General features: G+C 67.3%; 19 protein-coding genes and 3 pseudogenes. 12 read left to right on the top strand and 10 right to left on the bottom strand.

The window, feature by feature from the left end; translation table 11 throughout:
* From AVHM3334_RS18890 to AVHM3334_RS18875, 4 genes are all read left to right on the top strand, one after another.
* Positions 1 to 3,837 (top strand): non-ribosomal peptide synthetase (locus AVHM3334_RS18890; RefSeq protein WP_284414888.1); only part of this gene is annotated, 3,837 nt, incomplete at its 5' end.
* Complete coding sequence (locus AVHM3334_RS18885; RefSeq protein WP_284414887.1) at positions 3,837 to 12,923, top strand: non-ribosomal peptide synthetase; 9,087 nt, start codon at positions 3,837 to 3,839, stop codon at positions 12,921 to 12,923. The genes AVHM3334_RS18890 and AVHM3334_RS18885, both read left to right, overlap by 1 nt.
* A 4-nt stretch (positions 12,924 to 12,927) precedes the next feature.
* Positions 12,928 to 16,164 (top strand): non-ribosomal peptide synthetase, encoded by a 3,237-nt coding sequence (locus AVHM3334_RS18880; RefSeq protein WP_284414890.1) that lies wholly within the window; start codon positions 12,928 to 12,930, stop codon positions 16,162 to 16,164.
* A complete protein-coding gene (locus AVHM3334_RS18875; RefSeq protein WP_284414885.1) occupies positions 16,161 to 20,306 on the top strand; it encodes a non-ribosomal peptide synthetase in 4,146 nt (1,381 codons plus the stop codon). The genes AVHM3334_RS18880 and AVHM3334_RS18875 overlap by 4 nt, the downstream gene beginning before the upstream one ends.
* 154 nt (positions 20,307 to 20,460) lie before the next feature.
* Here AVHM3334_RS18875 and AVHM3334_RS18870 read toward each other — a convergent pair whose 3' ends face one another.
* The 6 genes from AVHM3334_RS18870 to fhuF form a co-directional block, all read right to left on the bottom strand.
* On the bottom strand, positions 20,461 to 22,854 hold the full coding sequence (locus AVHM3334_RS18870) for a TonB-dependent siderophore receptor (protein ID WP_284414884.1): 2,394 nt from the start codon (positions 22,852 to 22,854) through the stop codon (positions 20,461 to 20,463).
* A gap of 175 nt (positions 22,855 to 23,029) precedes the next feature.
* Positions 23,030 to 24,064: a FecR family protein gene (locus AVHM3334_RS18865; RefSeq protein ID WP_284414882.1), complete on the bottom strand. Its 1,035-nt coding sequence runs from the start codon at positions 24,062 to 24,064 to the stop codon at positions 23,030 to 23,032.
* A gap of 7 nt (positions 24,065 to 24,071) precedes the next feature.
* Complete coding sequence (locus AVHM3334_RS18860; RefSeq protein ID WP_284414880.1) at positions 24,072 to 24,683, bottom strand: RNA polymerase sigma factor; 612 nt, start codon at positions 24,681 to 24,683, stop codon at positions 24,072 to 24,074.
* Positions 24,684 to 24,880: 197 nt separating this feature from the next.
* Positions 24,881 to 26,215, bottom strand: a complete 1,335-nt coding sequence (locus AVHM3334_RS18855; RefSeq protein ID WP_284414878.1) for a lysine N(6)-hydroxylase/L-ornithine N(5)-oxygenase family protein — start codon at positions 26,213 to 26,215, stop codon at positions 24,881 to 24,883.
* Positions 26,199 to 27,068, bottom strand: coding sequence for a formyl transferase (locus AVHM3334_RS18850; RefSeq protein WP_284414876.1), 870 nt, complete (start codon positions 27,066 to 27,068; stop codon positions 26,199 to 26,201). The genes AVHM3334_RS18855 and AVHM3334_RS18850 overlap by 17 nt, the downstream gene beginning before the upstream one ends.
* A gap of 196 nt (positions 27,069 to 27,264) precedes the next feature.
* Positions 27,265 to 28,047, bottom strand: coding sequence for a siderophore-iron reductase FhuF (gene fhuF, locus AVHM3334_RS18845; RefSeq protein ID WP_284414874.1), 783 nt, complete (start codon positions 28,045 to 28,047; stop codon positions 27,265 to 27,267).
* A 308-nt stretch (positions 28,048 to 28,355) separates the two neighbouring features.
* Between fhuF and AVHM3334_RS18840 the strand changes: the two genes are divergently transcribed.
* The 3 genes from AVHM3334_RS18840 to AVHM3334_RS18830 all read left to right on the top strand — a co-directional run bounded on the left by AVHM3334_RS18840 (position 28,356) and on the right by AVHM3334_RS18830 (position 33,917).
* The gene (locus AVHM3334_RS18840; protein WP_284414872.1) at positions 28,356 to 30,194 is read left to right on the top strand and encodes a cyclic peptide export ABC transporter; all 1,839 of its coding nucleotides are present in this window, start codon (positions 28,356 to 28,358) and stop codon (positions 30,192 to 30,194) included.
* A 283-nt stretch (positions 30,195 to 30,477) separates the two neighbouring features.
* Entirely contained in the window at positions 30,478 to 32,601 is a 2,124-nt protein-coding gene (locus AVHM3334_RS18835) for a hybrid sensor histidine kinase/response regulator (protein WP_284414870.1), read from the top strand.
* 242 nt (positions 32,602 to 32,843) lie between these two features.
* A complete protein-coding gene (locus AVHM3334_RS18830) occupies positions 32,844 to 33,917 on the top strand; it encodes a formylglycine-generating enzyme family protein (RefSeq protein ID WP_284414868.1) in 1,074 nt (357 codons plus the stop codon).
* Positions 33,918 to 33,977: 60 nt separating this feature from the next.
* Here the strand turns inward: AVHM3334_RS18830 and AVHM3334_RS18825 are convergent, their stop codons facing one another.
* The 3 genes from AVHM3334_RS18825 to AVHM3334_RS18815 all read right to left on the bottom strand — a co-directional run bounded on the left by AVHM3334_RS18825 (position 33,978) and on the right by AVHM3334_RS18815 (position 35,986).
* Complete coding sequence (locus tag AVHM3334_RS18825; RefSeq protein ID WP_284414866.1) at positions 33,978 to 34,370, bottom strand: hypothetical protein; 393 nt, start codon at positions 34,368 to 34,370, stop codon at positions 33,978 to 33,980.
* Positions 34,371 to 34,460: 90 nt separating this feature from the next.
* Positions 34,461 to 35,606 (bottom strand): hypothetical protein, encoded by a 1,146-nt coding sequence (locus AVHM3334_RS18820; protein WP_284414864.1) that lies wholly within the window; start codon positions 35,604 to 35,606, stop codon positions 34,461 to 34,463.
* A 62-nt stretch (positions 35,607 to 35,668) separates the two neighbouring features.
* A complete protein-coding gene (locus AVHM3334_RS18815) occupies positions 35,669 to 35,986 on the bottom strand; it encodes a hypothetical protein (RefSeq protein WP_284414862.1) in 318 nt (105 codons plus the stop codon).
* Positions 35,987 to 36,666: 680 nt separating this feature from the next.
* On the opposite strand from AVHM3334_RS18815, the gene AVHM3334_RS18810 reads away from it, so the two are divergent.
* The 5 genes and pseudogenes from AVHM3334_RS18810 to AVHM3334_RS18790 all read left to right on the top strand — a co-directional run.
* The gene (locus tag AVHM3334_RS18810; RefSeq protein WP_284414860.1) at positions 36,667 to 37,050 is read left to right on the top strand and encodes a type I restriction-modification system subunit M N-terminal domain-containing protein; all 384 of its coding nucleotides are present in this window, start codon (positions 36,667 to 36,669) and stop codon (positions 37,048 to 37,050) included.
* A gap of 24 nt (positions 37,051 to 37,074) precedes the next feature.
* Positions 37,075 to 38,391 (top strand): AAA family ATPase, encoded by a 1,317-nt coding sequence (locus tag AVHM3334_RS18805; RefSeq protein ID WP_284414858.1) that lies wholly within the window; start codon positions 37,075 to 37,077, stop codon positions 38,389 to 38,391.
* On the top strand, positions 38,384 to 38,914 hold the full coding sequence (locus AVHM3334_RS18800; protein ID WP_284414856.1) for a hypothetical protein: 531 nt from the start codon (positions 38,384 to 38,386) through the stop codon (positions 38,912 to 38,914). The genes AVHM3334_RS18805 and AVHM3334_RS18800 overlap by 8 nt, the downstream gene beginning before the upstream one ends.
* A 158-nt stretch (positions 38,915 to 39,072) precedes the next feature.
* Positions 39,073 to 39,838 (top strand): annotated as a pseudogene (locus AVHM3334_RS18795) (IS5 family transposase).
* A gap of 166 nt (positions 39,839 to 40,004) precedes the next feature.
* Positions 40,005 to 40,820, top strand: a pseudogene (locus AVHM3334_RS18790) (IS5 family transposase); the annotation flags it as partial.
* A gap of 62 nt (positions 40,821 to 40,882) precedes the next feature.
* Here the strand turns inward: AVHM3334_RS18790 and AVHM3334_RS18785 are convergent.
* Positions 40,883 to 41,245 (bottom strand): annotated as a pseudogene (locus AVHM3334_RS18785) (ATP-binding protein); the annotation flags it as partial.
* Between the last annotated feature and the right edge of the window lie 120 nt (positions 41,246 to 41,365).

Genomic DNA, 41,365 nt, shown 5'->3' with positions numbered 1-41,365 from the left:
GTGAAGATCCGCGGGCTGCGGATCGAGCTGGGGGAGATCGAGGCGCAACTGCTGGGGCAGCCGGAGGTGCGGGAGGCGGTGGTGGTGGAGCAGGGCGGGCGGCTGGTGGCGTACGTGGCGCTGCACGGGAACGAGCGCGGGCACGGGCGGTCAGAGGAAGCGGGCGCACGGCGGATCGATGCCACCTGGCTGCGAGAGCGGCTGGGGCAGGCCCTGCCGGACTACATGGTGCCGGCGGTGGCCGTGGTGCTGCAGGGGCTGCCGCTGAATGCCAACGGCAAGGTGGACAGGAAGGCGCTGCCTGCGGCGCAGTTCGGGGCGGGGGAAGGGTACGAGGCGCCACAGGGGGAGATCGAAGAGGCGCTGGCTGGGATCTGGGCCGAGGTGCTGGGCCTGGAGCGCGTCGGGCGCAATGACCACTTCTTCGAACTGGGCGGTGACTCCATCCTCAGCCTCAAGGTGTGTGCACGAGCCCGTGCATTGGGAATGCCCTTAGGACCTCGGCAGGTGTTCGAGCACCAACGCTTGTCAGTGCTTGCCCAGGCCGTCGCCGCCGCACAAGGCCAACCCATCATGCTGGACCCCAATCGTTCTCGCATTCCAGCGTTGGGCACTGCAGATCGCAGCGGCCCAGTCGCGCTGTCGCACGCCCAGTTGCGGCAATGGTTCCTTTGGCGACTGGACCCGCAGAGCACGGCATATCACATCAGCGGAGCGTTGCAATTGCAGGGGGTTTTGGACACTGAAGCACTGCGCGCCAGCTTTGCCGATCTGATCGAACGGCACGAGGCTTTGCGCACGGTTTTTCGCGCACGCCCCGACGGTACGGCCGAACAGGTGATCCAGCCCAGTGCGCCACTCTCGCTGCAAGTGACGGACCTGCGCAATATCGACTCGCTGGAGCAACCCCGCCGCGCTCGAGAAGAAGCCCGGCTTATCAGCCAAACGCCTTTCGACCTCACCACCGGCCCCTTGCTGCGCGTGGGATTGATCCGCTTGGCAGAGCATGAGCATTGGCTTGTCGTGGCCATGCACCACATCGTCTCCGATGGCTGGTCCATGCAGATACTGGTGGACGAATTCGTCGCGCGGTACCAAGCATGGCAGCAGGGCCAGTCGCTCGCTCAACCGCCGCTCCCCATTCAATACGCTGACTATGCCGCCTGGCACCGCCAGTGGCTGGAAGCGGGCGAAAAGGATCGGCAGCTCGCGTACTGGACGCAGCAATTGGGCCAGGAGCATCCGGTGCTGCAGTTGCCCGCCGATGGCGTGCGGCGTGCAAATGGCGAATACCGTGCTGCACTCTGCGAGATCGATCTGGCTCCGTCGCTGGTCAGCGCGCTGAAACGCCGAGCGCGATCACACGACGCCACGCTATTCATGGCCTTGCTGGCGGGTTTCCAGGCACTGCTGCACCGGTACTCCGGCTTGCGGGATATCCGGGTCGGTGTGCCGATTGCCAATCGTGACCGTGTCGAAACCCAGGGGCTGATCGGCTTCTTCGTGAACACCCAGGTGTTGCGCGGGCAATTCGATGGCCGCACCGCGATCGGGGGTGTGCTCGCCGCTGCCCAACGGGCGGCCAAAGAGGCGCAGGCGAACCAAGACCTGCCGTTCGAGCAACTGGTGGAGGCGCTGCAGCCCGATCGCAGCCTGGGCGTCAGTCCGCTGTTCCAGGTGCTGTTCAACCATCAGCGCAATGGCCTGGGCGCTTTGCGAAACATGCCCGGCTTGGTGTTGAAAGACCAGCCTTTGACGGATGGAACGGCGCAGTTCGAGCTGGCGCTCAGCACCACCGAACAGCCAGAGGGTCGATTGAGTGCGCAGTGGACGTACGCGGCGGAGCTGTTCGAAGCGCAGACGATAGAGAGGATGGCGGGCCACTACGTAGCGCTGTTGCAGGCGCTGGCCGATCACCCGGAGCAGCTGGTGGGCGAAGTGCCGTTGCTGGGCGCGGCCGAGCAGGCGCAGCTGGCGGCCTGGGGCGACAACCGCCAGGGCCACGGGGCCCCCGTGCCCGTGCACGAATTGTTCGAGCGCCAGGCGCGGTTGCAGCCGAATGCGCCTGCGCTGGTGTTCGGCGAGGAACGCTTGAGCTACGGGCAGCTCAACGCCCGTGCCAACCGGCTGGCGCACCGGCTGGTGCGTCTTGGCGTGCGGCCCGAGACGCGGGTGGGCATTCTGGTGGAGCGCAGCACCGAGATGGTGGTGGGCCTGCTGGGCATCCTGAAAGCAGGGGGCGCCTACGTGCCGCTGGACCCGCAGTACCCGCCCGAGCGGCTGGCGTACATGGTGCAGGACAGCGGCATCGCACTGCTGCTCACGCAAAGCCACCTGGGCGACAGCGTTTCCCAGGCGGCTGGCCTGAGCGTCCTGGCGCTGGACACGCTGGTGCTGAACGACGAGCCCGAGCACGACCCGAAGGTGGCGCTGCACGCAGAGAACCTGGCCTATGTCATCTACACCTCCGGCTCCACCGGGCGGCCCAAAGGCGCTGCCAACCGGCATGCCGCGTTGCACAACCGGCTTGCGTGGATGCAACACGCCTATGCGCTGGACGCCAACGACACCGTACTGCAGAAAACGCCGTTCGGGTTCGACGTCTCGGTGTGGGAGTTCTTCTGGCCTTTGATGCAGGGAGCGCGATTGGTGCTGGCTGCTCCGGGCGATCACCATGAGCCGGCTCGGCTGGCGGCGCTCATCCAGCGCCATGCGGTAAGCACCATGCACTTCGTGCCATCGATGCTGCAGGCATTTCTGGCCCATGAAGGCGCCGCCGCCTGCAGCAGCCTGCGGCGCATCGTGTGCAGCGGAGAGGCGTTGCCCGCCGCCACGCAGAGCGCCGCACTGCAGCGATGGCCGAAAGCCTCTCTGTACAACCTGTACGGGCCCACCGAGGCGGCGATCGACGTCACGCAGTGGCAATGCCGGGAGGACGGTCGCACGCAGGTGCCGATCGGCCGGCCGATCTCGGCCACGCAGGCCCTGGTGCTGGATGGGCAGTTGAACCCCGTGCCGCTGGGGGTGGCGGGAGAGCTGTACCTGGGCGGGATCAGCCTGGCGCGCGGCTACCTGGGCAGAGCCGGGCTCACGGCCGAGCGCTTCATCGCAGGCGATGGTGGGCAGAGGCTGTACCGGACGGGAGACCTGGTGCGCTGGAACGCGCAGGGGCAGCTGGAATACCTGGGACGGCTGGACCACCAGGTGAAGATCCGCGGGCTGCGGATCGAGCTGGGGGAGATTGAGGCGCAACTGCTGGGGCAGCCGGAGGTGCGGGAGGCGGTGGTGGTGGAGCAGGGCGGGCGGCTGGTGGCGTACGTGGCGCTGCACGGGAGCGAGCAAGGGCATGGGCGGTCAGAGGAAGCGGGCGCACGGCGGATCGATGCCACCTGGCTGCGAGAGCGGCTGGGGCAGGCCCTGCCGGACTACATGGTGCCGGCGGTGGCCGTGGTGCTGCAGGGGCTGCCGCTGAATGCCAACGGCAAGGTGGACAGGAAGGCGCTGCCTGCGGCGCAGTTCGGGGCGGGGGAAGGGTACGAGGCGCCACAGGGGGAGATCGAAGAGGCGCTGGCTGCGATCTGGGCCGAGGTGCTGGGCCTGGAGCGCGTCGGGCGCAACGACCACTTCTTCGAACTGGGGGGACATTCGCTGCTGTCCACACGGCTGGTCGCTCGCGTGCAGGACCTGGTGCACACCGAACTCACGCTCCGGCAAGTCTTCCAGTTTCCGGTGCTGCGTGACATGGCTGAACTGCTTTCGCAATCACAAGGCCAGCGGCCCGCTGCGCAGGCCCTGTCGGACATCGACGCCTTGATCGATAGCTTGGAGACCCTTTGATGGAAACCGTCGCCACCCGCCGCATCGCCGAGCGCTTTTCCCGGTTGACCGCCGAGCAACGCCGCGTGGTCTATCAAAAGATCCGCGCCGAGGGCCTGAGCCCGAGCCAGTTTCCCATCCTGCCCCGAGAGGCGGCCTTGCAGGAGTGCTGTCCGCTGTCGTACGCCCAGCTTCGCCAATGGTTTCTCTGGCAGATGGACCCGCAGAGCACGGCTTATCACATCAGTGCGGCATTGAGGTTGCGTGGCTCGCTGGACCCCGCCGCCGTGCGGGCCAGCTTTGCTGCGCTGGTGGAGCGCCATGAAGCGTTGCGAACCGTGTTTCGCACGGCGGCCGACGGTAAAGTCGAGCAGGTGATCGGGTCCGCCGCATTGTTCGATTGGAGCCTGACCGATCTGATGAACGAGGCTGGGCATGCCCGTGAAGATGCCGCCCGCGCTGAGGCCCGGCGCCTGTGCGATACCCCGTTCGACCTCACTGCAGGACCGCTGCTGCGGGTCGGCCTGATCCGAGTGGACAAGGTCGAACATGTGATGGTCGTCGTGATGCACCACATCGTGTCCGACGGGGTGTCGCTGCAGGTGATCGTGGACGAGTTCGTGGAGCATTACCGGGCCTGTCTGGCCGGAGAGTCCTCCACCGCAGCCGCACTGCCCGTTCAGTACGCCGATTACGCTGCCTGGCAAAAGCACTGGCTCGAGGCCGGAGAGATGGAGCGGCAACTGGCCTACTGGACGCAGCAGCTCGGCGACGAGCAGCCGGTATTGCAGCTGCCGTCGGACCATGCCCGGCGTGCCAACGGCCGCTATAGCACCTCGCGCCATGCGATCGAACTGGCACCGGCGCTTGCGCTGGGTGTGCACCGCAGCGCCCAGGCCTGTGCCGGAACGCCCTTCATGGTGTTGCTGGCGGCCTGGCAGATCCTCTTGCAGCGATGCACGGGGCAGGACGACATCCGTGTCGGCGTGCCGGTGGCGAACCGCCACCGCGTGGAAACCGAGGGAATCGTCGGCTTCTTCGTCAACACGTTGGTGCTGCGCGCCAGGGTAGACGACCGTGCCAGCCTGCAGTCCGTATTGGCCGATGTGAAAGAGGCTTCACTGGGCGCCCAGTTGCACCAGGATCTTCCTTTCGAGCAACTGGTCCATGCGCTGGTTGCCGGCCGCAGCCTGGACCACCCTCCGCTGTTCCAGGTGATGTTCAACCATCAGCGCGGCGACTTCGATGCGCTGGCCCAGTTGCCCGGGCTTTCATTGCAAACCTACGACTTGCCGGAGCAGGCGGCGCAATTCGAATTGACGCTGGATGTCCGCGAGCATGCAGACGGCCGCATTCACGCGGCGTTCAATTACGCCGCCGAGTTGTTCGACCCAGACACCATCGAACGCATGGCTGAGCGCTATCAAGCGGTTCTAGGCGCGTTGGTGCAAACGCCCGAACAGACCGTCGGCGAGCTGGACATGCTGGTTGAAGCAGAGAGGAGGCGAGTGCAATCGTGGGCGACCCCATCAGAGCCGCCCGCAGCAGAAGCTCTTTGGGCCCTTCACCAGCGCGTGGAGCATCAGGCGCATCTGCGCCCGCAGGCCACGGCACTGGTGCTGGGGGACCGGCATATGAGCTACGGCGAGCTCAATGCCCGAGCCAACCGGCTGGCCCACCACCTCATCGGGCGCGGGGTCGGCCTGGAAACCCGCGTGGGCCTGGCCCTGGATCGCAGCCTGGACACCATCATCGGCATGCTCGCCATCCTCAAGGCTGGCGCCGCCTACGTGCCGCTGGACCCGCAATACCCGGCCGAGCGACTGGCCTACATGGCCCAGGACAGCGCCGTGGCCCTCGTGCTCACCGACGGCAGCCTGCGCCAAACGCTCGCCTGGGTGCAGGGCGTGCCCACCGTGGAGCTGGACACCCTGGACCTGCAGGGCGAGGCCGACGGCAACCCCGGCATCGCCGTGCACCCGCAAAGCCTTGCCTACGTCATCTACACCTCCGGCTCCACGGGACGCCCCAAGGGCGCCCAGCTGAGCCAGCGCAACGCCACCCGGCTGCTGGATGCCACCCAGCCGTGGTTCGCCTTCGGCCCCAAGGACACCTGGAGCCTGTTTCACTCCTACGCCTTCGACTTCTCCGTGTGGGAAATCTTCGGCGCCCTGTGCACCGGAGGGCGCCTGGTCATCGTGCCGTACTGGGTCAGCCGCTCCCCGCAGGACTTCGTGCAACTGCTGCGCGAGCAGCAGGTGACCATCCTGAACCAGACCCCGTCCGCCTTCGGCCAGCTCATGGAGCAAAGCGAAGCGTACCGCCCCGGCCTGGCGCTGCGCTGCGTCATCTTCGGCGGAGAAGCGCTGGAGCCGCAGCGGCTGCGCCCCTGGATCGAGCACTGGGGAGACGAGCACCCGCGGCTCATCAACATGTACGGCATCACCGAGACCACCGTGCACGTCACGTACCGGCCCGTCACGCGGGCCGATCTGGAGGCCCCGCGCAGCCCGGTGGGCGTGGCCATCCCGGACCTGGGCCTGTGCGTGCTGGACAGTGCGCTGCAGCCCGTGCCGATCGGCGTGGCGGGCGAGCTGTACGTGGCGGGCGAGGGCCTGGCGCGGGGGTACCTGGGGCAGGCGGCCCTCACCGCGCAGCGCTTTCTCGCCGGGGAGGGAGGACAGCGGCTGTACCGCACCGGAGACCGCGTGCGCTGGAGCCGGCAGGGGGAGCTGGAATACCTGGGGCGGATCGACCACCAGGTGAAGATTCGGGGGTTCCGGATCGAACTGGGGGAGATAGAGGCGCAATTGCTGGCGCAGCCCGAAGTGCGGGAGGCGCTGGTGCTGGTGCAGGAGCGGGAGAGCGGGGCGAGGCTGGTGGCGTACCTGTCGCCGCAGGCGGGGAGGGCCATCGACACGGTGCAGCTGAAAAGGCGGCTGGTGCAGGGGTTGCCGCAGTACATGGTGCCGGGGGCGCTGGTGGTGCTGGGCCAGGGGTTGCCCTTGAACGCGAACGGGAAGGTGGACCGCAAGGCGCTGGCGCAGCTGGGGCCGGGGGAGCAAGAGCAGGGGCAAAGCACCGAAGGAGGAAGGGCCTACGAGGCCCCGCGGGGAGCGCTGGAGCAGGCGCTGGCGCAGATCTGGGCGCAGGTGCTGGGCTTGCAGCGCGTGGGGCGCCATGACAACTTCTTCGAGATCGGCGGACATTCCCTGATGGCACTGCGCATTCTCGACCGCGTGCGCCAGCAAGGCTGGCCGGCGCAGGTGCGCACTCTTTTCCAGCATCCGGAGCTGGCCGCATTCGCCGAAGCGCTATCGCAGGAGCAGGCGCCGACGGACGTGCCCGTGCCGCCGAACGGCATTCCCGCCGACGCGACGGAAATTCACCCGGGAATGCTGCCCCTCATCGCTTTGGAGGCCGAGCACATCCAGCGGATCGCATCGCAAGTGCCGGGCGGGGTTCGCAACATTCAGGACATCTATCCCCTGGCGCCCCTGCAGGACGGAATGCTGTTCCATCACCAATTGCAGCAGGAAGGCGATGCCTACATCACGCTGCATGCGCTGGGCTTCGACAGCCGGGAGCGGCTGGAGCGTTTCATCGCCAGCTTCAACGAGGTAATTGAGCGGCATGACATTCTTCGCACGGCCGTGCTTTGGGATGGATTGCCCGAACCCGTGCAGGTGGTCCACCGGCATGCTCCACTGCACCTGCAATGGCTGGACGATCCAGGCCTTGCGGATGCCCTGCCCCCCGATGCCCGCATCGCCGAGCGTCTGGCGGAGCGGGTGGACCCGGCACGCCACCGCATCGATGTGCGGCGCGCACCGATGATCCATGCAGTGGCCGCTCACGACGCACTCGCCCATCGCTGGCTGTTGCAGCTCCCCAGCCACCATCTCGTGCTCGACCACACCACGCTGGAACTGATCCTCCAGGAAATTGCCTTGATTCAGCAGGGCCGTGCGCATGAGCTCGGCCCCTGCGTGCCGTTTCGGCAGTTCGTCGCACAGGCGCGCCGGGCCAACGGCCAGGCCGACCACGAAGCGTTCTTCCGTTCCATGCTGGGCGATGTGGACGAGCCCACGGCACCGTTCGGGCTGCACGATGTGCAGGGCGATGGCAGCCAGCTCGCACAGGCCGCGTTGCCGCTGCAGGCCACGCTGGCCGCGAAGATCCGGACGCAGTCCCAGCGCCATGGCGTCAGTGCCGCCGCGCTGTTCCATCTGGCCTGGGCAATGGTGCTGGCCCACGCCACGGGCAAGGACGATGTCGTGTTCGGCACCGTGCTGTTCGGCCGCATGCAGGGCGGAACGGGGGCGGACCGGGCACTGGGACTGTTCATCAATACGCTGCCTTTGCGCGTGCGGCTGGGCGCACAGCCCGTGGCCGACTGCGTGGCGCACACGCACCGCGCCTTGGCCGACCTGCTGCACCACGAGCACGCCAGCCTGGCGCTGGCGCAGCGCTGCAGCGCGCTCACGGGCAACACTCCGCTGTTCTCGGCACTGCTGAACTACCGCTACAGCCCTGCTGCGCAAGGACCGACGAGCGCCCTCTGGGAAGGCATGGAATGGCTCGGCAGCGAAGAGCGCACCAACTACCCGCTGGAGCTGTCGGTAGACGATCTGGGCGAGGGCTTCGCACTGACCGCCAAGGTCGATCGCCGGATCGATGCCCGGCGCGTCTGCGAATGGGTGCGGGCCGCATTGACGGGGTTGGTCAGCCGCCTGGCGGCCGAGCCAGACGCCCGCATCTGCGATGTGCCCGTGCTGGAGGACACCGAGCGCCAGCAAATCCTGCAGTGGGGCACCAACCCGCTGCGGTACGACACGGTTTTGCCGGTGCATCAGCTGTTCGAGCAGCAGGCGCAGTCCCGGCCACAGGCCATTGCCTTGATCGCGGGCGATGAGCAATGGAGCTACGAAGCACTGAACCGCAGGGCCAACCAGTTGGCGCACCGCCTGATCCACCACGGTGTGCGGACCGACAGCCGGATCGGCATTGCCATGGACCGGTCCGCAGCGATGGTGGTTTCGCTGTTGGCGGTGCTGAAGGCTGGCGGTGCCTACGTCCCGTTGGACCCGCAATTGCCCGCACAGCGGCTGGCCCACATGGTGGTGGACAGCGGCATGGGCTGGCTGCTCACGCAGCCGTCCGTGCGTGCGCAGGTGCCGGTCGGGGCCACCATGCCCGTTCTGGAGTACGACCCGGCCGATCTGGCGATGGAGCCTGGGTTCAATCCTGCGATATCTCTGCATGGCGACCACCTGGCCTACGTCATCTACACCTCGGGCTCCACGGGCGTGCCCAAAGGCGTGATGGTCCGGCATGAGGCATTGGGCCATTTCCTGCGCAGCATGCAGCAGCAGCCAGGCCTCGGAGTCGATGACGTGCTGGTGGCAGCGACTTCGCTGTCGTTCGATATCGCTGCGCTCGAAGTGTATTTGCCGCTGATCGCCGGGGGCAGGCTCGTGCTGGCGCCCCGCGAGGCGACCCGCGATACCGTGGCCCTGGGCCGGTTGATCGACGACTGTGGCGCCACCGCGTTCCAGGCCACGCCGGCGGGATGGCGTTTCTTGCTGGCGAGCGGCTGGCGCCCATCGGCCTCACGCCGACTGCGCGGGCTGTGCGGCGGCGAAGCCTTGCAGCCCGATCTTGCGCAGTCGCTGCAAAGCCTGGGGGTGGATTTGTGGAACATGTACGGCCCTACGGAAACGACCATCTGGTCCACCGCCGGCAGGGTGGCTGGTGTTCCACGGCTGGGCCAGGCGATTGCAGCCACCGGGCTGCATGTGCTGGACGGCGCCTTGAACACCGCGCCGGTGGGGGTGGCCGGCGAGCTGTTCCTTGCCGGCGTGGGCCTGGCGCGCGGCTACCAAGGCCGGGCGGGCCTGACCGCCGAGCGCTTTGTCGCCGGGCCGCAGGGTGAGCGCCTCTACCGCACCGGCGACCTGGTGCGGTGGGGCGCCGACGGGCAATTGGAGTATCTGGGCCGCATCGACCACCAGGTGAAGATTCGAGGCTATCGAATCGAGTTGGGCGAGATCGAGGCGCAATTGCTCGCGCAGCCTGAAGTGCGCGAAGCCGTGGTGGTGGCCCGCGAAGGGGCCGCGGGTGCCACGCTGCTCGGCTATGTGGTCACGCATCCCGAACACGCTGCGAGCCAGGCAATGATGGCGGAACGGCTGCTGGCGCAATTGGCTGCCGCCTTGCCCGGCTACATGGTGCCTGCCTCGGTGGCGGTGCTGCCAGCGCTGCCGCTGAACAGCAACGGGAAAGTGGATCGCAAGGCGTTGCCGGACCCTGGCGCGTTGGCGGTGCGAGACCTGGAACCTCCACAAGGGGCGTATGAAGAGGCCCTGGCCACCACGTGGTGCGAACTGCTCGGCTTGCAGGGGGTGGGCCGGAGCGACCATTTCTTCGAACTCGGCGGCCACTCGCTGCTGGCGGCGCAACTGGCCTCCCGCATCCGCCAGGCCTATGGCGTGGACCTTCCTCTGCGCCGGATCTTCGAGCAGCCCACGCTGCGCGCCATGGCGCAAGCCATTCGCGAGGTGCATGCCAGCGGACAGGCGCGCAGCGATGGGCCGGCTCTCGTGGCCGTGGAGCGTCGCCCTGCCATGCCCCTGTCGCCAGCCCAGCAGCGGCTGTGGCTGGTGGACCAACTGCCGGGTGCGGCCTCGGGGCGCACTGCCTACAACGTGAGCGCTGCACTCACGCTGGTGGGCGCGCTGGACGGCGCGGCCTTGCAGGGCGCCCTTGACACGATCGTGGCGCGCCACGAAGTGCTGCGCACGGCCTATGGCCAGGATGACGAAGGCGATCCGGTCGCACACATCCTGCCTGCCCGCCGTCTCGACATTGCGCTGCAGGATCTTTCCGGTCTGGACGCCGCAGAGCATGGGGCCGCCGTGCAGGCAGCGTTGTCATCCCACGCCGGAACGCCATTCGACCTGTCGTCCGGAACGGTGTTCAAAGCGGCGGTGCTGCGATTGGGCAGCGAGCGCCACATGCTGGTGCTGTGCGTGCACCACATCGCGTTCGACGGTTGGTCGGAAGCCGTCTTCGTGAAAGAGTTCGTGGCGCTGTACGCGGCATTGAAGGAGCAGCGCCCGCTGCCGCTGCCGCCCTTGCCGCTGCAGTACGCCGACTATGCCGACTGGCACCGGCGCAGGTTGGCTGCACATGACAGCGAAAGCGGCGCGCCAGCGTTCTGGCGCAGCTATCTGGACGGGGCACCTGCCTTGTCTTCGCCTGCGCCCGACCACGAACGCCCCGCGTCCGCCTCCACGGCGGGCAGCTCGGTGCAGCTGCGCATTCCCAAGGCATGTGCCGATGCACTGGGCGCAATCGCGCGCCGTGAGCAGACCACGTTGTTCACCTTGCTGCTGGCCGCCTTCACCCTGCAACTGCACCGGCAGACAGGCGCGGACGATCTGGTCGTCGGCACCGACGTCGCGGGGCGCAACCATCCCGATCTGGAAGGGCTCATCGGCTTCTTCGTCAACGTGCTGCCGTTGCGATCGCGCATGGAGCCCGGATTGACCTTCCTGCAATGGCTCGCCCGCGTCAAGGACAGCACGCTGTCGGCCTTCGAGCACCAGGACGTGCCGCTGGATCGGATCGTGGAATTGGCAGGGCTGCCCCGCACGCGCCGGCACGCGCCGCTGGTGCAGGTGCTGTTCGTGCTGCAGAACATGCCCCAGAGCCGCTTCGAGTTGCCCGGCCTCGCCATCGAAGTGGCCGCCCAGCCGGTGGCGACCTCCAAGTTCGATCTGGGGGTTTTCGTGGTCGAAGACGCGCAAGGGCTGGGCGTGGAGTGGGTTTACGCCACCAGCCTCTACCGGCGCGAAACCATCGAGCGGGCCGGCGCTGCCTGGAGCGCCTTGCTGCAACAGGTGGCTGCAGCGCCTGAGTCGCCCCTCGAACACTTTGCCCTTCCTCATTTTCAGGAGCCTTCAATGATGCTGTCGTCATCGCTTGCACCGAGCAAGCTGGAAAAACTCAAGAAGCTCACGGGCAAGGGCCGGCCTGCGGCAGAGGCCGCGTCTCGCTCGCCCGTGCGCCTATCCTTCCTCTCGGCGCAGCGGGAGTTTCCGCTGGTGATCGAAGCCACGGGCAACGACCTCGACCCGGTGGCCTGGGCCCGCGAGCAGCGCGGCTTCATCGAAAGCATGCTGCGCAAACACGGCGGCATCTTGCTGAGGAACCTGGGCTTGAAGAGCCCGCAGGATTTCGAGGCGTTCGCCGAAACCATCGAGCCGGAGCTCTACGGCGGCTATGGCGATCTGCCGAAGAAGGAAGGGGGGCGCAACACCTATCGCTCCACTCCGTATCCCGAGCGCCAGATGATCCTGTTCCACAACGAAAGCTCGCACCTGGAGCGCTGGCCTCGCAAGCAGTGGTTCTTCTGCGAACTGCCATCCCCGGTGGGCGGAGCGACACCCATCGTCGATTGCCGCGAAATGCTGCGCCGGCTGCCCGCCGATCTCGTCGATGGGTTCGAACGCAAGGAATTGCTGTACGTGCGCACCTTCACGCCGGGCCTGGACGTGAGCTGGCAAGACTTCTACAAGACCGACCGGCGGGAACTGGTGGAGGCGCGGCTCGCCGCAGCGGGGATCGAGTGGCGATGGCTGGATCGCGACACCCTGCAGACCCGAACGCGGTGCCCGGCGGTGATGCGGCACCCCATCACCGGCGAGCGCGTCTTCTTCAACCAGGTGCAGTTGCATCACGCGAGCTGCCTGGAGCCCGAGGTGCGCGAAGACCTGCTGGCGCTGGTCGGAATGGACCGTTTGCCGCGGCATGTCTGCTACGGCGACGGCTCGCCGATCAGCGACGCGACCATGGCGGTGGTGGGCGATGCCTACGAAGCTTGCGCCGTGCGGTTCGACTGGCGGCAGGGCGATGTGGTCATGCTGGACAACATGCTGGCAGCGCATGCACGCGACCCCTACGAAGGCCCGAGAAAGATCGTCGTCGCCATGGGGGCCATGTACGACCGCGCCGCTTTGCCGCCGCAACCCGGGGTGGCGGCAGACACGCCATCGGCCGCCGCTCCGGCTTCCCCTTCCGCTGTCTCTTCGCTCGCTGGTTGAAATGATGTCCACATTGACCGATCTCGCTGAAGCCACCTTTCCCCTGAGCCCGGAGCAGCGCGCCTTGCTGTCGATGGCCGGTTCGGACCCTTGCGCCGCAGTGTTGACTTTGCAGCTGCGGACTCGCATCGACGGCCCTTTGGAGCCGATTCGGCTGCGTGCCGCTGTGGAGTCCGTTGCGAGAGCGCATGGCGCGTTGTCCACCGCGCTGCGTGCGGTGCCGGGTTATCGCGGTGTGCGCCAGCAACCCATGGAGCCACCGCCAGCCCTGGATTGGCACGCCTGCGATCTGCGCTCCTCGGCGGCAGGCAGCCTGGCCTTGGACGAATGGCTCCAAGGCTTGGCCTCTGCACCCCTGGACCCTTCTCGCGCGGCCGTGCTGCGCGTGGGCCTGGCCCGCACCGGCGATGCCCGGCACGTTCTGGCGCTCGTGGGGAATGCTCTGGCCGTGGACCAGGGCAGCTTGGCTTCGCTGCTGGAGCAGATTGCCCGCGCCTATGCCGGCGAATCGGCAGATGCGGCGGAGGAGCCGTTCCAATACGCGCAGTTCGTCGAATGGCGCCAAGACCTGGAAGGCGGCAATGACGCGCCGCAAGGCCAGGCCTACTGGCAGCGCCACGTGGGAGCCGGCGACACGTTGCCGCCCCTGCGCCTTGGTGCATGGACTGGACAGCACGGCGCCGATCTGCCGGTTCGCCTCGAATTGCGCCATCGTTCGCCCGTCGAGCCGGCACTGGCACAGCGTGTCGAGGCCGCGGCCAATGCTGCGGGAACCCCTGTCCACACCCTGCTGCAGGCGGTGTGGTGGCTGCTGCTCTCGCGGCTGTCCCAGGAGAGCCGCTTCATGGCAGGGTGGCAGCACGATTGCCGGGACGACTATGACGTCATGCAGGGCAGTGTGGGCGCGTTCGGCAAAGTGCTGCCGGTGGCCGTGGACATTCCCGCCACCACTCGGTTTTCCGACTGGTTGAACCGCCTGCACGCCACCCTCGATGCGCACGTGCAGGCGCAGGAGTTCTGTCCGCTGGACGCCATGCCGCTCGCCGCGCACCCCCGGTGGGGTTTCCTGGCCCGTCCTGTACCGGCAAGCTACGTTGCGGGTGAAACCGTCTGGCAGGTGGAGGCCTTGCCCACGCCGTTGCCATGCTTCGATGGCGTGCTCGACGTGCAGTGGTCCGCCGGGCAACCCGCCCAATTGGGCCTTTACGCTGCGGCCGATCGATGCATCGATGCGGCTGCCGATGTGCTGCTGGCGCAATTCACCACCTTGCTGGCTGCCGTGGTGGCGCAGCCCGATGGTCCTGTGGACCGCTTCTCGCTGGTGGGAGAGCGCGAGCGCGCGTTGCTGCTGTCGATCAACCAGGCCACCCTGGATGTCGGCCCGTTGACGGTGGGCCAGCACATCGCCCGCTGGGCCGCGCAGACGCCGGACGCGCCGGCCATCGAGGCGGGTGCCGAGCGCCTGAGCTACCGCGAGCTTGAAGCCCGTGTGGATCGCATGGCGCAAGCGCTGCACTCCCGTGGTTTGCCGGCAGGTGGGTTGTTGGCCATCGAGTTGCCGCGCTCGCTCGACCTGGTCGTGGCCATGCTCGCCGCCTGGCGTGTCGGTGCGGGCTATTTGCCGCTGGAGCCCGACTGGCCGGCCGCACGGCGCCACGGCGTGCTGGAGCACGCGCGGCCGGCCTGCGTGCTCAGTGCTCGCGCGGCCGACAGCGCAGGGCCTTCCGAAAAGACACAGCCCTGGCACGAAATCGCTCTGGCCGATGTGATCGATCCGCAGGTGGCGCACCGAACGGACCCGGCAGCGCCGGCCTGGAACCGCTCCCCGTCGATGGACGATCTCGCCTACGTGCTCTACACCTCCGGATCGACCGGGCAGCCCAAGGGCGTGGTGATCGGACAGGCCCAGTTGCTCAACTACGTGGCGGCTGCCACGCAAGCCATGGACCTGGGCCGGTGCCGGCGCTGGGCCCTGACGAGCTCGGTGGTCGCCGACCTGGGCAATACCGCATTGTTCGGCGCGCTGTTCAATGGCGCATGCCTGGTCATCGCGGGTCCGGACGATGTCGGGGATGCGCGGGCCTTCTCGGCATTCATGACACAGCGCCGCATCGATGCGATCAAGATGGTGCCTTCGCATTTGGAAGCGCTGCTGGAACACGAAGCGCCGGTGCTGCCGGACACGCTGGTACTCGGTGGGGAGGCCACGACCGGCGCGCTGCTGCAGCGCATCGAACGCCTGGCACCGCGATGCCGCATCTACAACCATTACGGGCCCACCGAAACCACGGTCGGTGTCATGGTGCATGCCCACCAGCCTGGCAGCGAGACCGGCGGCAGTGCCACGCTGCCGCTCACCCAGGTGCTCGCCAACAACCGCGTCCATGTGCTCGACGAACACTTGCAACTGGTGCCTCAGGGCGGGCGGGGCATGGTCTTCATCGGCGGCGCGCAGCAGTGCCGTGGCTATCTGCATCGCGCCGAGAGCGGGGAGGCATTCATCGACGACCCCTTCGTGCCGGGGGAGCGCATGTACCGCACCGGGGACCTGGCCTACCGCCTGGTGGGCGGCGGCATCCGGCTGGCAGGGCGTGCCGACCACCAGATCAAGATCCGCGGCTTTCGCGTCGAGCCTGCCGAGGTGGAGGCAGTGCTGGCGTTGCACCCGCAGGTTGCGCAGGCCACGGTGATTCCGGTGTTGGGCGATGGGAGCGCGACCGAACTGGCCGCCTTCGTCGTGGCTGGGGCCGAAAGCGCCGCAGCGCCGCCAACGCCTGCAGCGCTGCGAAGCCATGTCGAGGATCGGTTGCCCTCCGCCATGGTGCCCGCGCGCTGCGTGGTGCTGGCGCAGTTTCCACGGCTGCCCAACGGCAAGATCGACCGCGTTGCCCTGGCCGCCCTGGCGGTGTCCGATGTGCGCCAAGCCCCGCCGGAGCCGCCGCGCGACGCGCTCGAACATTGGCTGGCCGAAGCCATGGCCCAGCTTCTGCAGCGCGGGTCCATCGGCGTGCGTGACGACTTCTTCGATCTGGGCGCGCATTCGCTGCTGGTGATCAAGCTGGTGGCGCGCCTTCGCAAACAGTTGCAGATCGACGTCGCGCCGGGACTGGTGTTCGATCACCCGAGCATCTCGGCACTGGCCGCCGCCCTGCGGCAGGAAGGGGGCGTCCCTGCGGACCAGTTGGAGCAGCGGGCGCAGGCCCGGCGTGATGCAACCTCCGAAACGGCGGTTCCCGCATGAGCCTGCACCGCCCCGAAACGGACGACACCCTGGACGCCATCGCCACCGTGGCTCCGCCCCATGCTGGCGTTGCATCAGCGCCTGGCCTGACCATGCCCGATCTGGAGGGCGGCATCGCGCCCTGCACTCGCGCCGGTGAGGACCTTCCCTTGTCCTGCGCCCAGGAGCAGCTTTGGTTTTTGCAGCGGCTCGTGCCGGGCATGACGGCCTACAACCTGCCCCGGGTGCTGAAGATCGATGGCCCTCTGGATGCCGATGCGCTGGAGCGCGCGTTCCAGGCGGTGATCGCCCGGCATTCGATCCTGCGCACGGCTTTCTCCGAGCGCGACGGCGTGCCCGTTCAGACCGTTTTGCCGCACGTGCCGTTTCATCTCGATCGGGTCGATGCGGCGCCCGCTGCGGACCCCACGCCCGACGCGTTGTTCGACGCGTTGGCCGATGCATTGGCGCGCGATCTGGCAGCGCATGTGTTCGCGCTGGGTTCTGCACCGGCGTTGGTGGCGCGGCTTGTCCGGGTGGACGACCGCACGCACTTATTGGGCGTCTGCCTGCACCACATCGTGACGGACGCGGCCTCCAACCCGATCCTCGCGCGCGACCTCGGTATCGCCTATGGCCAAGCGCTGCGGCGTCTGGGCTCCGTGCGGTTGCCGGCGCTACCGCTGCAATACGGCGACTTCGCCGTGTGGCAAAGGGCCCAGTTGCAAAGCGGTGGCTTCGCGCGTCAGCTGGAGCACTGGAATGCCCACCTGGGGCCAGACGTTCCCGCGCTGGAATGGCCCATGGAAGGCGCCCGCGCCGAGCGGCAGACCTTCCAGGGCGCGTCGCTGACCTTCACGCTGCAGCCCGCCCTGTGCGAACGGCTGCTGCGGCTGTGCCGCGCCGAGCGTTGCACGCCGTTCATGGTGCTGTTGGCTGCGTGGCAGATGCTGCTGTGCCGGTACAGCGGACAGGCCGACTTCGGGGTGGGCGTGCCCAATGCCGGGCGGCACCATGAATCGCTGCACGATCTGCTGGGCTTTTTCGTCAACACCCAGGTGTTCCGCGTCCGGCTGATGCCGCACCAGACCTTGCGCCAGGTGTGCCGCCAGGTCCGTGCCGATGCACTGGCTGCGCTGGCCCATGCCGATCTGCCGCTCGAAGCCTTGCTGGCCAGCCGCAAGGCGCCGCGCGAGGGTGGACGCAATCCGTTGTTCCAGGTGATGTTCAGCTGGCAGGTGGCCGACCCTTCGGTGGCGGTGGATCTGCACGGCGCACGCGCGGAGTTCATCGATGCCGGCCCGGGCGGCGCCAAGGCGGACTTGTCGCTCGGCGCCGTGCTCGACGCCGGAAGGATCCATGCGCGCCTGGAATACCGCACCGATCTCTTCGATGGCGAGGCCGCAGGCCGGCTTCGGGACGGCTACGTACAGGTGCTGGAGGCGCTGGCGGATTCGCCGGACCGCCTGCTGGGCGAGCTGGACATGCTGAGTGAAGCAGAGAGGAGGCGAGTGCAATCGTGGGCGACCCCATCAGAGCCGCCCGCAGCAGAAGCTCTTTGGGCCCTTCACCAGCGCGTGGAGCATCAGGCGCATCTGCGCCCGCAGGCCACGGCACTGGTGCTGGGGGACCGGCATATGAGCTACGGCGAGCTCAATGCCCGAGCCAACCGGCTGGCCCACCACCTCATCGGGCGCGGGGTCGGCCTGGAAACCCGCGTGGGCCTGGCCCTGGATCGCAGCCTGGACACCATCATCGGCATGCTCGCCATCCTCAAGGCTGGCGCCGCCTACGTGCCGCTGGACCCGCAATACCCGGCCGAGCGACTGGCCTACATGGCCCAGGACAGCGCCGTGGCCCTCGTGCTCACCGACGGCAGCCTGCGCCAAACGCTCGCCTGGGTGCAGGGCGTGCCCACCGTGGAGCTGGACACCCTGGACCTGCAGGGCGAGGCCGACGGCAACCCCGGCATCGCCGTGCACCCGCAAAGCCTTGCCTACGTCATCTACACCTCCGGCTCCACGGGACGCCCCAAGGGCGCCCAGCTGAGCCAGCGCAACGCCACCCGGCTGCTGGATGCCACCCAGCCGTGGTTCGCCTTCGGCCCCAAGGACACCTGGAGCCTGTTTCACTCCTACGCCTTCGACTTCTCCGTGTGGGAAATCTTCGGCGCCCTGTGCACCGGAGGGCGCCTGGTCATCGTGCCGTACTGGGTCAGCCGCTCCCCGCAGGACTTCGTGCAACTGCTGCGCGAGCAGCAGGTGACCATCCTGAACCAGACCCCGTCCGCCTTCGGCCAGCTCATGGAGCAAAGCGAAGCGTACCGCCCCGGCCTGGCGCTGCGCTGCGTCATCTTCGGCGGAGAAGCGCTGGAGCCGCAGCGGCTGCGCCCCTGGATCGAGCACTGGGGAGACGAGCACCCGCGGCTCATCAACATGTACGGCATCACCGAGACCACCGTGCACGTCACGTACCGGCCCGTCACGCGGGCCGATCTGGAGGCCCCGCGCAGCCCGGTGGGCGTGGCCATCCCGGACCTGGGCCTGTGCGTGCTGGACAGTGCGCTGCAGCCCGTGCCGATCGGCGTGGCGGGCGAGCTGTACGTGGCGGGCGAGGGCCTGGCGCGGGGGTACCTGGGGCAGGCGGCCCTCACCGCGCAGCGCTTTCTCGCCGGGGAGGGAGGACAGCGGCTGTACCGCACCGGAGACCGCGTGCGCTGGAGCCGGCAGGGGGAGCTGGAATACCTGGGGCGGATCGACCACCAGGTGAAGATTCGGGGGTTCCGGATCGAACTGGGGGAGATAGAGGCGCAATTGCTGGCGCAGCCCGAAGTGCGGGAGGCGCTGGTGCTGGTGCAGGAGCGGGAGAGCGGGGCGAGGCTGGTGGCGTACCTGTCGCCGCAGGCGGGGAGGGCCATCGACACGGTGCAGCTGAAAAGGCGGCTGGTGCAGGGGTTGCCGCAGTACATGGTGCCGGGGGCGCTGGTGGTGCTGGGCCAGGGGTTGCCCTTGAACGCGAACGGGAAGGTGGACCGCAAGGCGCTGGCGCAGCTGGGGCCGGGGGAGCAAGAGCAGGGGCAAAGCACCGAAGGAGGAAGGGCCTACGAGGCCCCGCGGGGAGCGCTGGAGCAGGCGCTGGCGCAGATCTGGGCGCAGGTGCTGGGCTTGCAGCGCGTGGGGCGCCATGACAACTTCTTCGAGATCGGGGGCGACTCCATCGTGGCCCTGAAGCTGCTGGCCCGCATGAACCGGAGCATGGCGGCGGAACACGCGTTCTCGCTGCAGGACCTGATGCAAAAGCAGACCATCGCACAGCTCCTGTGCGATGCGCCCGGTGCCAGCGCGCCGCTCCTTCCCATCCAGCGCCTCGCCGCAGGGGCCGGCACCTCGGCCATGCCCCTGTTTTGCATCGCACCGGCACTGCGCAATGTGCTCGATTACCAACCGCTCGCCGACGCCCTCGGCCGCGATCGCACGGTGTACGGCCTGTGCTGCACCGATCTGTCGCGCATCGATGCCATCGAGGCGCTGGCCGCCTACCACGTGGACCTCGTGCGCAGCGTGTATCCGCATGGCCCTGTGGCTTTGCTGGGCTGGTCCCTGGGGGCGACCGAGGCGGTTCACATGGCGCACCTGCTGGAGGCCGAAGGGCGCGAGGTGGCCTTCCTCGGCATGGTGGACAGCTTCGTGATGCACGGCGCCATCGTTCCTTACGACTGGCGCGAAGAAGCCCGGGCCTTCCTGGCGGACTGGGTGGATGGCCGCGCCATCGAGCGGTTGATCGAGGTGCTGGGCACGGCGGACATGGCCTGCGTGGATTCCGTGCACCGAGCCACGCAGGCGGCCAACGCACTGGCGACGCAATGGGGCATCGGGGCGGCCCAGGGCGATCTGGTGGAAAAGTTCATGGCCTATCGGCGCCTGGATGCCGCGATCCAGGCAATGCCGCCGCTTCCCGCGCTGCAAGCCGTGCCGCACGCATGGTGGCGTGAGGGCCGGCCGGTGCCGGAGATGCAGGCGTTGGCCCGCCAGCTCGGTGGCCGCCTTCGCCAGGGCGCACCCATCGGTGCGAGCCACCGGCAAATCATCCAGCATGCCGATCTGCTGCAGGGTTGCCGCCAGGCCTTGCTGCGAGCCGGCGATTCGGCGCTGCAGCAACGGTAGCCGCCCTCATGCTGGGCTGAATGCGAGCGGCCCGCCTTTCGCGCAAGAGACGAAAGGCGGGCCGTGAGCCGCCGCCAGCGCCAGCGCGCCGCGCCACGGCTTGTTCACCAGCGGTACTACCAGCAGCGGTACTACCAGCGGTCTACCAGCGGTACTACCAGCGGTACTTGGCCGTCGCCGTCAGGGTGCGTTCACGCCCCATGTAGCACTCGCGGTGGTAGCAGATGGTGTTGTACTTGCGGTCCAGCAGGTTGGTGGCGTTCAGCCCGAAACGCCACGGGCCCTGGTCGTAGCGCAGCGAGGCGTTGAGCAGGGTGAAGCCGCCTTCGGCCGAGGTGTTGGCCTCGTCGTTCTGGCGCTCGCCCACGTAGTTCACGCCCGCACCCACGCCGAAGCCCCCGCCGATCGCATAGTCCAGCCAGAGCGAGGCCGTCTGCTTGGGCACCGTGGGCGGGATCTTGCCCCGCTCGCTCGAGTCCGCGCTTTCCAGCACCTTGAGATTCAGCACCGTGAACGAGGCCGTGGCGCTCAGCCCGCGCATCAGCTCGGCCTTGGCCTCCAGCTCCAGCCCGCGCGATCGCTGCTTGCCGATCTGCCGGGGGTCGGACGTGATGTTGTCGTAAGTCACCACGTTGGTCTTTCTCAGGTCGAACACGGCCGCCGTGAACAGGCTCTTGCCGCCTTCCGGCTGGTACTTGATCCCCACCTCCACCTGCTTGCCCCGGCTGGGCTTGAACGGGTTGTTGTTGAGGTCCACGCCGCTCGTGGGCAAGAACGATTCGGCATAACTCGCGTAGGGTGACCAGCCTCCGCCCAGCAGGTAGTTCACCCCGATGCGGCCACTGAAGGCATCGTCGCTCTGCGTGGTGCGCTGCGGGGCGCTCAGCCGGTTGTCGGTCGTGGTCTTGACGTGGTCCTGGCGCCCGCCCAGCGTGGCCACCCAGCGCTCTCCGAAGCGGATCTGGTCTTGTGCATAAAGCCCGATCTGGTCCATCTTCTGGGTGAAATTCGCCATCGGCGTGGTCGGCGCGGGCACCGCCATGCCGTACACGGGGTTCAGCAGATCCAGATTGGGGCCCGCGCCCCGAAAGCGCAGCGCCGTGCCCTCGATCCGGTTCCAGTCCAGCCCGAAGAGCAGCGTGTGCTCCACCGTGCCGGTGCTGATCTTGCCTTGCACCTGCGTGTCGATGGAGCCCTGTTTCAGCCCGTCGTCCCATGTGCGCGTGCTGCGCGAAATGGTGTGCCCGTCCGCCAGCACCGAATCCGCCCACAGCGCGTTGCGCTCCAGGGCGATGTCGGTGTAGCGGGCGTTCTGGCGCACCGTCCAGCCGCTGTTCAGCGTGTGTTCGAACTGGTAGCCCAGCGAAGACTGGTCCTGCTGAAAGCGGCTGAAGGACGGGTCGCCGTATTTCACGTGCCGCAGCTTGCCGTCCGGCCCGAAGAAGTTGGCGTAGTAGGGGTCTTCGCCCGACTTGTCCTTCAGAAACTCGCCCAGCAGCGTGAACGACGTGGCGGCACTCGGCTGCCAGCGCAGCGAAGGCGCAAGGTAGGCATGCGTGCGGTTGATTCGGTCGCCGTTCGGGTAGCGGTCCTGGTCATTGCTGTCCAGGCCCACGCCCACCAGGCGAAAGCTCAGGTCGCTGCCCTCGCTGAATGCGCCGCCCACGTCGAAGGCCAGTTGCCTGCGGTCGAAGCTGCCGACCTGCACCTCGATCTCCCGCGTGGCATCGGCGCTGGGCGCCTTGCTCACGCGGTTGATGACCCCGCCGGCGTCGCCCTGGCCGAAGAGCACCGAGGCGGGGCCCCGCAGCACTTCCACCCGCTCCAGCCCGTAAGGCTCGGTCATGCGATAGACCACGCCGAACTGCGTCTGCGGCAACCCGTCGCGGTAGCTGCTGGTGTTGCCGGGAAAGCCGCGCAGCGAGATGTATTCCCAGCCGCGGTTGTCCGGTCCGTAGGCGGCCACCGAAACCCCGGGCGTCTGCGCCACGATGTCCATCAGGTCCAGCGAGCCCCGCGCGTCCATTTCGGTGCGCCCGATCACCGAGATCGACTGCGGCGTTTCGAGCAGGGCCGTGTCTGTCTTGGTCGCCGTCCTGCTGCGCTGGGCCACGTAGCCGACCACCGGGCCATCGGGCCGCTCGGTGTCGGCCCCGGCCTTCACGACCACGGTGGACAGCGTGCCGCTGGCCGCCTGCCGGCTCGCGCGGCGGATGGCGAATCCCCCGCCCGCGGCGCTACCGGCTTCCAGCGCACTGCCGGCCAGCATGGACTGCAGGGCCTGCTCCACCGTCAGGCGGCCCGACACCGGGCGGGATTCGGTGCCGGCCATCAGGTCGCCTGCGGCGAACACCGGCACGCCCGTCTGCCGCGACAGCTCGGCCAGCGCGCTGCCCAGGGGTTGGGCCGCGATCTTCACGTCGAAGGCCTGGGACGCCACGGCGGGCGCCGTCTGGGCCCGCGCTACCGGGCTTGCGCCCGCAAGAAGGGTTCCGAACGCGGCGGCGAGCGCGGCGCCCAGCAGGGTCTGACGGGGAAAGGCGGGCATGGCAGTGAAACTCCAGGTGAAACGAACGGCAGGGCGGCGGTCATCGCGGTCCGGCCCACGGCCCGACGGCGGGCGTGGCGTGTGCTTGTGTCCTGTGGACGTTCCGGTGCGAAAAACGGAGACACCCGCCATGCCGAACGTTGCCGGCCCGGGGTGCGAGGTGCCCCGTGGCCTTTCAGCGGGCGCGCAGTTCGGCGCTTCCGTCGGCCTGGCGATGCACCGTCAGCGGCAGGATGGCGGGCAGCGTGGCCAGCAGGGCCGCCGAATCGCCCGCACGAAAGCGGCTGGAAAGGCGCAGCCCGCCCACCTTCTCATCGCCCAGCGTGATCGGCTGGGCGCGGTACGCATTGACGGTGGCGAGCGCATCGCGCAGCGGCTCGTTCTGGAACACGAGCCAGCCGTCCCGCCACGGCGACAGCGTGGCGGGGTCCACCGCGCGCACGGGCGCGGCCTGGCCTTCGCGGATTTCCAGCAGCTGGCCGGGGCGCAGGTCGATGGCGTCGCCCGCCAAGCCCTCGGCGGGGAGCGGCTGCACCCGCACCTGCCCGCGTTCCACGCCCACGGTGATGGCGCCGCCCCGGTCGCGCACGGTGAAGATGGTGCCGATCACTTCGATGCGTGCGCCGCGGGCATGCACCACGAAGGGACGGCCTGCGTCGTGCGCCTCGTGCGCCTCGTGCGCCACCTCGAAGCGGACTTCGCCCCGGGCCATGTGCACGCTGCGGCGTTGCCGGTACAAGGCCACATCCAGGGCGCTCTGCGGCGACAGGTCCAGCCGGGTGCCGCGGCCCCCGTCCATCCCGTCGGTCAGCGAGACTTTCAGCACCTGCGCCGTGCGGGTGGCATAGCTGGCGGTAAAAACGGGCTGCCGCCAGTACCACTGCATGCCGCGCCCGGCCAGCAGGCCGGTGCCCACCAGCGTGGCGGCCGACAGAAACAGGTGCCGGCGCGAGCGGCGAGGGGCGCCGGGCGCGATGGCCGCCGCCGCCTCGCCGAAATGCGCGCGCAGATCGCTCGACACGCCGCCGATCGCGTCCCAGCGCTGGCGGGCTTCCTGGGCGGCGGCTTCGTGTTCGCCCGAGCGCAGGCGCCACTGCGCCAGCGCCGCGCGGGCGTCCTGGGCGGTGGGGTCCGGTGCGACGTCCGCCTGAACGATCAGGGCGATGGCCTGCTCGATCAGCCGTTCGCGCGGAGCGCTGGCCACTGACATGCCAGGCTCAGGAAAAATCTTCGGCCAGCCTGGCCTCGAATCCCGAGCGGCCGGATGGACTCTGGTGCTCGATCAGGCCGGCGCGCAGCTCGGCGAACACGCGCGAGCAATCCACCGTGGCGCGCACCATGTGCTTGGCCACGGCCATCTCGGTGATGCCCAGGCGCTCGGCGATTTCGGTGCGTGTGTGCCCGTAGGCACGGAACAGCAGGAACACTTCGCGACGGCGGGGCGGCAGTTGCTCGATCGCCGCCACCAGGCGCTGCAGCACCTGCCGCTGCGCCGCGAAATACTCGGTGGACGGCGCCGCCCCGTGGGCTTCGGTGCCGGCATGCTGGCTGGCCCAGTCCTGGGCGACCTTGCGTTTCCGGTAGTCGTCGATGCACAGATTGCGCGCCACCCGAAAGAGCAGCGCCCGCGGCGATTCGATGGCCGCAGGCACTGGCACGTCCAGGGTGCCGCACCGGCCTGCGGGGCCGGCACCCACGGCCTGGGCATAGACCCGCTCGAAGCTCGATTGCGCAATGTCGGCCGCGTAATGCGGGTCCCGGAGCTCGTACGTCAGGTGCCGGCGCAAATCCCCGTAGTGGGTCACCAGTTCATGGATCAGATCGCGCATGAGGCCGTGTTCTTCCCGCAAGTGCCAATGATCGGACCAAAGGACTCGCCGCCGCGGCGTCCCTGGCCCGGTCACTTCATGCGAAAGGGCGGCAGGACCGACGGCGGAAATCCATTTCAATGCGAATAGTTCGCATTTGAATCATAGCATGGCACCACACGGCCTCGCGAGGGCCCTCCAGGGCCCCTCAGGGCCTCTCACGCCGGCGTCGGCTCCAGCGACCCGCGCGCGCGGGCCGCGCTGGCTGGCGCCGCTGCCAGCAAGGCGTTGCCGATCTCCCCGGTGCGCACCGATGTGACCGACAGCAGCGTGTCGCTGAGCCCGTGCGAAGCCTCGCAGGCGCCTTGCAGGTAGATGGCGGGGTGGAAGTCCGGCGGGGTCTGCACCCGGTAGTGGCGATCGACCTGCAGGTCGCCCAGATAGGGCGCCAGGGGCTGCAGCAGATCCTTGTGCTGCGCGCGCGCATAGCCGGTCGCCAGCACCACGGCGTCGTAGCGCACGGTGCTGGCCTGGCCGGTGTCCTGGTCGGCCAGGGTGAGGTGGATGCCTGCGGCATCGGCCCGGGCGGCATTCACCGCCTGGCGCCGCAGCATGCGAAGCCGCTCGCCCCCGGCGACCTTCTGGTCATAGAAGAGCTTGAAGATCTGCTGGATCAGTTCCATGTCGGCCACCGCGTAGTTGGTGTGCCAGAACTCCTCCAGCAGCGCCGAACGTTCCGAGGGCGGACGGCTGTACATGTAGTCGGTGAATTCGACGTTGAAGATCTCGTTCACGAACGGGCTGTCGTCGGACGGCCGGATCGAGCGGGCCCGCATCACCAGATCCACCTGCGGCGCGCCGGGGCGGCCTTGCAGGTCCATGAAGATTTCGGCCGCGCTCTGCCCGGCGCCCACCACGGCGATCCGGCGCGCGGCGCCATGCGGCGCAATGCCCTGCAGATAGCCGCTGGAGTGAAAGACGCGCGGGTCGCCCTTGAGCGGCTTGAACGCCGCAGGGATGTTGGGCGTGCCGCCCACGCCCACCACCAGGTTGCGCGCCAGCCGCTCGGTCACCGCGCCGGTGCGGTTGCGCGAACGCACGCGCAGGTGCGAGACAGGCGCCGTGTCCGCTGCGTGCAGTGCGGCGCCGCCGGTGTGCTGCCGCTCTGGCAGGACTTCGAACACCTCTTCGCCGTAGAGGCAGTGGTCCTCGAACTGCTCCGCGGCCCAGCCCAGGTAGTCGTTGAACTCGCGCCGGCTCGGGTAGAAGCTCTTGAGGTTGATGAAGTCCGGCAGCCGGCCCTTCTCGTGCAGGTAGTTGATGAAGGTGAACCGGCTGGTCGGGTTGCGCAGCGTGGCCAGGTCTTTCAAAAACGAGATCTGCATGTGCGACTGCTCCAGCAGCATGTGCGGGTGCCACGCGAAAGCCGGCTGCCGCTCGATGAAGAGCGCATCCAGCGGGCGGCTGGCATGGCGCTTTTCCTCCAGGGCGATGGCCAGGGCGACGTTGGACGGGCCGAAGCCGATCCCGATGAGGTCATGAATGGCAGGCATGGGATGTCAACTCCTGTGGAAGGTGGGCCGCTTGTTCGGCCAGCAGCGCGAGACCCTGGTGCAGGGCCGGAAAAAGGCTTTGCTGAAAGTTGTTCCAGCGCATTTCCAGAATGGTGTCGTCCGGTGCGATGGGGGTGGCGAGCACATCGAAGATCACATCGCCCGAATCGATGCCCGCGTCCACGTAATGGAACGAGGCCCCGGTCATCGCCACGGGCGGCACGGCCACCGTGGCGCCCGTGGACCAGTCCACGACCTTCTCGCCGCGCGCTCCGTGCAGGGCATCCAGCGTGGCCCAGGCTCCGCGGCGCTGATAGGGAGAGTCGGGCCGCGTGATGCCGGGGTGGATGTTGGCGATGCGGCGCCAGTACGGGTTGCCGGGCTGCGCGAGGTCGTCCAGGATGACCAGCAGGCCGTCCAGCACCACCACGTCGGCCTGCAGCCCATCGAGCCGCTCGCGCAGCCGGCGTTCGAAATCCCGCTTGGCCGGCACCCGCTGCGCCGAGTCGCGCGGCAACTGCCGGTAGGTGGAGGGCACCGAATGCATCAGGTCCTTGAGCGGTTTGCCCTGCGCTCGCAGCCCATGCGGAAAGATCCACGGCCGCGCGGGGTCGCAGGCGAAGCCGTAGGCCTGCAGCGCGGCCTGATCGCGCGGGGAGTGCGGGTCGTCGTCGAACACGATGCCCTCCAGCGAATAGGCGTCGCCCAGCGGCGTCCGGTCCAGGGCTTCGGCCAGATATTCCAGGGGCGACTTCATGTAGCGCTGCCCCCCTTTGTAGGCCACGTGCCGGCCTGCCTGGTCGGCGGCGGCGTTGCGCAGGGAAAGGATGTAAACGAGTTTTGCCTTGGGCATGTGCGGAGTGAATCCATTCAAGGGTGGATGAACCGATCGGGTGGTGCGCCAGCGCGTCAGGGCATCGGCGCGCCCTGGCCCGCGCGCGGCACGGCCACGGATGCGGCCATGGATGCGGCTGTTTCGGGCCCCATGCCGGGAAGACGAACGAAGCTCCCATCTGTTCACCGCCCATGGCGCCATGGGGCCGCGCCGTTCAGGCCTGCGGCGCCTCGGCCTCGCGCCGGTGCTGCGGTGCGAGCGGGCAGGCGCCGCAATGGCTTTCGCCGGGCAGCAGGTAGTACAGGCAGCATTGGCGGTGCAGAGTGACCGGCGCAGCGCCCGCGCCACGCGGCACCTGCCGCTGCGGGCCGAACAGCGGATTGCTGCGCGGCAGGCCGCTGGGCTGCAGCCACTGCGGTCGGTGCAGCAAGGCGTCGCGGTCTGCCGCAGCCGGCGTGGCGGGCCCGGCCAGGGCCACGGCCTGGGTCAGGATGGACTCCAGCCGCCGCGCCGCGTTGCCCCAAAGGATCTTGGGCGCCACCCGCGTGAGTGATGCGATGCTGGAAAAGAGCGGATCGAGGTGGCGCCACAGCAGGTCGCCATAGCGTTCGGCCGTGCCCGTGCCCGGCATGGGCTGACCGAGCGTGCCGATGTGAAAGTCCTGGACCGTGCCGTGCCGGTCCAGCCGCACCCACACGTCCTGCGCAGCGACGGGTAACGCATGCTGCAGAACGCTCGCGGCGGCCACCACGGGCGGTAGCAGCCGGTCGAGGTAATGCAGCGTCCACGCCGACGCCACCGCACGCAGATCGTTCGGGTTCGCGCTCCGGTGCCGGGCCTGGCGGAGCAGCACATCGCCCAGGGTGTCGGCGTCGTTCAGCAGCGCGGCCAGGTTCAGTGCATCCAGCGGCGGCGCCGGTGCGCACTGCAGGCCCGTGCCGTGCTCTGCCAGTGCGCCGGGAAAGAGGGGTTGCAGCAGCGGGATCACGGTGGGCATGCCTCCGAGACGCGGCAGGCGGGCGCCTGTTCATGCAAAGGCCATCGAGCGCTGCGTGTGTCCGCTTCATGTGCGCGCTGCCGCGCTGCATGTGCCCGCCGCACGTTCTGCCCGAGGTGCTGCCCGCGTGTCTTGCCCGCGCGTGAACATTTGCGGCGGCCTTGCGTCTCGGAGGTGGTGGCGCGCAAACGCTGCCGCAGGCCCTCCCAGGCTGCGCCCGGCGCGGCCCGGGTTCGGCCGCCGTTTTTCCTTCCACTCCAGCCGGGCCGCGGGGCGTTGCACGCCACCGGGGCGGAAAGATCCTTCGCATGACACCTCCCAGCGGCTCCCGTGGCAACGCCAACGAAATCAGGCGCCTGCTCCAGCCCTTCCTTCCGTGGATCGCCCTGTCCGCCGTCACCGGCATCGGGGCCGGCGCGGCCACCGTCGCGCTGCTGGCCACCATCAACCGCGTGCTCAACACGCCGGGCGGGCTTGCGGGCGGGCTGCTCATGGTCTTCATCAGCCTGTGCCTGGGCGCGCTGGCGGGCCGGGTGGTGTCCGACATGTCCAGCAACTTCGTGGGCCAGCGCCTCGTGGCGCAGGTGCGCAAGGGGCTGGCGCAGAAGATCCTCGCCGCGCCCATCGACGCGCTGGAGCGCTACCGCACCCACCGGCTCATGCCGGTGCTCTCGCAGGACGTGGACATGATCAGCGACGTGGTGTTCGCGCTCTCCGCCACCCTCATCGCGGTGGCCATCGCGCTCGGTTGCCTGATCTATCTGGCGGTGCTGTCGCTGCCGCTGTTCGGCGTGCTCATCGTGGCCCTGGCCATCGGCGCCACGATCCAGGTGGTGGCGCAGTCGCGCGGCGTGAAGGGCTTCTGGAAGGCGCGGGAATACGAAGAGCAACTGCACAAGGCCTACCGCGGCATCAGCGAAGGCGCCAAGGAATTGCGCATGCACCGCACACGGCGCGCGCGCATGTTCACCGAGCAGATCGAGCGCGTGGTGGACAGCATCCGCACCGTCAACGGGCGCGCCATCAACACCTACGTGGTCGCCACCGCGTTCGGCTCGGCGCTGTTTTTCCTGCTGATCGCGCTCATCCTCGGCTGGGCCGCGCTGCGCGCACCCGAGCCGGCCGTGCTCAGCGGTTTCGTGCTGGTGCTGCTGTTTCTCAAGGGGCCCATGGACCAGATCGCCTCGGCCCTGCCCGGCGTGGGCCGCGCGAAGGTGGCGTTCCAGCGCATCGCCGACCTGTCCACCCGCTTCGCCAGCCCCGAGCCGCACCTGCCGCTGCAGGCGCAGCAGCGAGACGCCCGGCTGGACGATGCCATCGAACTGCGCGGCGTGCGCTACGCCTTCGATGCGCCGCAGGGCGGCGAGCCCTTCGTGCTCGGCCCCATCGACCTGCGCCTGCGCAAGGGCGAACTCGTGTTCGTGGTGGGCGACAACGGCTCCGGCAAGACCACCCTCATCAAGCTGCTGCTGGGCCTGTATGCGCCGCAAAGCGGTGACATCGTGCTGGACGGCGAGCCCGTCGTCGCCGAAACGCGGGACGACTACCGGCAGCTGTTCACCACCGTGTTTTCGGACTTCTACCTGTTCGAAGACCTGCTGGGCGAAGAGTCGGTGGGCTCCACCGCGCAAGCCCGGGCCCAGAAGTACCTGGAGCGCCTGGAGATCGCCCACAAGGTCTCGGTGAAGGACGGCGTCTTCACCACCACCGACCTGTCCACCGGCCAGCGAAAGCGGCTGGCGCTGGTGCACGCCTACCTGGAGGGGCGCCCGGTGCTGGTGTTCGACGAATGGGCCGCCGACCAGGACCCGACCTTTCGCCACCTGTTCTACACCGAGCTGCTGCCCGAGCTGCGGGCCAAGGGGCATCTGCTCGTCGTCATCTCCCACGACGACCGCTACTTCCACCTGGCCGACCGCGTGGTGGCCATGCGCGCCGGCCGCGTGGTGCACGATGGCGCGGCGCCGCAGGGCGAAACGGGCTTGCCTTCCGCACAATCCACACCCTCCACGCAGCCCGCGCGCACCGAGCGCACCGAGCGCGGCGCACCGGCGGCATCGCAGCAAGAAGGCGGAGTGCACGGCCCGGCAGCGCCCGCGCCGCAAGGCGCGAAGGATGCGCACCAGGAAGACTTCCAGCCGGCCTGATGCCTGCGGGCGATCGCGCCGGGCGGTGCCGTCGCCTGGCGCGGCGGGCTTTGAGACGAATGCTCACTTATTGATAGCAATATCCCCTAGATTTATATGCGCTGGAGGCTGTTTTGGTCCATAGGCCTTGCCTGCGGCCCGTGCCCGCACCGCGCCGCACCATCGCTGCGCCCAGGCGGTGGCGGCCATCCGGGTGACGCCCGGGGGCGCGAACCGGCTGGAGCCGTTGGATTGGCTGAACCCATAATCCGGCAGCGCAAACCACCGCCCGGCACGCCACTCCATGAACACAGCCCCGACCGACCCCACGCCCGACGCCAAGACCTTGCAGGAACGCGAGGAACAGTTGCGGCTGGCCATCGAAGCGGCGGACGTGGGCTTGTGGGATGTGGACGTCGCCACCGGCGCGCTGTACTGGCCGGCGATCGTCAAGGCCATGTTCGGCATCTCCGCGCAGGCGCAAGCGACGCTCGACGACTTCGTGGCCTGCCTGCACCCGGACGATGCCCCCGAAGTGCTCCGCGCCTTCGCCGCCGCCCAGGACCCGGCGCTGCGCACGGTGTACGACGTCGAATACCGCACCATCGGCAAAGAGGACGGCCGGTTGCGCTGGCTGGCCGCCAAGGGCCGGGGCCTGTTCGACGCCTCGGGGCGGTGCATCCGCGCCATCGGCACGGTCATCGACATCACCTGCCGCAAGCAGGCCGAATCCCTGCAAAAAGAGATTCAGCAGCGCCTTCAGGTGCTGGACCGCATCGAGCACGCCACGCGGCCGCTGGTCGATGCGGTCGATGTCATGCAGGTCACGGCGCAACTGCTGGGCGAGCACCTGGGCGCCACGCGCTGCGCCTATGCCGATGTCGAGCCCGACAACGACCGCTTCACCATCCGCAGCGACTGGTCCCGTCCGGGCGTTCCGTCGAGCGCCGGGGTGTACTCGCTCGATCTTTTCGGCCCGCAGGCCACGTCCAACCTGCGCAACGGGCGCCACCTGGTGGTGCACGATGTGGACCGCGAGCTGGGCGATGACCATGGCGGCCGCATGTTCAACGCCATCGGCATCAAGGCCATCGTGTGCGCGGGCCTGGTCAAAGGCGGGCGGCTGGTGGCGATGATGGCCGTGCACCAGTCCACCCCGCGCCGCTGGTCCGACGCGGACCTGCGCGTCATCACCGAGGTGGTGGACCGCAGCTGGGCCCACATCGAGCGCGTGCGCGACGCCGCCATGCTGCGCGAGCAGGACCGCCGCAAGGACGAGTTCCTGGCCACGCTGGCGCATGAGCTGCGCAATCCCATCGCGCCCATGCTGTACGCCATCACCCTGCTCAAGCGCGACCCCGATCCATCCCGCCATGCCCGCAAGCACGAGGTCATCGAGCGCCAGGCGAACCATCTCGTGCGGCTGGTGGACGACCTGCTCGACGTCTCCCGCATCAACCGCGGGCTGATCGGCCTGAAGCAGGAGGTGACCGACATCGCACCGCTGCTGGAGCAGGCCGTCGAAGCCGCCACGCCGTGGCTGGAGGCGGCGGGACACCGGTTCAGCATGCAGCTGCCGGGCCGGCCGGCACCCGTCCACGCGGACCCGGCACGGCTGGTGCAGGTGGTGACGAACCTGCTGAACAACGCCGCCAAATACACGCCCGACGGCGGCGACATCCGGCTGACCGCCCGCGTGGATGGGGCGCGGGTCGTCGTCGAGCTGGCCGACAACGGCATGGGCGTTCCGCCGCAGGACCAGGGCCGGCTGTTCCAGCTGTTCACCCAGCTGTCGCACACCGGCCGCAAGGCGCACGGCGGGCTGGGCATCGGCCTGTCGCTCGTGAAGAGCCTGGTCGAGATGCACGGCGGCACGGTGGGCGTGGAAAGCGCCGGCATCGGCCAGGGCAGCACGTTCCGCCTCGAACTGCCTCTTGCTGCAGCGGCAGCGGAGGCCGCGCCCGATGCACCGGCCCCAGCGCCGGTAGCGCCCGGAGCCACAGCGGCCGAAAACCTCGGCCGCGTGCTGGTGGTCGAAGACAACCCCGACGGACTGCTTACCCTGGTGGAACTGGTCAAGATGGAGGGCCACGCCGTGATGGGCGCGGCGAGCGGCCCGGAGGCGCTTCGCATCGCCAGCGACTGGAAACCCGACCTGGTGCTGCTCGACCTGGGCATGCCGTCGATGGACGGCTACGAGGTCGCGGCGCGATTGCGCGGCGACCCCGCCACGGCCGGCACGCGCATCGTGGCGCTCTCGGGCTGGGGCACCCGGCAAGACCGGGCCCGGACCGCTGCGGCGGGCTTCGATGCGCACCTGACCAAACCCGTGGAGCCGCAAGACCTGCTCGACCGCATCGCCGAATGGATGAGCCCGCAGGCCGTTGCCGGCCGCCGCCATGCGGGGCCAGCCGGTCTGCCGACCTGAAAGCGACTGCGGGCAGGCGTGATGCCGGGAGGACGGGCGATAGCGGTGAGGGTGAGGGTGACAGTGCCGAAGCCGTGCCCGCCAAAGACCGCGCGGCTCGCCAGTGGTTTGCTCACTTATTAATAGCAGTATCCCCTAGATGAATATGCGCTGGGGGCTTATTTGGCTTGAAGGCTCCGCCCGGCGCCAGCGCGCGCATACACTGTCCGTCTTCAGCCCCAGGCTGCCTCAGGGAACCCCCCATGCGCCCATCCGTGCTTCGTGTTCTGTACTGCGTGCCGGCAGTGCTCGGAGGGCTGGGGTCGCTGGCCGCGGCACCCGCCCAGGCGCGCACGCCTGCCCCCACCGTCTGGACGAACTCGCTCGGCATGCCGTTCGTGCGCGTGCCGGCCGGCAGCTTTCGCATGGGCAGCGACGAGTCCGTGGATGCGCTGGCCGCTTCTTACCCGCTCATGGAGCGCCAGCGCTTCGAACTGCTGACCGACGAAGCGCCCGTGCACACCGTGCGCATCCGCCGCGCTTTCTACCTGGGAAAGACCGAAGTGACGGTGGGGCAGTTTCGCCGGTTCATCGAAGCATCGGGCTACCGCCCAGAATCCGAGGCCGACGGCACGGGCGGCTACGGCTACAACCCCGATTACGACCCGGCCAAGACCCGGCGCGGCGACGCCTTCGAGGGGCGGGACCGCCGCTATTCCTGGCGCAACCCCGGCTTCGTGCAGGGCGACGACCACCCGGTGGTCAACATCACCTGGCACGACGCGCACGCGCTGGCCGCCTGGCTCAGCAGCACCGAGGGCCACCGCTACCGCCTGCCCACCGAGGCCGAATGGGAATACGCCTGCCGCGCCGGCACGCGCACCCGCTACCCGCACGGCGACGACCCCGAAGGCCTCGTGCGCCATGCCAACACGTTCGACCAGGACGCCGCGCCCTACTGGCCCCGCTGGGCAGCCCAGGCGCTCAAGGGCCACGACGGCCACGCCTTCACGGCGCCGGTGGCCAGCTATCCGCCCAATGCCTTCGGCCTGCACGACATGGTGGGCAATGCGTGGGAATGGGTGTCGGACTGGCATGGCGACACAGCCTATGCCGAGTCGCAGCGCGACGATCCGCAAGGCCCGGCGCAAGGCGATGTGCGCGTGCGCCGCGGCGGCTCATGGCACACCTGGCCGCTGTACGCCCGCTGCGCGTACCGCAACTGGAACGCTCCGGACACGCGCTACACGCTGGTCGGCATGCGGCTCCTGCGCGAGATGGATGCAGCAACGGCGCCCGCCGCGCGAAAGAAGGCATCGCCGCCCGCCGCGCGTTGATTCCCCGGCGGGGCGCGGCTGCGCCACGCGCGTCCCTGCCTTCACGCCGGTTGCGGCCCGCTATGAGTCCGCGGGCTCTTCCACGGACTGGAGAATCGCCAGCAGCGGATCGTTCGGGTCGGGGCGATGGGTATCGGGCTCCAGGGGATCCCACTGCGGATTGTTCCGGTTGAGCCACGCACCCGTCACGATCTGGCGGGCCAGGGCCCGGCGCTCTTCGGCCATGGCGTTCAGGTCCTCTTCGGTGGCGGGTGCCGCCGATGGCGCATCGGGCGCTGGCTCGGCATCGCGCAGTTCCTGCTCCACATTGGCCACGGCCTGCTCGAAGTCGCGCAGCACGTAGTGCGCCAGCAAAGCCCGTTCATCGAACAGCGGCGGGGCATCGCCCGCGCTGGCGGCGGGGGGCAGGGCGTCGGAGTCCACGGGGGATTCAGCGAGGGATTCGGAGGTCATGGGGTGCCTTTGCAGGAAATGTCATCGGGACTCGCAGGCATGCCGGCATCAGCGGCGCGCGGGGTATGCGAATCGGAATCGCACCGGCGTTCAATACCACTGGGGCCGCGCGTGGTACTGCTGGTAGTTGTGGTGCATGCCGTGCGGGTTGAAATGCGCCATGTCGTGCTTGAACACCGAGGCGGCGTGTGCCAGCGACTGGTAGGTGTGCGCGGCCGCATGGATCGGATAGGCCACGTGATTGATCGCGTTCTGCGCCATCTGCCCCACCTGGTACGCGGCGGCCTGGATCGGGTAGGTCACATGGTTGATGGCGTTTTGCGCCATGTAGCTCGCCTGGTGTGCCGCCGCCTGGATCGGGTAGGTCACATGGTTGATGGCGTTCTGCGCCATGTAGCTCGCCTGGTGTGCCGCCGCCTGGATCGGATAGGTCACATGGTTGATCGCGTTCTGCGCCATGTACCCCGCCCCGTACGCCGCCGATTGAATGGCTTGGTCCATGTGATGGAGCGCATGGTTGACGCCCTGGGCTGCGGCATGGGCCATGTTCTGCACCTTGTAGCGCCCCGCGTTCACGCCGTAGGCCACGGCGCCGCCTGCCAGCATGGCGCCGCCCACGCCCATCATGGCCACCTGGCCCATCTTGTGAAGCGCCGCGCTACCGTAGCGCGAAACCTTGTGGGCCAGCCGGCGCGGGTCGAAACGTTCCAGGTCCCTCGCCACCGAACGGGCCGCCTGGCGTGCCCCCTGCGAAACGCCGCGCGCCGTTTCTCCGAAGAACCCGCGCGCACTGCCGGCCGCGTTGGCATAGGCTTTTTGCGAGCGCATCTGGTGGTCGGTCTGCGCGGTGCGATGCCGCTGCGCCACCGCGCCGTAGCCGAAGCCCGGCCGGGATGCCTCATGGGACTCGGCCCGTAAAGCCGAAAAACCATTCTTGTACTGCTTGACCTCGTGCCGCATGCCTTGCGAGAGATGCTGGGTGGCGTCGCGCGCATGCTGCGCCGCGTTGGAGAACGCCTGGCCCATCGGCGTGCGGCCTCGCAAAGCGTTCATCGAACGGGGCGCCATGCCGCCCCTCTGCGCTCCGCCGTCCCGGCCTTGAAGCCCGCCGGGCCCGGCAAAGGCCGTGCTCTGGCGGCTGGGCTTGCTCGTCTTGGCCTCCGGTGCGGGGGCGGGCGCAGCGCCGCCCGAGCCCATGGCGTGCCGCAATTTATTCAAGCTGAAGTTCGATGTCATGGCCGTTTTTCCCGATGCATGGTGACCGCAGCCTTCTGCCCGGGGGCTGCGATGAGAGGGCTTCATGCCATGGTGCCGCCGGGAGCGAGCCCGAACCTGCCGCGCCCGAACGGATGGGCCCCGATGCGAAGCGAGGAAGCGGCGGAATGCGCCGTCCCGCTGGATGAGAGCAACAAGGGGAATGCCGTTTGCCATCCATTGGCATGTCCATGGAAGAAGATCCCGTCCAGAAAGCGCGCCGACTGCGACAAGCGTCGGCCGTGATCAAGGAGGCGTTGCATGATGCGGCCGAGCGCCTCCAGCTCGTCCGTAGTGCCGTGGCCAGACAACGGGTGTCCGAGGACATTGCCCATTCGCTGACCGACGCGCTCGAGCGTCAATCTCCTCCCTCCAAGCGGTAACGACGCTCTGCGGCGAAGGCAGGGTTAATGCGACAGAAAGAACTTGCGGCGCGCCGGTTTTGCTCGGCCCGGGCTTCACGCTCACAGCCGGCGCCTCTGCTCTGCTGCTGGTCGGCACGACGCTCACGATCACCGGCTCAAGGGTTCCGAACATCGGTGTGTTCAGCATCACCGGCCGCACAGCGAGCGCGGCGGTGCTTGAGTGCACGCCTCGACAGATCACGCTCACCGCCGCCTTGCCGCCTTGCCGCCAGGGCGACGGTGGCCATGCAGACGGCCTTCCGACACTTCCAGCAGTTGGCCGATACTTTCATGCCGTGATCCTACCGATAGGATTCAGAAGTTTCTGAACGCATTGGTCAGGCTTTCAGAGGCATGCGGCCGAAAGGTGTTTTTGATGTTCCGGAGGACCAGTTAAGCTCAACGGCCAAGATCTCAACGTGGCTCGCCAGCGTTTCAGCTCACATCGAGGTGTTTTCGCTTCCACCTTTCCAAACCGCCCCGAAGTAGACCGGCACCGCCCTTTGAATTGGTTCGCCTAAACGAGAAAATTAGCTCGCTTTCGAGGATGCGGTCTCCTAATCAGCTACGGTCAACGTGTTGAGTGTCGGAGCAGTCCACAGCACCGTTCTCTACGACGAATACCCCATCCCATCCCTATGGCCATTGAGAAGTCCGAGCTTTATTCATCACTTTGGGCATCCTGCGACGAAGTGCGCGGCGGCATGGATGCCAGCCAGCACAAAGACTATGTGCTGATGCTGCTGTTCATCAAATACGTCAGTGACAAGTACGCTGATCAGCCCTTCGCGCCTATCACCATCCCGCCCGGAGCCAGCTTTGCCGACATGGTGGCGCTCAAGGGCACCACGGACGTTGGCGACCAGATCAACAAAAGAATAGTTGGCCCGCTGGCCGCAGCCAACAAGCTGGCTGACATGCCAGACTTCAACGACGCCACCAAGCTCGGCACCGGCAAAGGGATGGTGGACCGACTCGTCGCATACCCCGCTCGGTGGTCGCGATTGCAACACTCGACGTGAACCCAGCTTTCAAGGAACCGCATCATGAAACTCATTCTTGACAACATCGGCTTGCTTCAGCACGCCGAGATTTCTCTGCGCAAGCTGTGCGTGATCGCTGGTGAAAACGACAACGGCAAGAGCACGATCGGCAAGATCGTCTTTTGCATCGTCAAGGCCATCAACCGCTACCGGGAAGACTTGCAAGAGTCCAAGGAATTCTGGGTCGGCGAGAAGAGAGAGGAGATCTACTTCCGATTGCGCGAAGCGCTCAGACACACCAGCACCGAAGTGCTGGACGTGTTGAGGGGCATTCACATGTCATCGAGACACCGCCTGAATGCCAAAGAGCAGCTGGCCTCCATCGACGAATCGATCGACCGGGTCCTTGCACTGGCAGAGTTGTCAGCAGAGGACAGGCAAGAAGTCATCGCCCTGCGCGATGAAATTGAGGCCAAGTTGGATCAGCCCGAGGACATCAAGCAATCTATTGAGAACGCGCTCAACAAAGTTTTCGCGTCGGAGTTCGACGCCTCATTGCTGCTGCAAGGCGCGAAAGAAGGGCGCATCCAACTGCTTGAGAACGACCTGACGCTGATTGACCTCGTGGTGACAGACGATCGCGTGCGTCTGATGGGCGAAGTGGAGCCCGTGGCCCTGAAAGACGCCACCTTCATCGATTCGCCGCTCATCTTGAACCACCATGACGTTCTAGCCCGCAGCCAGACCCTGCTGGACATGGACCAACGTCGGGCGGCCCCGTACCGCTTAGGTCAGTCATTCACCACGCTGCACACCAAAGACCTGTTTGAAAAGCTCCGCACACCAGTACTGCCATTCGATCTGCTCAGCCCAAATGATGCGACGGGGGCATACCATGTGCTCGCCAACCTGCAAGCGCTGATCGACGGTGAGGTGGCTTACGACAAAACCGAGCGCGACTTTGTGTTTCGCCGCCCGAGCGGGGCTGCCATCTCCATCAAAAACACCGCCAGTGGCATCAAAGTGTTTGGCTTGCTGAAGATGCTGGTGGCTAATGAGTTTGTCGCCAAAGACACGGTTCTTATCTTTGACGAACCTGAGAATCACTTGCACCCCAAGTGGCAACTCAAGCTGGCAGAGGTGCTGATCAAGCTGGTGGAAAGCGGTGTGTACGTATTGGTTTCATCGCACAGCCCCTACCTGATTGAGGCCCTGAAACGCGGCGTGGACCGAGCGGAACTTGCCACTGAGGCACGATTTGCCCTGGCCAAGGAAAAGAACATCAGAGATGAAGACCGCCTGAGCGACATTTTTAGCGTGCTTGCCGAGCCATTTGAAGCTTTCAGACAAATGGATGCCGAGGACTTACGCGATGAATAAATACAGCCTGCGGCAGCACTTGGCGCAAGAACTGGGGCCGCATTTGTCCACGTTCAAAGCCACCAGCTTTGATGACGCGAACGATGTCCACCTCTGCAGTGACGAAACGACGGGCGAGGTTTACGACTTTGATGCCTACGTGCGGGGGCTCGGCGCTGATCCCATCCCGGCTTCACCCGATGCCATACACGCCGGGGGCAAGGATTTCTACTTCGTTGAATTCAAGAACCAGCGCAGCGCCGACATCGACAAGACGCAATTGCAACGCAAATTTAAGGCTGGAACAGAAATCTTGAAGAAACTGCTCCAAGATTTCTCCGCGAGGGATTGCCGGTATCACTTTTGCGTGGTGATGAAGAACCAGCCGAGAGCGCGTTACATGGACTTCGGCCACATTGAGCGCAATGTGGTCCGGTTCGGGCTTGACGAGTTGAACCAAAAGCTGGGGGGCTTTTACGACCATGTCGTGACTGAAAGTCTTGATTTTTATATCGATCAATTCAAGAAATTGCAGTGCGCATAAACCACGGCATCACCGGCCACTGCGTGATCGTGAGATTGACGTGCAGGTGCTGCGACAAGTCCAAAGCAGCCATCGCTCACTGGCCAAACCGGCTTTGTTGCATTAGGGCCTGTTAACACTAATTGACTTGACTACGCGAACTGCGAGAAAATCCATGGATGGAAATCACACCAGCGCAGTTCGCCCAGATCGAGCATTGCTTGCCCACGCAACGGGGCAACGTCAGCCTATCCAACCTGGATGTGTTGAATGCAATCCTTTACGTCGCGGAGCACGCCTGCAAGTGGCGCGGACTTCCCAAACGGTTCGGCAATTGGCACACCATCTACACGCGGATGAATCGCTGGTCAAAGTCGGGCGTCATGGACCGGCTGTTCCAGGCACTGCAGCAGTCTCAGGTGGTGCGCATCAAGATCGAAGCCGTGTCGCTGGACAGCACCAGCATCAAGGTGCATCCGGATGGCACCGGGGCGCTAAAAAAAACGGCCCGCAGGCCATCGGCAAGTCCCGAGGCGGATGGAACACCAAAATTCATATGGTTGCCGCGGATGCTCGAACGGCCATAACGTTCTAGTTTTCGCCAGGCCAGGCCAGGCCAGGCCAGGCGCACGATGCACCGGCGGGGCGGGAGTTACTCAGTCGCCTTGGCGCACCGAGCAGGCCGCTTCATCTCCTCATGGATCGCGCCTATGAAGGCAACGAGACCCGACAACTGGCTTCATTGCGGTTGTCCCGCCGCTCAAGACCCGCATCCAACCGTGGGAGTATGACCGCGAGATGTACAAGCGCCGCAGCGAGGTCGAGCGCCTGTTCCGCCGGCTCAAGGGCTACCGCCGCATCTTCTCGCGCTTCGAAAAACTCGACGTGATGTTCCTCGGCTTCATCAGCTTCGCGCTGATCGCCGATGGACTGCGATTGTGTTAACAGGTCCTAATGGAATCAGCAAACGCAGAAATCCATTCCCATCTTTTTGTAGTCGGCCCTGCAAAACTCCTGCACCCCTCATGAACGCTGGATTCTTTGCTTGTTGCGGTCCACCGAATCCCCCAGGAACCGTTGAACAGGCAGCTGATTTCTGAGGGATTTGCGCATGCCCGAGCCCACCGACACGCCCGATTTCTTCCGCCCCCGCCTGGCCGAGATGATCGACCTTCGCCACCCTCTGGCCGTGCTGGCGAGTCGCCTTCCGTGGACGCAGATCGAAGCTGTGCTGGCCCCGTACTTCGCACGCCGAGTCCGCTCCGGCAAGGTGGTCGAGCACGACGATCTTTTTGGGCCAGCGCTGCAGATGGCCGGCTCTGGTATTGCCGCTGCTGGTCGCCCCCGTCTTCCGATTCGCCTCATGGCCAGCCTGCTGTACCTCAAGCACGCCTACAAGCTCAGCGACGAAGAGCTCGTCGAGCGATGGGCCGAGAACGTGCAGTGGCAGTTCTTCAGCGGCATGACCTTCTACGAACCCCGGCTGCCCTGCGACGCGACCCAGATCGGGCGCTTCCGGTCGACCCTGGGCGAAGCCGGCGTCGAAGAGCTCCTGAAGGCCACCATCGACACCGCCGTGAGTGCCAAGGCCATCAAGCCCGCAGAGTTCGAGCGCGTGATCGTGGACACGACCGTCCAGGAGAAGGCCATCGCCCACCCTGTGGACTCCCGCCTGCTGGAGATCGCACGTGCCAAGGTGGTGGCCGCCGCCAGGCGCATGGGCATCTTGCTCAAGCAGACCTTCGCGCTCGAGGGCAGCCACCTGCGCCGCAGGGCCGGTGGCTATGCGCACGCCAAACAGTTCAAGCGCTTGAAGAAGGTGCTCAAGCGCCAGCGCACGGTGCTGGGCATCGTGCTGCGCGAAGTGCAGCGCAGGCTCGGTGGGTTGGCTGCTGCATCGGCATCGGCATCGGCCGTCGATCGCCTGCCCGGCGTCAACTATTCTGAGCGTCCGGCGTCAATTATCTTGAGCGGCGCGGTCGAGCATGTTCATTGAGTAGTTGTCGTCGCGCTGCGTTGCCGGCGAGCCGGCAACGCAGCGCGACGGCGGTAGCTGTCCACATTCATCTCCAGGATCGTTGCGTGATGAACCAGGCGATCCACCGCGGCGATCGTCATAGCTTTGTCGGGGAACACTTCGTCCCATGCCGAGAAGGGTGCGTTGGCGGTGATGGCGATGCTCTTTCTCTCGTAGCGTTCAGCAATGAGCTCGAAGAGCACCGAGGTCTCAGCCTGATCGCGGCGCGCGTAGCTCAGGTCATCCAGGATGATCAGATCGAATCGATCGAGCTTCGCGAGCTCTCCTGGCAACCGCAGATCCCGGCGCGCTGCCTGCAGCCGTTGCACTAGTGTCCCGTCCCGTTATTTTCTGGCATTAATCGTGCATACCATTGAGGTATGTTGGAACCGGAGATACCGCGATGAGAATGGGCAGACCGAAGGTCGAGTTGGCGCTCTCTGACGAGGAGCGAT

The organism is Acidovorax sp. SUPP3334 (assembly GCF_030159055.1).
Classification (GTDB): domain Bacteria; phylum Pseudomonadota; class Gammaproteobacteria; order Burkholderiales; family Burkholderiaceae_C; genus Paracidovorax.
The sequence above is the reverse complement of the archived record's forward strand: the minus strand, read 5'-3'. Positions and strand labels throughout refer to the sequence as shown.

Bases quoted from the DNA above. Each gene is read 5' to 3' on its own strand.
- AVHM3334_RS18885 (WP_284414887.1), top strand. From the start codon at position 3,837: ATGGAAACCGTCGCCACCCGCCGCATCGCCGAGCGCTTTTCCCGGTTG.
- AVHM3334_RS18880 (WP_284414890.1), top strand. From the start codon at position 12,928: ATGTCCACATTGACCGATCTCGCTGAAGCCACCTTTCCCCTGAGCCCG.
- AVHM3334_RS18875 (WP_284414885.1), top strand. From the start codon at position 16,161: ATGAGCCTGCACCGCCCCGAAACGGACGACACCCTGGACGCCATCGCC.
- AVHM3334_RS18870 (WP_284414884.1), bottom strand. From the start codon at position 22,854: ATGCCCGCCTTTCCCCGTCAGACCCTGCTGGGCGCCGCGCTCGCCGCC.
- AVHM3334_RS18865 (WP_284414882.1), bottom strand. From the start codon at position 24,064: ATGTCAGTGGCCAGCGCTCCGCGCGAACGGCTGATCGAGCAGGCCATC.
- AVHM3334_RS18860 (WP_284414880.1), bottom strand. From the start codon at position 24,683: ATGCGCGATCTGATCCATGAACTGGTGACCCACTACGGGGATTTGCGC.
- AVHM3334_RS18855 (WP_284414878.1), bottom strand. From the start codon at position 26,215: ATGCCTGCCATTCATGACCTCATCGGGATCGGCTTCGGCCCGTCCAAC.
- AVHM3334_RS18850 (WP_284414876.1), bottom strand. From the start codon at position 27,068: ATGCCCAAGGCAAAACTCGTTTACATCCTTTCCCTGCGCAACGCCGCC.
- fhuF (WP_284414874.1), bottom strand. From the start codon at position 28,047: ATGCCCACCGTGATCCCGCTGCTGCAACCCCTCTTTCCCGGCGCACTG.
- AVHM3334_RS18840 (WP_284414872.1), top strand. From the start codon at position 28,356: ATGACACCTCCCAGCGGCTCCCGTGGCAACGCCAACGAAATCAGGCGC.
- AVHM3334_RS18835 (WP_284414870.1), top strand. From the start codon at position 30,478: ATGAACACAGCCCCGACCGACCCCACGCCCGACGCCAAGACCTTGCAG.
- AVHM3334_RS18830 (WP_284414868.1), top strand. From the start codon at position 32,844: ATGCGCCCATCCGTGCTTCGTGTTCTGTACTGCGTGCCGGCAGTGCTC.
- AVHM3334_RS18825 (WP_284414866.1), bottom strand. From the start codon at position 34,370: ATGACCTCCGAATCCCTCGCTGAATCCCCCGTGGACTCCGACGCCCTG.
- AVHM3334_RS18820 (WP_284414864.1), bottom strand. From the start codon at position 35,606: ATGACATCGAACTTCAGCTTGAATAAATTGCGGCACGCCATGGGCTCG.
- AVHM3334_RS18810 (WP_284414860.1), top strand. From the start codon at position 36,667: ATGGCCATTGAGAAGTCCGAGCTTTATTCATCACTTTGGGCATCCTGC.
- AVHM3334_RS18805 (WP_284414858.1), top strand. From the start codon at position 37,075: ATGAAACTCATTCTTGACAACATCGGCTTGCTTCAGCACGCCGAGATT.
- AVHM3334_RS18800 (WP_284414856.1), top strand. From the start codon at position 38,384: ATGAATAAATACAGCCTGCGGCAGCACTTGGCGCAAGAACTGGGGCCG.